Origin of the sequence: Ralstonia mannitolilytica, assembly GCF_000954135.1 — a bacterium.
Lineage (GTDB): Bacteria > Pseudomonadota > Gammaproteobacteria > Burkholderiales > Burkholderiaceae > Ralstonia > Ralstonia mannitolilytica.
This window is the reverse complement of sequence record NZ_CP010801.1, coordinates 110,934-166,538: the sequence shown is the minus strand read 5'-3', so window position 1 is coordinate 166,538 and position 55,605 is coordinate 110,934. Positions and strand designations below refer to the sequence as shown.

Annotated in this window: 63 protein-coding genes (2 of these 63 running past the window's edge); 10 read left to right on the top strand and 53 right to left on the bottom strand. The window is 61.1% G+C overall.

What is annotated here, in order from left to right; genetic code table 11:
• From TK49_RS23555 to TK49_RS23540, 5 genes are all read right to left on the bottom strand, one after another.
• Positions 1–740, bottom strand: partial view of a replication protein RepA gene (locus TK49_RS23555; RefSeq protein ID WP_027693155.1) — the 5' portion only. 214 nt of this gene lie to the left of the window's left edge; only the first 740 of its 954 coding nucleotides appear in the window; its start codon is at positions 738–740; its stop codon lies beyond the left edge, outside the window.
• 437 nt (positions 741–1,177) lie between these two features.
• Positions 1,178–1,330 carry a hypothetical protein gene (locus TK49_RS24730; protein WP_157774050.1) on the bottom strand — a complete coding sequence of 51 codons (153 nt, stop codon included), beginning with the start codon at positions 1,328–1,330 and terminating at the stop codon, positions 1,178–1,180.
• Positions 1,331–1,693: 363 nt separating this feature from the next.
• Complete coding sequence (locus TK49_RS23550; RefSeq protein WP_024542438.1) at positions 1,694–2,581, bottom strand: ParB/RepB/Spo0J family partition protein; 888 nt, start codon at positions 2,579–2,581, stop codon at positions 1,694–1,696.
• On the bottom strand, positions 2,578–3,408 hold the full coding sequence (locus TK49_RS23545) for a ParA family protein (protein WP_024542439.1): 831 nt from the start codon (positions 3,406–3,408) through the stop codon (positions 2,578–2,580). The genes TK49_RS23550 and TK49_RS23545 overlap by 4 nt, the downstream gene beginning before the upstream one ends.
• A gap of 507 nt (positions 3,409–3,915) precedes the next feature.
• Entirely contained in the window at positions 3,916–5,106 is a 1,191-nt protein-coding gene (locus tag TK49_RS23540; protein ID WP_024542440.1) for a tyrosine-type recombinase/integrase, read from the bottom strand.
• A gap of 185 nt (positions 5,107–5,291) precedes the next feature.
• Here TK49_RS23540 and TK49_RS23855 point away from each other — a divergent pair, with 185 nt between their 5' ends.
• From TK49_RS23855 to TK49_RS24380, 4 genes are all read left to right on the top strand, one after another.
• Complete coding sequence (locus tag TK49_RS23855) at positions 5,292–6,107, top strand: hypothetical protein (RefSeq protein WP_024542441.1); 816 nt, start codon at positions 5,292–5,294, stop codon at positions 6,105–6,107.
• A gap of 146 nt (positions 6,108–6,253) precedes the next feature.
• Positions 6,254–6,493, top strand: coding sequence for a type II toxin-antitoxin system Phd/YefM family antitoxin (locus TK49_RS23530; RefSeq protein ID WP_024542442.1), 240 nt, complete (start codon positions 6,254–6,256; stop codon positions 6,491–6,493).
• The gene (locus TK49_RS23525) at positions 6,490–6,876 is read left to right on the top strand and encodes a type II toxin-antitoxin system VapC family toxin (protein WP_024542443.1); all 387 of its coding nucleotides are present in this window, start codon (positions 6,490–6,492) and stop codon (positions 6,874–6,876) included. Before TK49_RS23530 ends, TK49_RS23525 begins: the two co-directional genes overlap by 4 nt.
• Before the next feature lie 19 nt (positions 6,877–6,895).
• Positions 6,896–7,114 (top strand): hypothetical protein, encoded by a 219-nt coding sequence (locus TK49_RS24380; protein ID WP_029738228.1) that lies wholly within the window; start codon positions 6,896–6,898, stop codon positions 7,112–7,114.
• Between the two features lie 11 nt (positions 7,115–7,125).
• Here TK49_RS24380 and TK49_RS23520 read toward each other — a convergent pair whose 3' ends face one another.
• The 3 genes from TK49_RS23520 to TK49_RS23505 all read right to left on the bottom strand — a co-directional run bounded on the left by TK49_RS23520 (position 7,126) and on the right by TK49_RS23505 (position 9,300).
• Positions 7,126–7,404 carry a hypothetical protein gene (locus tag TK49_RS23520; protein WP_157774049.1) on the bottom strand — a complete coding sequence of 93 codons (279 nt, stop codon included), beginning with the start codon at positions 7,402–7,404 and terminating at the stop codon, positions 7,126–7,128.
• A gap of 556 nt (positions 7,405–7,960) precedes the next feature.
• The gene (locus TK49_RS23510; RefSeq protein WP_024542445.1) at positions 7,961–8,722 is read right to left on the bottom strand and encodes a hypothetical protein; all 762 of its coding nucleotides are present in this window, start codon (positions 8,720–8,722) and stop codon (positions 7,961–7,963) included.
• 2 nt (positions 8,723–8,724) lie between these two features.
• Positions 8,725–9,300: a DUF7673 family protein gene (locus tag TK49_RS23505; RefSeq protein ID WP_024542446.1), complete on the bottom strand. Its 576-nt coding sequence runs from the start codon at positions 9,298–9,300 to the stop codon at positions 8,725–8,727.
• Between the two features lie 548 nt (positions 9,301–9,848).
• Here TK49_RS23505 and TK49_RS23500 point away from each other — a divergent pair.
• Complete coding sequence (locus tag TK49_RS23500) at positions 9,849–10,835, top strand: IS1595-like element ISRama1 family transposase (RefSeq protein ID WP_024542051.1); 987 nt, start codon at positions 9,849–9,851, stop codon at positions 10,833–10,835.
• A gap of 151 nt (positions 10,836–10,986) precedes the next feature.
• Here TK49_RS23500 and TK49_RS23495 read toward each other — a convergent pair whose 3' ends face one another.
• From TK49_RS23495 to TK49_RS23410, 20 genes are all read right to left on the bottom strand, one after another.
• Positions 10,987–11,274: a hypothetical protein gene (locus TK49_RS23495; RefSeq protein ID WP_024542465.1), complete on the bottom strand. Its 288-nt coding sequence runs from the start codon at positions 11,272–11,274 to the stop codon at positions 10,987–10,989.
• Positions 11,271–12,446 (bottom strand): phosphoadenosine phosphosulfate reductase domain-containing protein, encoded by a 1,176-nt coding sequence (locus TK49_RS23490; protein WP_024542466.1) that lies wholly within the window; start codon positions 12,444–12,446, stop codon positions 11,271–11,273. Before TK49_RS23490 ends, TK49_RS23495 begins: the two co-directional genes overlap by 4 nt.
• A 40-nt stretch (positions 12,447–12,486) precedes the next feature.
• Positions 12,487–12,786 carry a hypothetical protein gene (locus tag TK49_RS23485; protein WP_024542467.1) on the bottom strand — a complete coding sequence of 100 codons (300 nt, stop codon included), beginning with the start codon at positions 12,784–12,786 and terminating at the stop codon, positions 12,487–12,489.
• A gap of 9 nt (positions 12,787–12,795) precedes the next feature.
• Entirely contained in the window at positions 12,796–13,842 is a 1,047-nt protein-coding gene (locus TK49_RS23480; RefSeq protein WP_024542468.1) for a phage Gp37/Gp68 family protein, read from the bottom strand.
• A gap of 48 nt (positions 13,843–13,890) precedes the next feature.
• A complete protein-coding gene (locus tag TK49_RS24725) occupies positions 13,891–14,073 on the bottom strand; it encodes a hypothetical protein (protein WP_024542469.1) in 183 nt (60 codons plus the stop codon).
• 106 nt (positions 14,074–14,179) lie between these two features.
• Positions 14,180–14,698, bottom strand: coding sequence for a nucleoside 2-deoxyribosyltransferase (locus TK49_RS23475; RefSeq protein WP_024542470.1), 519 nt, complete (start codon positions 14,696–14,698; stop codon positions 14,180–14,182).
• Between the two features lie 43 nt (positions 14,699–14,741).
• The gene (locus TK49_RS23470) at positions 14,742–15,656 is read right to left on the bottom strand and encodes a DNA cytosine methyltransferase (protein WP_024542471.1); all 915 of its coding nucleotides are present in this window, start codon (positions 15,654–15,656) and stop codon (positions 14,742–14,744) included.
• Complete coding sequence (locus TK49_RS23465; protein WP_024542472.1) at positions 15,656–16,360, bottom strand: DNA-directed RNA polymerase subunit alpha C-terminal domain-containing protein; 705 nt, start codon at positions 16,358–16,360, stop codon at positions 15,656–15,658. The genes TK49_RS23470 and TK49_RS23465 overlap by 1 nt, the downstream gene beginning before the upstream one ends.
• A gap of 1,045 nt (positions 16,361–17,405) precedes the next feature.
• Positions 17,406–17,681 carry an H-NS histone family protein gene (locus TK49_RS23460; RefSeq protein ID WP_240480107.1) on the bottom strand — a complete coding sequence of 92 codons (276 nt, stop codon included), beginning with the start codon at positions 17,679–17,681 and terminating at the stop codon, positions 17,406–17,408.
• Positions 17,682–17,917: 236 nt separating this feature from the next.
• Positions 17,918–18,307 (bottom strand): surface-adhesin E family protein, encoded by a 390-nt coding sequence (locus TK49_RS24720; RefSeq protein ID WP_338051161.1) that lies wholly within the window; start codon positions 18,305–18,307, stop codon positions 17,918–17,920.
• A gap of 120 nt (positions 18,308–18,427) precedes the next feature.
• Positions 18,428–19,093 carry a hypothetical protein gene (locus TK49_RS23850; protein ID WP_157774047.1) on the bottom strand — a complete coding sequence of 222 codons (666 nt, stop codon included), beginning with the start codon at positions 19,091–19,093 and terminating at the stop codon, positions 18,428–18,430.
• Between the two features lie 167 nt (positions 19,094–19,260).
• The gene (locus TK49_RS24715) at positions 19,261–19,839 is read right to left on the bottom strand and encodes a hypothetical protein (protein ID WP_157774046.1); all 579 of its coding nucleotides are present in this window, start codon (positions 19,837–19,839) and stop codon (positions 19,261–19,263) included.
• Positions 19,836–20,537, bottom strand: coding sequence for a hypothetical protein (locus TK49_RS23445; protein WP_037022334.1), 702 nt, complete (start codon positions 20,535–20,537; stop codon positions 19,836–19,838). Before TK49_RS23445 ends, TK49_RS24715 begins: the two co-directional genes overlap by 4 nt.
• Before the next feature lie 70 nt (positions 20,538–20,607).
• Complete coding sequence (locus TK49_RS23440) at positions 20,608–20,856, bottom strand: hypothetical protein (RefSeq protein ID WP_024542477.1); 249 nt, start codon at positions 20,854–20,856, stop codon at positions 20,608–20,610.
• A 10-nt stretch (positions 20,857–20,866) separates the two neighbouring features.
• Positions 20,867–21,730 carry a DNA/RNA non-specific endonuclease gene (locus TK49_RS23435; protein ID WP_024542478.1) on the bottom strand — a complete coding sequence of 288 codons (864 nt, stop codon included), beginning with the start codon at positions 21,728–21,730 and terminating at the stop codon, positions 20,867–20,869.
• Positions 21,731–21,797: 67 nt separating this feature from the next.
• Complete coding sequence (locus tag TK49_RS23430) at positions 21,798–22,532, bottom strand: ATP-grasp domain-containing protein (protein WP_024542479.1); 735 nt, start codon at positions 22,530–22,532, stop codon at positions 21,798–21,800.
• On the bottom strand, positions 22,525–23,427 hold the full coding sequence (locus tag TK49_RS23425) for an NAD(P)/FAD-dependent oxidoreductase (RefSeq protein WP_082076392.1): 903 nt from the start codon (positions 23,425–23,427) through the stop codon (positions 22,525–22,527). The genes TK49_RS23430 and TK49_RS23425 overlap by 8 nt, the downstream gene beginning before the upstream one ends.
• Complete coding sequence (locus tag TK49_RS23845; protein WP_024542481.1) at positions 23,420–24,061, bottom strand: hypothetical protein; 642 nt, start codon at positions 24,059–24,061, stop codon at positions 23,420–23,422. The genes TK49_RS23425 and TK49_RS23845 overlap by 8 nt, the downstream gene beginning before the upstream one ends.
• Before the next feature lie 3 nt (positions 24,062–24,064).
• Entirely contained in the window at positions 24,065–24,664 is a 600-nt protein-coding gene (locus TK49_RS23415) for a bactofilin family protein (protein WP_024542482.1), read from the bottom strand.
• A complete protein-coding gene (locus tag TK49_RS23410; protein ID WP_157774045.1) occupies positions 24,664–25,533 on the bottom strand; it encodes a hypothetical protein in 870 nt (289 codons plus the stop codon). Before TK49_RS23410 ends, TK49_RS23415 begins: the two co-directional genes overlap by 1 nt.
• 160 nt (positions 25,534–25,693) lie before the next feature.
• Between TK49_RS23410 and TK49_RS24710 the strand changes: the two genes are divergently transcribed.
• Positions 25,694–25,960: a plasmid mobilization protein gene (locus tag TK49_RS24710; RefSeq protein ID WP_024542484.1), complete on the top strand. Its 267-nt coding sequence runs from the start codon at positions 25,694–25,696 to the stop codon at positions 25,958–25,960.
• 44 nt (positions 25,961–26,004) lie between these two features.
• On the top strand, positions 26,005–27,060 hold the full coding sequence (locus TK49_RS23405; protein ID WP_024542485.1) for a CAP domain-containing protein: 1,056 nt from the start codon (positions 26,005–26,007) through the stop codon (positions 27,058–27,060).
• Between the two features lie 700 nt (positions 27,061–27,760).
• Here TK49_RS23405 and pilV read toward each other — a convergent pair.
• The 14 genes from pilV to TK49_RS23330 all read right to left on the bottom strand — a co-directional run bounded on the left by pilV (position 27,761) and on the right by TK49_RS23330 (position 43,083).
• Positions 27,761–29,299, bottom strand: a complete 1,539-nt coding sequence (gene pilV, locus TK49_RS23400; RefSeq protein WP_024542486.1) for a shufflon system plasmid conjugative transfer pilus tip adhesin PilV — start codon at positions 29,297–29,299, stop codon at positions 27,761–27,763.
• Positions 29,300–29,309: 10 nt separating this feature from the next.
• A complete protein-coding gene (locus TK49_RS23395) occupies positions 29,310–29,789 on the bottom strand; it encodes a hypothetical protein (protein ID WP_024542487.1) in 480 nt (159 codons plus the stop codon).
• Positions 29,786–30,820: an ATPase, T2SS/T4P/T4SS family gene (locus tag TK49_RS23390; protein WP_024542488.1), complete on the bottom strand. Its 1,035-nt coding sequence runs from the start codon at positions 30,818–30,820 to the stop codon at positions 29,786–29,788. The genes TK49_RS23395 and TK49_RS23390 overlap by 4 nt, the downstream gene beginning before the upstream one ends.
• 103 nt (positions 30,821–30,923) lie before the next feature.
• Complete coding sequence (locus tag TK49_RS23385; RefSeq protein ID WP_024542489.1) at positions 30,924–31,448, bottom strand: hypothetical protein; 525 nt, start codon at positions 31,446–31,448, stop codon at positions 30,924–30,926.
• A gap of 192 nt (positions 31,449–31,640) precedes the next feature.
• On the bottom strand, positions 31,641–32,690 hold the full coding sequence (locus TK49_RS23380) for a type II secretion system F family protein (RefSeq protein ID WP_024542490.1): 1,050 nt from the start codon (positions 32,688–32,690) through the stop codon (positions 31,641–31,643).
• Positions 32,687–34,501 (bottom strand): GspE/PulE family protein, encoded by a 1,815-nt coding sequence (locus TK49_RS23375; RefSeq protein ID WP_024542491.1) that lies wholly within the window; start codon positions 34,499–34,501, stop codon positions 32,687–32,689. Before TK49_RS23375 ends, TK49_RS23380 begins: the two co-directional genes overlap by 4 nt.
• A gap of 8 nt (positions 34,502–34,509) precedes the next feature.
• The gene (gene pilP / locus TK49_RS23370) at positions 34,510–35,118 is read right to left on the bottom strand and encodes a type IV pilus biogenesis protein PilP (protein ID WP_082076390.1); all 609 of its coding nucleotides are present in this window, start codon (positions 35,116–35,118) and stop codon (positions 34,510–34,512) included.
• Positions 35,118–36,365 (bottom strand): type 4b pilus protein PilO2, encoded by a 1,248-nt coding sequence (gene pilO2, locus TK49_RS23365; RefSeq protein ID WP_027693101.1) that lies wholly within the window; start codon positions 36,363–36,365, stop codon positions 35,118–35,120. The genes pilP and pilO2 overlap by 1 nt, the downstream gene beginning before the upstream one ends.
• The gene (locus tag TK49_RS23360) at positions 36,362–38,077 is read right to left on the bottom strand and encodes a secretin N-terminal domain-containing protein (RefSeq protein WP_024542494.1); all 1,716 of its coding nucleotides are present in this window, start codon (positions 38,075–38,077) and stop codon (positions 36,362–36,364) included. Before TK49_RS23360 ends, pilO2 begins: the two co-directional genes overlap by 4 nt.
• Positions 38,074–39,147 carry a toxin co-regulated pilus biosynthesis Q family protein gene (locus tag TK49_RS24705; protein WP_024542495.1) on the bottom strand — a complete coding sequence of 358 codons (1,074 nt, stop codon included), beginning with the start codon at positions 39,145–39,147 and terminating at the stop codon, positions 38,074–38,076. Before TK49_RS24705 ends, TK49_RS23360 begins: the two co-directional genes overlap by 4 nt.
• Positions 39,144–39,956: a TrbG/VirB9 family P-type conjugative transfer protein gene (locus tag TK49_RS23345; protein WP_024542496.1), complete on the bottom strand. Its 813-nt coding sequence runs from the start codon at positions 39,954–39,956 to the stop codon at positions 39,144–39,146. Before TK49_RS23345 ends, TK49_RS24705 begins: the two co-directional genes overlap by 4 nt.
• 3 nt (positions 39,957–39,959) lie before the next feature.
• Positions 39,960–41,312 (bottom strand): TraB/TrbI/VirB10 family type IV secretion system protein, encoded by a 1,353-nt coding sequence (locus TK49_RS23340; RefSeq protein ID WP_024542497.1) that lies wholly within the window; start codon positions 41,310–41,312, stop codon positions 39,960–39,962.
• Positions 41,312–42,265, bottom strand: coding sequence for a TrbG/VirB9 family P-type conjugative transfer protein (locus TK49_RS23335; protein WP_024542498.1), 954 nt, complete (start codon positions 42,263–42,265; stop codon positions 41,312–41,314). Before TK49_RS23335 ends, TK49_RS23340 begins: the two co-directional genes overlap by 1 nt.
• Before the next feature lie 23 nt (positions 42,266–42,288).
• Positions 42,289–43,083, bottom strand: a complete 795-nt coding sequence (locus tag TK49_RS23330) for a VirB8/TrbF family protein (RefSeq protein WP_024542499.1) — start codon at positions 43,081–43,083, stop codon at positions 42,289–42,291.
• Between the two features lie 161 nt (positions 43,084–43,244).
• Here TK49_RS23330 and TK49_RS23325 point away from each other — a divergent pair, with 161 nt between their 5' ends.
• On the top strand, positions 43,245–43,736 hold the full coding sequence (locus TK49_RS23325; protein WP_024542500.1) for a hypothetical protein: 492 nt from the start codon (positions 43,245–43,247) through the stop codon (positions 43,734–43,736).
• A 32-nt stretch (positions 43,737–43,768) separates the two neighbouring features.
• Here TK49_RS23325 and TK49_RS24870 read toward each other — a convergent pair whose 3' ends face one another.
• From TK49_RS24870 to TK49_RS24700, 8 genes are read right to left on the bottom strand one after another with little or no spacing between them, the layout of a single operon-like run.
• Positions 43,769–45,382, bottom strand: a complete 1,614-nt coding sequence (locus tag TK49_RS24870) for a type IV secretion system protein (protein WP_045220671.1) — start codon at positions 45,380–45,382, stop codon at positions 43,769–43,771.
• A 9-nt stretch (positions 45,383–45,391) separates the two neighbouring features.
• Positions 45,392–45,691 carry a hypothetical protein gene (locus TK49_RS23315; protein ID WP_157774044.1) on the bottom strand — a complete coding sequence of 100 codons (300 nt, stop codon included), beginning with the start codon at positions 45,689–45,691 and terminating at the stop codon, positions 45,392–45,394.
• A complete protein-coding gene (locus TK49_RS23310; RefSeq protein WP_024542503.1) occupies positions 45,688–46,488 on the bottom strand; it encodes a TrbJ/VirB5 family protein in 801 nt (266 codons plus the stop codon). The genes TK49_RS23315 and TK49_RS23310 overlap by 4 nt, the downstream gene beginning before the upstream one ends.
• Positions 46,489–46,498: 10 nt before the next feature.
• Entirely contained in the window at positions 46,499–48,985 is a 2,487-nt protein-coding gene (locus TK49_RS23305; RefSeq protein WP_024542504.1) for a VirB4 family type IV secretion system protein, read from the bottom strand.
• Between the two features lie 3 nt (positions 48,986–48,988).
• Complete coding sequence (locus TK49_RS23300) at positions 48,989–49,297, bottom strand: hypothetical protein (RefSeq protein ID WP_024542505.1); 309 nt, start codon at positions 49,295–49,297, stop codon at positions 48,989–48,991.
• A gap of 6 nt (positions 49,298–49,303) precedes the next feature.
• The gene (locus tag TK49_RS23295; RefSeq protein ID WP_024542506.1) at positions 49,304–49,633 is read right to left on the bottom strand and encodes a hypothetical protein; all 330 of its coding nucleotides are present in this window, start codon (positions 49,631–49,633) and stop codon (positions 49,304–49,306) included.
• Between the two features lie 9 nt (positions 49,634–49,642).
• Complete coding sequence (locus TK49_RS23290; RefSeq protein ID WP_024542507.1) at positions 49,643–50,707, bottom strand: TadA family conjugal transfer-associated ATPase; 1,065 nt, start codon at positions 50,705–50,707, stop codon at positions 49,643–49,645.
• Positions 50,704–51,021, bottom strand: coding sequence for a hypothetical protein (locus TK49_RS24700; protein WP_024542508.1), 318 nt, complete (start codon positions 51,019–51,021; stop codon positions 50,704–50,706). Before TK49_RS24700 ends, TK49_RS23290 begins: the two co-directional genes overlap by 4 nt.
• 150 nt (positions 51,022–51,171) lie before the next feature.
• Between TK49_RS24700 and TK49_RS23280 the strand changes: the two genes are divergently transcribed.
• Positions 51,172–51,438, top strand: a complete 267-nt coding sequence (locus TK49_RS23280; RefSeq protein WP_024542509.1) for a hypothetical protein — start codon at positions 51,172–51,174, stop codon at positions 51,436–51,438.
• A gap of 55 nt (positions 51,439–51,493) precedes the next feature.
• Here the strand turns inward: TK49_RS23280 and TK49_RS23275 are convergent, their stop codons facing one another.
• From TK49_RS23275 to TK49_RS23265, 3 genes are all read right to left on the bottom strand, one after another.
• Positions 51,494–52,276: a hypothetical protein gene (locus tag TK49_RS23275; RefSeq protein WP_024542510.1), complete on the bottom strand. Its 783-nt coding sequence runs from the start codon at positions 52,274–52,276 to the stop codon at positions 51,494–51,496.
• A 106-nt stretch (positions 52,277–52,382) separates the two neighbouring features.
• Positions 52,383–52,799: a hypothetical protein gene (locus TK49_RS23270; protein ID WP_024542511.1), complete on the bottom strand. Its 417-nt coding sequence runs from the start codon at positions 52,797–52,799 to the stop codon at positions 52,383–52,385.
• Between the two features lie 8 nt (positions 52,800–52,807).
• On the bottom strand, positions 52,808–53,032 hold the full coding sequence (locus TK49_RS23265) for a TraR/DksA family transcriptional regulator (protein WP_024542512.1): 225 nt from the start codon (positions 53,030–53,032) through the stop codon (positions 52,808–52,810).
• A gap of 214 nt (positions 53,033–53,246) precedes the next feature.
• Here TK49_RS23265 and TK49_RS23260 point away from each other — a divergent pair, with 214 nt between their 5' ends.
• Positions 53,247–55,605: the 5' portion of a Tn3 family transposase gene (locus TK49_RS23260; RefSeq protein ID WP_024542513.1), read on the top strand. The gene runs 569 nt beyond the window's last position; the window shows 2,359 of its 2,928 coding nt (coding positions 1–2,359); the start codon lies at positions 53,247–53,249; its stop codon lies off the right edge, out of view.

The following is a 55,605-nucleotide window of genomic DNA, read 5'->3' as shown; positions in this document are numbered from 1 at the left end:
ATGCGGTAGGTCAGCCAGCAGTACAAATCGAGCGCCATCGGCGATTGTCGCAACGCTCGCAGAGCACGCAGATCGATAGGCACCGGCGTGCTGACAACCTCGTCGTAGAAGCGCTCCGAGAGTGTCACTGTCGACTGCCACAGGCCCGCTTGGTCTGGGCGCTGGGGGTCCCACCAGAGCTCGGTGTCATCGGCGATCAAAAACGGCTTATGTGCGAAATCGCTCCCCTGCCCTCCCCCATAGACTATTGCGATGTGGGCTGCAAACAGCCGCTTCATCTGCTCGCGGATACGCGTGATGTTCCCGCGTGGCCCACCGTTCTGCGAGGTGTAGCCGAGGGACTCCAGAAAGTCGGTAAGGCGGTTCCCTAAAACGAGTTGACGGGATTTGGTTCGAAAAGCTTCGGTGGCAATCCAGGCGAGCAGCAAGCGCGGATAAGAACCATATGGAAAGCCAATGCTTTGGGCTTCGTTGTTCTCGTCAAAATACATGCCTGGTTGGATCACCAGACTGACGTTGCCCGCGCGGCGGCCCCAAGCGCGCAGATCTGCTGAAGGTTCCCTGTACGGTAACGTTGCCTGAACCAGCGCGCGGCCCATGAAGCCAATGGTTCCAGCCGCTTTCGCGTCGGCTAGTTCCATTGCTTGTGCCTCCTCGTATAGCCTTGCAGCGATCGTAGGACGAATCACTTGGCCACCGGGGGCAGTCAGGTCTGGTTGTTTGCTCTGTGGCTTTGCCATGCCTATCTCCACGTTTGCGACGGTATAGCACGCACGCAAACCGCAGTCACGCTGATCTGGGGGCGATTGTTTTGACTTTGGCTGTATCTCTTCCATCGTGGTGGACGGCGTGCGTATGGTGGGCAACCGGAGGTTGTCCACAGAAGCGCGTCGTCTTACCAGTAAATCTATGAAGTTAATACCTAATATCAGTAAACTAGATACGGAATTTTCTCTTTAAATTCAATGGTTTGTGAAAATTTTAGCCCTTAGATCAGCGTTAAAGCGCCCCTAGATCAGCGTACGTTCGCCCCTGGATCAGCGCTGCAGTGCCCCCACTTCAGCGTGGCGACGCCCCTGGATCAGCGTGAATAACTGTGGTTTTCCACAGGCCTTATCCACAATCCCGGTAAGAAACAGCGCCCCCACATCAGCGTAGCCCTCGCGGCCGGCCCGCATCACGAGATCGTCGGTGCGTTTTGCCCCCAGATCAGCGTCGGGAGATCGCGCAAGCGCCCCCAGATCAGCGTGACATCCAAAGCAAAGCGCCCCCAGATCAGCGTGGCATCGTCGCTCTCGCCGACGCGGCGGCAATACCGCTCGAGCCGCATTGAATAACCGCGTTGATCGCATCGGCCGGGGCCGAGCGCCCCTAGTTCAGCGTTGATCCAAATACGCCATTTAGTAACTGCGCCCCTAAATCAGCGTGACCGGTCGACAGCAACGCCCCCAGATCAGCGTGAAAATGGTTGTGTGGCGAAGATCGCGCCCCCAGATCAGCGTGAAAACGCCCCTAAATCAGCGCGGCTCAGGAGCCTGCTTTAAAAAGCGCCCCTAAATCAGCGTTGAAAGTGTCCCATTTGGGACACCTTGCAGCGGAAATATTCGAGTGGTGCCCTCAAATCAGCACTGACTCAAGGAGGCGCGCATGTACGCGCCCCGAGATCAGCGTGACAGTGTCCCAGCTGGGACACTTATTCGTCGGCGGCCAGCAATTCAGTCAGAAAGGCGTGCAGACGCTTTGCCTTGCTCTCGGGCAGCGCTACCTGCGAGACCTTGATGACGAATTCTTTGGGCGTCGCGACGATCGAACCGACGCGCGCTCCTTCGTGTATCAAGTAGGTTGTCGGCTCGGCTTCCGTTCTGCTCCGCCGCTCCGCGATACTCTGCTGGAGGAATGCGACCACCTTGCCCTGCTCGAGTTTGCCGGCCTCAACGAGATCCAATGCTTCTAAAAGTCTCGGGGCAAGTTTGGGCACTGCCTTGATGGCCTGCGAAATCTCGGAGGCTGCGCTTCTGCCGATCAACCCGGGATTGACTCGTAGCCGGTCGATCACGGGTTCAGGCAAGTCGCGGAACGCAAGGTATCGGTAGAGCTCCGAGCGCGAGATATTGATGGCCTTGGCGAGATGGGCCCGTTTCGGGAATTCCACCTCCAAGCGACGCAGACCTTCTGCTACCTCGAAATCAGTCAGCGCCTCGCGATCAATGTTTTCTGACAACGACATGGCCGCGGCTGTAGCATCGTCTACATCGACGATGATCGCCTCAATGGTCGGCTTGTTGAGCAGACGATGCGCGCGCAGACGCCGCTCGCCAGCGATGAGCTCATACGCTTCACCCAACGGGCGCACGATAATCGGTTGCGTCAGACCTATGGCCGCGATCGATTCCGCCAATTCACGAATGCTGGCTTCCGTGAACTTCATGCGCGGCTGGTAGCGGCCTGGCTGGATGCGTTGAAGCGGGATTTTGGTGTGCTGGCGGCCTGCGTCAAAATCCACGGCGTAGTCCGCATCGCGATGCTGCTTGATGTTTGCGGCAGCCTGCCGCGCCAGCATTTCCTTGATGCTCTTGCTCACGCTTCAGCCCCTTCGATCGGTGTCTCATCTCCGACCTTGAGCTTGAGAGATTGGGCCAGCGCTTGCGCGAGCGCGCGGAACTGGCGCGCTGGTTTGGACCCCCGATCGATGCCGTGCGCGCTGGTCTTCATCACGACAGCCTGTCGAACCGCCGTGCCCTGAGAAATCTTTTCTGGCAACAGCGCACCAAAGGTTTGTTCGGCTTGGCCTGCGAGCAGCTTGCAGATGGTCTGGCGGTCGTCGTATTTAATGAGCAAAGCGCCTAGCATTTCGAGATTCGGGTTGATCCTGCGGATCTGTGCAACCTTTTTGAGCAGATCCTCTGCGCCGTACAGGCCATACTGATCGCCGGCCTCGATGGGCACGATAACGTGCGTAGCCGCGGCGAGCGCGTTGCTCGCCAGCAGCTTCAGGCTCGGCGGGCAGTCGATGAGGATGACATCGAAGACCGAGTCCGCTGGCAACAGCTTGCTGCGCAATTCTTCGTTTGGCCGCGGCGACAAGTCTTTAAGTTCGTCTTCGGCCTTGCCGAGTGCCAGACTGCCCGAAATCAGGCAGACACCATCGATGGTGGTGTCGTCTTGGACCGAGGGCGCAAGCAGGCTGTGGTCGCCGGTCAGCAAATCAGCTGCGGAGACTTCGACGTTGGAGGGGTGGACCTTGCCGATATGGAGTGTGGCGTTTGCCTGAGGGTCCAGATCGACAACCAGGACGCGATTGCCTTGCCTGGCGAACTCCGCGGCCAGGTTGACTGTCGTGGTCGTCTTCCCGCAACCGCCTTTGTGGTTGACGATCGCAATCACTTTGGCATTCTTGAATTCACTCATGGATCGTGTACGTTGTTGATGATTTCCGTGCACGATAGACGTAACTATCAGGCAAGGCAAGGATTGACTGTGAAAGTGTCCCATTTGGGACACTTTTCGATGGTATGGGCTGCTGTAAAGGGAAGGTGCGGCAAGTTAGGAGGGCTGTTCGGCGCTTTGCAGCCAAGGCGAACTATTTGCGGTGTTCGTTATTGCAGTATCTTGTGCGCGGACATTCCGGAGTCGCCGCTGAAGTGTCCCAGTTGGGACAGTTTTGAGGTGCGGGGTAGGGGAGTGGCATCACCCTACAGTAGGCGCGCGAAACAGAGGTAGGTTGTCCCAGCCCTGTCTTCGGTTGACTGTCCCAACTGGGACACTTTGCAAGCGAAGGACGACATTCGCGAGCATTCGAGCCCGATCCGATAACAATTCTCGTCGGGAAAAGGGCGGATTAAAAACTGTCCCAGTTGGGACACGGTGCTAATGCCCGGCAACAGCCACGTCAGACCGAGCCAGCAGGGTAGGGGGCTACTTTCGTAAGATGTTGTCGAGCATCAGCCCATCGCTGACATCGTGCGCCAGATCATCCATCTCCTCGTGCGTGTATCTGCGCGTCGTATTGATGTCCTGATGCCGCAGCACGCGCTGGACATTCGTTACTGATTTTCCAGAGCGCAGCAGGTGTGTGGCTGCACTGTGGCGCAGCCAGTGGGTTGAAGCGTGCTCCAATCCGTCGGCGCTGAGCTCGTCGCCTAGGTCCCTGAGGAGGTCGGCCGCCTGCTTGAAAGCGTCCTTGACGATCGCGTAGATGCCGTGGCGCGTTGTCACCCCTCGCTGCAGCAGAAGTTGCAGATCGAGGCTGCCATGCGGCTTCACACGCTTGCGCTTGCCGCCGGCGATGCAGGGGATGACCGCTATCGTGTCGTTGGCCTTCGGCTCCGGGCCCAGGCCGATCGTGCGGCGAAACGCCGAGATTTCCTCCATGGCCGCGTCGCACGGCACTACCTGGTTGTCGCCGCTCTTGGCGTGCCGAACAACGATGACCCAGTAGGGGCCATGTTTGCCATCCCGGCGCTGGAAGTCGGACCACCTGAGTTCGGCCATCTCCGACGCGCGCAAGCCAGTTTGGAAGGCGAGGGCGATCACCATGCGATCACGGTCCTGCTTGAGTCGATCCCAGAACATCTCGGCAGGCCTGGCCGCAATGGCGTCGAAAACGGCCTTCAGCTGCGTGATGTTCAAGTAACGCTGCTGCGTGCCCGGGCCGCGGTTTTCGCGTGAACGGGGAGGGCGGGGGAGAGGGTTGACCCGGATCGCTTGCTGATCGACCAGCCAGTTGAAGAAGCTCCTGGCGATGATCGCGCTTTGCTTGACTGACGCGGCTGAGGGCGGCTTACGGAACGGCCGCCAGGCACCGGAATTCTTCGTGCGCGAGTCGCCGATGGCGTGCTCCGGCGGTGACGCGAGAAATGTGAGATAGGCGTTGGCAGTTGGCTTATCCCACGCCTGAAATCGACGCTCGACCGCGTTCGCGAACCAAAGCAGACGCCGACCTTCCAGGCTGTATTGGCTCAGCGTGTTCTGGCTGATTCCCATCCCAGCGTTGAACAGATCCTTGAGCCATTCGCCAAGCAACTGCTCGTCAGTGCTGACGTCCTGCAGCACCGGGCTGATCAGCGCATTGCTTGGCGTGCGTGGAACTGGCGTCAGATTGTTCATGTGTGCTCCATAAGGCATTTTTTGCCCCATGACGATCTATGGAACGGGATACTAAGCTTATTTTACCATTAGTGGAATAATGGTAAAGCGTAGTCCTAATGCGTAGTGTAAAAAGTATTCTAATAAGTAGCCGATGAGTGCTACGATAGGTGAAATTTCCAGCAACAGCTGTCAGCTGAGCCACGATGCCCCGCACACCGACTTCGTTTCCCGACGCCCAGTTGCAGGCCATCCTGCTGTCCTTACAACAACTGGACGTGCGGTATCCCTATCCGGATAACCGCAATTTCTTGCGGCATGCGCTCGATCAGATCGAACGCATTGCTGGCCGGAGCTACGGCGAGAAGGTATTTCGAAGGCTGATGGCCACGGCCGGCATCACGAATCGCCGTCCGAGCGCGCAGACATTCCTGGCGGTGCAAGCCGAGCGCCGGGCCGCGAAAGACGGGACGCAGGCGATCACGCCCGAAGTTCGCGACGACTGGCTGCGCGGCTACGTGCACAAGGAGATCCAGGTCGCCGTGCGTGAGATCGTGCCGCCCGCCCAGGCAGCAGCTGTCCCCGAGACGAAAGCGCCGTCGAGTGGTGACGCGAACAGCGCCTGGTTGTCTCAGCACTGCGAGCGGCTGGAAGACGAAAACCATGCGTTGCGCGGCCAGCTGCAGCAGGCGCTTGAGCGAGCATCGGCAGCTGAAGCTGAAGCGAACTCGTTGCGGAATCAGTTGGCCGAGGCCAAAGCAGAGGCGAGTGCTCGTGAAAGCGAGCTTACTGGCAGCGTCGGTGGCCTGCCGAGCGCGTTAAGTGCGCTTGCAGACAGACTCGAGGGCGCAGAGCGTAGGCGCATGGTCGAGACCGACAGTATCCGTCAGGCCTTTATTGAAGAACGCAACATGCTCAGGATCCGTATCGAGTCGCTTGAGCGCGACTTGGCAACAGCCAGGACCGCCGTGGATGCCTATCGGCGCGGCGCCGGTGGCGTGCCGACACCACCGAAGCGGTAGCTCTTGCCCATCAGTTCTGCCCGTCATTGAAGCCCCATGCGCGCACAGAGAGTGTCCCAATTGGGACACTTTGTTCTGCTGATTGCCATACCATGATTTCCTAGAACGGACTAAACTAACTGAACTTAGTTTAATCGGAGTCGGTCATGGAAATCGTCAACATCCACGACGCGAAGACGCACCTGTCGCGTCTGGTCGACAAGGCAGCCCGAGGCCAATCCTTCGTGATCGCCAAGGCTGGCAAGCCGCTGGCCAAGGTGACCGCTCTCGATGCGCCCGCTCAGCCGCGCCGTGTTGGCTTCCTGGTCGGCGAGATCGCAGTGCCGGCGGACTTCGATCGCATGGGTGCCGATGCCATTGAACAGATGTTCGGGGGCGACGCGTGAAGTTGTTGCTCGATACTCATCTGCTGCTGTGGGCCGCTGGCCAGCCTGACAAGCTGTCGCGCGACACGCTCGCTCTCATCCAGGACCCGACGCACGAGCTGGTGTTCAGCGCTGCCAGCCTGTGGGAGGTGGCTATCAAGCGAGGACTGGGCCGGCAGGACTTTCGCGTTGATCCCAGGCTGCTACGCCGAGGGCTCTTAGACAATGGCTATCTGGAATTACCCATCACCAGTGAGCACACGGTCATGGTCGATAGCCTGCCGCCTTTGCACAAGGATCCATTCGACCGCATCCTGGTGGCGCAGTCGCTGGTGGAAGGCATCCTTCTAGTTACGGCCGACCCGATCGTAGCGCAGTACAGCGGCTCGATCCGCAAGGTTTGACAAGGTGATGGGATCGCGCATGAAACCACTTACCAAATGGCTTGCTTGCGACACCTGCGGGGTGCTGCGCCATCACACGCCGGACGCCCCGGCGATGACGCCGTTTGGCGCCGACCAACCGACCGAGAACTGGATCTGCTCCACCTGTCGTGCTGTCCATCCGCTCACGAAGCCAGGCACCGATCAGGCTGTGCGAGAACACCTGGAGCAGCGCGGCCAGTTACGCCTGTTTGTCTGAATTGCGCGTGGTCACTTCACCATCCCGGCTGGGTGCGGGCAATCGGTGCGGCCGGTGTTGCGCCCAAAGATACCTTGCGATGATTTTTCGCACTGGATCGAGATCGCCGCATCCTGCCCACGCATTTCCATCAACCGCTCTCTGCGTGCAGCGACCTGCCGCTCCGCGCATTGAGAAAACTCTGGTGTGCCACGGGTGTACCCCATTGCTTCGCAGTCACTAGCTGCCCGCTGGGCCGCACAACCAGCGAGAGCAACCATGGACGCGGAAATGATCAGCAGATATTTCATCTCTCCCCCTTTCGATTGGTGAGGCATTTTTGTCTTTACGACCGGCACGCCGGCCGGTAAGCGGCTCATCTTCTGCCGGCACCGCCCGCGTATTTCCTCAGTGCATTGTCTTCTACTGCTTAATCCACGCCTGGGTGTGACAGAGATCCGTCGTAACAACCCCATAGTACGAGGGAGCGTGGTGCGATTCGTACACAGACTTGATGACTTCCTTCGCCCGGACGGGGTCGAACCCGTTGAAGCTGGTCTCGTTCTTCTCTCCGTCAAGCGCTCCGCTGAGAGAGTGTTGCCACATCATCCCCTCTGCAGCCTCTTTGGCTAGCCCGCCGTTTCGCATTTGGGCTACCTGCACTGCATACAATCCCCAATCAGTGCAAGACGCGTGCGATGACAGCGGTATCGCTGCGATGAGCAAGGCAAAAGCTATTGTTCGTTTCATTGCGGTCTCTGTCTGGTAGCTGGTTTTCACCGGCCATTGATGGCCAGCACAGCGCGGTGCGATGAGCGAGCAGCAACAAGACGGCGGCCAGTTCGCATCGGCTCATATGACTCCCGATCACGCGCCAATGAAGCGCTCCCGAAACGCTCGTCGGCCCTGGTCGTAAGGCACGGGGTTGGTGGCGTGCGGGACTGGCGCGTTTCTGTCACCGATAAGATAGTTGATTCGGTATGTGCAGTTACCGGACGGGTGCAGCATCCCGCCGATGACCCGTTCTGGACTCAGGACGCGCTCGTGGATCAGGCGATCGAGCACCTTCTGGACCTGTGGCCCGAGACCGACAAATACGGCTTCCTTGAGCTCCTCGACCTCCGCCGCAAAGTATTCGAGCAGGTATTTCCGCAGCAGCGGATGCTTGGTCATATCTGGAGTGCCACGGTAATCACCGTCCTTGACGAACACCGGATAGCGTAGGAGAGAGGTAGTCTGCACCAAGTGCTGTGACCTGGAGAATAGGTCGGCCGAATCGCTCAGGCCGAGCCACTTTTGGAAGCCCCAATGGTTGAGTTGATTGATCAGGTTACTCCGCAGCGGCTCGCCACTGAAAGCGCCGACGCTCTTTCCGGCCTGCATCGCCTCGATGCTGGACTTGCCCGCCTGAAGAGCGCGCCGCGCCTCGTTGTTGGCATTGACCATCTGGGTGGGGCCCGGTGTGATCCCGACCAGCACGAGCCGTGCACTCGGGTTGATGTATTCGAAGGGCGCATAGTAGATCTTCACGTCGCCGCTTGCATCCATCAATAGGCGTGGGTCACGCACCACTGGAGGTGTCGACGCACAGAGCACCGGTGCGTACTTTTCGATCAGATCCGTTTTCATTGTCAGTCTTCGTAAGGCGTCTCGCCGCCGCGCTCGAACCAGGCATCAATCTCGTACTTCGCACTCTCGGCCGACCATGCCGCGCCGCTGGCAACCTTTTTACTGTCGCCGCCCCACCGCGATACAGACCACTTCCACACCAGCGTCTCGCCGCGCACGCCTGCCTCGATGTCGAGGCGGTACGCGCTGCGTCTGCGCGTGAACCCGCTGCCCGCCGGCTCCCACTCGGTCTTGTACAGATTCCAGTCCTGCGCCAGTTGCTCGAAACGCTCGCCGCCGCGCGGGAAATACGTGTGGACTTCTGCCCGTGGCCGGCTGTCCATCCGCAGCACTCGCATCATGTCCTCAAAGATCGAGGCATCAACGCATCGGAAGTCAGTCAGATCGAACGGGAATCGAGTGCCGTTGTACAGACCAAGCAGGAAGCGCGCGACGTGACGGCACTGTCCACTGCTCCCGTTCGCCAGATCGAATAGGCGCTTCAGTGAATCCAGGCCGTCGTTCTCGTCCTGAGCGCGGATCTCTGCCGCCCGCTGGGCATCCGTGTCGCCCTCATGGAAGGCGCTCAGGTGTTCCATGAATGCCTGCAATTCGGGCTTTGCTACTTTGCTTTTGACTTCTACGAACCCGCTATCAGATGTATTCATTGTTGGTCAAATGCGTAGGCTGCCGGCAGCCGGGTCTTCGATCGGCGTCTGTTTTGGTGCCTCGACGGTGTCTGGGACGATCGCGACCGACGTTCCCGGCGCCGGCACGCTGACGAGCCAACTCTGGGCGTAATCCGTAGTGTCGCCGTTCCACTGGACGTGGCGCTCGTAGCCGGACAGCAGGAACTGCCCCCCTTGGCCCAGACAAGTTGGACATCGAACAGGATCCACTTCTCGCCCTCGGCGCGGACGGGGCGGTGGTTGAAGAGCTCTGCAACGCGCGTGCTGCGAAGATTAACGGTATCGCGCTTGTCTCGGATTCTCAGCGTTCCAACTGCGTTGCCCATTGCCCGTAACCACTTTTGTTTGGTCTGTCCCTTGCTTTTAAGTGGCGTTACATGCACTTCCATGACACCCTCGAAACAACTGTATATATGTAAGGGCTATCCACTTAGCTCCAGCCATGCCAGAATCACTGGATGGATATACAGGTAAAGCAGATATTACCCCCAGAACCGGGGAAGGACTACCCCCGTAACTGGAACGAGTTTCTGGACCGGTTCGGGACGGAAGAGGCTTGCCTGTCCTACCTGGAGGGATTGCGGTGGCCGCAGGGGTTCGTTTGCCCTGATTGCGGCGTAGCGGCCGAGCCTTATCGGTCGAGCCGCACGCGCCTGATGTGTCGCAGTTGCGCTCACCAAACGACGGTGACCGCTGGCACGATATTCGACAAGACCCGTACCCCGCTACGTGTGTGGCTGGCTGGTGCGTGGTATCTGACCAATCAAAAGCAAGGCGTCAGCGCCCTTGGTTTGCAACGGGTGCTAGGCCTGGGAAGCTACCAGACCGCTTGGACGATGCTGCACCGGTTTCGCCGCGCTATGGTGCGACCGGACCGCGAACGCCTGAAGGGGTGTGTAGAGGTTGACGAGACCTACCTGGCCATCACGGACCGAGAGGCCCCTATCTCGGCCATCAACCGCAAGAACCGCACGAGCAAAGTGCTGGTCATCCTTGCGGTCGAAATGCTTCAGCCCAAGGGCTTCGGCCGGATACGCTTGCAGCGCATCCAGAACGATGGCGCCGAATGCGTCATCCCGTTCATACAGGCGTCGATTGAGCCTGGCGCCCAAGTCAGAACTGACGGGTCAGCAGCCTACCGGACATTGAGCAAGCTGGGTTACGAACACCAGCGCAATGTGATGCTGGGTGCCGAGGTGCCAGCTCACGTTTCGATGGCTGGCGTTCATCGGGTTGCTTCACTGGTCAAACGCTGGATTCTCGGCACGCATCACGGCTCGGTTCAGCCCGAACATCTGGACGCCTACCTGGATGAGTTCGTGTTCCGCTTCAATCGCCGCACCTCGGGCTCGCGCGGTCTCTTGTTCTATCGGCTGCTTCAGCAAGCGGTCGTTACCGGCCCTGTGACGTATGCGGATGTAGTGAACCGGGTCGAGACGGTGTAGCATACGAATACTGTATATCCATCCAGTTATCCTGTGCTGGTGGAGCTAAGTGGATACCCCACATATATGTACAGTATATCTCGGCTTCATTCAGGCAAGACAGGTGCGCAGGCCGATCCAAAGCGCCTAACGTTCTACTCCTCGCCCTTAATTAGCGCTCGGCCATCGTCATATTACGCATCAAAGCCTGCTCGCACACATCAGCAGGCGGGGCATCGCACGGCGAAAAGGTCCGCACGCCGCAGAACTGGCACACCTCGTCGGCAAGCGCTGCCGCGAGAGCGGCGCGCGCCTGCGGCACGACGTGCTCAATGACGTGGCCGACCGGTATGAATGGATCACGGTCAGCTTCCTCCACGATGCGACGCAGGACGTCCAGGGCATTGCCGTACCCAGGGGCATCGAGATTAGATGGACTCATAGCGATGTTCAGGATCAAACGATGACGAGAGAGTTCGGCGCATGCTCCTCGCGCCGATCAAGAAGCTCCGCGTATCGGTCGCGGATTTCGGCGGCATGGAGATACCTGACCTCGATGCCGACAAGCTCGGCAACCCGCCGGCGGATCTGCCCGACCAAGGTAGCCTCATCGAACGTCGGCACAGCCGTTGGCAGGCCGCCGGTGTACAGCAGGTGTGCCGGCAGCCTGGCCTCCAAGGCTTCACGCTCGGCAGCGGCCAGCTTGGCACGCTCCACCTTGGCTTGCAGGTCCGTGGATAGCAGATGGGGTGCGACATCGGCCAGCCAACGCCCAGACTGGAATCCGAACGTGCTGGCAGCCTCGAGCTCGACCATCTGCAGGTAGACCGGCTGGTTGTCGATACACGACACAGAGGCCTCCAGGTCGGCAGCCGACGACATGATGCAGAACGCGCAGCTGACGCGGCTCATGCCATAGCGCGTATAGGCCTCGTGCAGCTGCAGGCCCGCGTCCGCGATGGCTCCGAACACCTCCTGCACCTTCCACTCGATGATCGGGTGCCATGAAAGCCCTTCGGCTCCTTTCCGGCAAAGCTTTGGCATGCGCACTGACACAGGCATCTTGCTTCGTGCGGCGCTTTCCTGGCGGCGGATGCCCGACACGTTGACGATCTCCTGCGTCGGCCATCGCTTGCGCAGCGCCGACGAGATGATGGCGACCTTGAGCTCGCTCGTACAGAAGCGCATAGACGGCGTGCTCCACGGCAGTATCAGCTTGACGCAAGCCAGGTCAGCATAGCGCTTGACGTTGTTTTGCCATCGGCCCTCCCATCGCGCCAGCATGTCGCCGGCTTGGCGCGTGACGACCAGCAGTTCCCAGCCCAGCGCGTGCGCCAGGCGCTCGCATGATGGCAGGCTGTCGCGCCACTCGACGCGCCCCAGATCCGAGTGGATCAGCACGCGCGGACCAGTGTGCCCGATCTCATCCAAATAGCGCGCGGTGGCGAGCGCGCACGCGACTGAATCCTTGCCGCCGCTCACGCCCACGGCGACCACGCAGTCGCGAGAGAGCGCGGCGGCAACCTCCGGCGTGGTGGTCACGGGCGGCAAGTCCGTCTTTGCGCTGACCGGCTGCCAGAAAGAAGCGGGTGGCGTGCGCGGAACGAAGTTGAGCGGTAAGAGCGTTTGCATGCGTGCGTTGGATGATGGTGTTGGCAGACGGATTACTTGCTCATTCCGGCTTCGGCGTCCGCCCAAGCGGAACCACGTTGGAAAGCTCGCGCTCAACCGCGCCAGATTCTCGGTATGCGTTCCACAGAATGAGATGGCCGGGGCAGTAGTGCACGTTCGGCGCAACCTCGTAGCCGTGGCTGTTGCACAGTGGCAAGTCGCAGGTCTTGCCCTCGCCTACGGGGAAATCGCACAAATTGACGCCCAGCGCGCAGCATTTATCGGCTGCGCAATGCGGCCCAAGGTCGCCGCACAGGAACATCACGCCGCCGTCCTTCGTTCGTTCGATGTAGCAAGGCATGGCTATTCCTCACGAGCGCACATGCGGAAATTGGTCGTGCTGGGCGCCGTCGAGCAGGCGGTCGGCCGCCTTCTTCCCAACCCGATGGACCATTGCCCAGCCGTCTGCGGAAGTTGCGCCGCGCGGATAGGCGGCCGCGTCAAATCCACCTGGGACAATGCGACCGTCGCGTGCAACAGCCGCTGTGACGTATTGCCCAGCACCGAAGTCGCCAGAGCCCGGCACAAACTCCCCCCATTGCTTGAAGAGAAAGGGCACGCCGGCCGACACGCACTGGTCACGCAGATCTCGAGCCCAGTCCGGGTGCATTGGCCGCGCGCCAGGACCGCTCTCTCCGCCGACGATCACCCAGTCGATGCGCCCCGGCATATCGCTGTGGTTCGTGAATCCGCCGCGAGGTTCGCCAAGACCCGCGGCCGGCCCACAGGCCAGCACGCCCGCCTTGTTCCAGTAGCCTCCTCGTAGCGCATCGACGCGATGCTCGGCTATCGACGGCCACGCCACGCTCTCCAGGTTGATCGGCCCAAGCATCGGCTCGATCGACAGGAAGTGCACGCGCGCGGGCGTCTCGAGTAACTTCTGGATGTCGCGATCGGCCTCGGCCTGGTTGACGATCGTGGCGCCGAGCCAGACGTTTTCTGGCAGCCAGCCCGGAATAAGCGAAACCATGCTGGGTACATTGCCGATGCGTTTTGTGAGCAGCAGCCAGTCAAGATTTGGGGTTGCGCGGATCAGAGCGAATAGATCCTCGCGCCACGTCGGATCGACTGCGTTGTCGAACACGTCGGCGAGGCTCGCGCAGAAGACGCGCTGCCTTCGCCCGTGTTGGGCGTAAAACTCGCCAGCATTCCTGTTCCAGGCTATCGGCTTTCTCCAGTTGGCAGCCGAAGTGCGCCGACGCGGCGCGCCAGGCCCCCAATTGACGGACGTACCGCCACTGAATCGAGCATTTCGCGTCTCCGCGTAGCAGTGGTCGCAGCCGGGGCCAACCTTCTGACAACCTTCCCACGGATTGAAGGTGTGATCGCACCATGCAATGTTTGTGTTTTCCGCCATGAAGCGTCCCCTGTCATCTCAAGCGAAGTTGGACTCCCATTTCAGATCTCACGCGAAGTAGCGCAGTGGCAGCACGGTCACGAAGACTTCGGCCGACACCAGCAAGCTGGCCAGCGGATTGGTGTGCCACCAGCCGCCGGAGTCCTTCAAGAGGTAGACGGTTTGGGGTAAGCAGCTTTCGTCCGCAAATCTGGCGGCAGCGGCTTGTGCTTCTTCGAGAGTTGTATCCATCGGCTATCTACGAGCATTGAAGGGTGGGCGCCTGGCTCCCCCTGCTTCACAGCTTGCCGCCTGCAAAACGGCTGCTGCGCCAGGCGCCCATTGAGCGGTAATGGCTTCAGGCAGCGGCTTGCGCAGCGCCAAATAGGATCTCGGCGAGAGCGCGAACTGCCTCATCCGCCGAAGAAAACGTTGGATGTTCTGCGCACAGCATCAGATTGGCGTGTAGCCCGAAGTTCTCGACGAGCAGGCCCTCATCATCACGACCATGCACATTGAGCAGCCGCCCCGCGCGCAGCGTTCGGGTTCGAGTGTCCAGGCCATCGAGGCAGTACGCGACGACAGGCATCCCGAGCGCGGCAGCAAAGCCAATTTCGTAGGCCGTGCCCGAGTCCGGCTCCAGACCGTTAAACGGCGTAATGTTGGCGAGCACGGCGTCCGCGCTGCGCAGCTGCGAAAGGTCGTGCTCGCGAATGCGGCGCGCACAGGCCGCAGTTGGCTCGATGGGGAAGGTCTGGCCATCCGTCGGCGCGACGCCTTCGAGTCCATAGCGTGCGCACAGATCCTTCAGCGCGTCGTAGCGCGCTTCGGCATCCGGGAAGAACAGATCAGGACCAGCGAGGTAGATGCGCGGCATGGTGTGTGTGCTCTCGGTAGTGTTCGTCATGGGACGCCCTTGTCTACGCGGCGTTGCGCAGCGCGTTCAGCAGATCGGCGGCAACTTGCGGGCACACGGCATTGCCCAGCATGTGCATGGCTTCCTTCTTGGTTGCCGGCAGCGTGTAGTCGGGCGAAAAGCCCATTGCCGCCTTGATCTCGGGGACCTGCAACATCCGCATGCGATCACCGTCGATCACCGCCCAGCGGTCGCGTGTGGTGATGGTCCCGATGGGTCGGTGGATGCTGCGGCCTTTCAAACCACTGCCGCTGCTGTAGTAGGGTGCGACGAAGCGCGAGCCGAATTCAGCGCGGCCGGCCTCGGTGCGCTGCAAGGTTTTCGGACTGCGGCCGGGCTTGTCGATGGGCGTCCATGTGTGAGCGTCCCAATCGATCACGCTGCCAATGGAGACGTGCTCGCGGCGCGGCAGGCGCAGCTGCAGCGGAGCCTTGCTCTGGGTGCAGACCAGGAACAGCCGCTCGCGGTGCTGCGGCACGCCATGATCGGCGGCATCCACCAGATGCGGGGACACGCTGTAGCCCAGACTGCGCATCGCGTGTTCCCAAGCCGGGTATAGAGTCCAGTCCCTGAAGCCCGGGACGTTCTCTACCAGGACGATCGGGCTGCGATGGTATTCAGCGCAGCTGACCACGGCCCATGCCGTGCTGCGTAGCGCATCGTGGTGCGGCCGTTCCTTGCCGCGTGCCGGACTGTGACCTTGGCACGCCGGAGACGCCAGCTGTATGTCGTGGCGCGGAACATCCCGCCAGTCGGCCTGCTGCAGGTCCTGGCATTTGTGCGACGTGCCGGGATGGTTGGCTGCGTGAAATTGCACGGCGAGTGGCCAATGGTTGGCTGCCCAAGCGACGTGCACCCCGGCCAGCTTGGCCCCCTCCGAGAATCCGCCAGCGCCGGCGAACAGGTCGATTGCGATCATCAACGAGCTCCGGCTTGATTGCGGCTCGTGGCCAGCTGGAAGCCGCGTGCCGCCAGTTCGTGCTCGATTTCCGCCAGCCCCTTACGCCCGAGGTTCGGAATGCGCAGCAATTCATCGGCGCGGCAGCCCATCAGGTCAGCCAGCGTCTTGATGCCTTCCAGCCGCAAGCAGTTATGCGTGCGTGTGGACAGATCCAGGTCTTTCACGGCCATGGCTGCGGGAGCGATGGCCGGATCGATGGGTTCCGGCAGCTGGGCCTTGGCGAAGGCATGCAGCCGCTCCAGCGCTCCGAACGCGATCGCGACACGCTCGATGTACCGGTCCACGGCGGCGCGCTGCAGCGTCGTGTTGGTCGCGAAGTACCCTGCTTCTTCCACGGCGGATTCCGTCGCGTCGAGCATCGCGTTAGCCAGGATGGCCGCGCGCATGTCGCCGTCAGCCTCGCCAATGCGCTTGGCGATCGCCGCCCGCATCAGATTCAGGCCCGCGGCCAACTCGGAATGCAACTCGCTCTTGATTTCCCTGCGCGCCGCTTTTGTGCGCGCCGCGTCCTCGGGCGACGGCACGCCGCGCTCGAGCGCTCCAGCGATTTCAAGCACCTGGCTTGCAGGCAGCGCCACGCGCAGGCCCGGCGAATACTGTCCGCCAGCTTCGCGCACGACCTCTTCGACACGGGCGCGCAGGGATTTGGGGGTGGTGGTCATCGTCGAAACAATAAAAAGTGCCGGATGCGTGTATTAATGCTGTTTGGGGCCAAAAAAATGGCGCGTCTATACATGCTGAGCGCCACCATCGGTATTGGTGCCGGTTACGTCTCCGGCGCAGGCTTTCACTGCCGTCTTGCTGCGCTGGTGACGGGTTCCAGCGTCCGCCCTATCGTGCGGCCGGTTTGGGGTGAGGGGCCGGAGGTGTGTATCCCGGCTTGCGCGGCTCACGCGAGGCCCGCTTGCGGCTTTCAGACGCGCGTCGCCCGTCTACCGGTACAGCGCATCACCACTGCGCGTTCCCTCACGGCTGGCGACTCGATCCCAAGCTCATCCGGCTTGCGCGGGCCGGCATGTAGTCGGCGGGACTGGGGTAGCCGACTTTCAGCGAATCGCCATGCGTGAAGGTTGAGGGGCCAGTGCTGAGCTCTGTCTGGCTTCCGCTAGTCGCGGCTCTCGCGCGGAAAGGTTTCGTGCCGCCCGACCCTTGCGCGTCAGCCCGCGCGTTCCCTCACGGCTGGCGACTGTTTTCCCGCTCTGCAGGCCAGTCCCTACGGCATCAAGCCCAAGTCGGCAATCGCCATGCATGAGGATGCTGGGTTTTGCTATGCCCAATCCCCGGTTCTTCAGCCCAGCGAAGCGCCCCGGTTAAGTCGGTCCCTGGGATCCCCGCCAGGCTGTCCGACAGGCCCGGCGGATCGACTCCTCGCGTAAGGGATGGCCGGTTACTCGCTCCGGCGCCAGATGTGCACCTGGTTGTGCCGCCCTTGATCCGCGTCCGCGGAGGGCCTTTCCCCAGGCTCGGCAGCGTCGGATCCGAGACCCGACCTGGACTGTTTCGCTGTCCCGCCAGGCGTCCATGTCCGGGGGTTAGATGCGGTCTTGCGCGACGTTTACCCGCATCAGCTTTGGGCCATTTCCTCGACGCTCACGCGCTCGGCCCAGTCAAACTCGATGTGGCTTATTATAGAGCGTTGCGTGACTTTGTAAAGTATGGCGTAGCGTTTTTACGCGATGCCATTGGATAGCGTGAAGATGTAAGGGCTCAGGAAACTAGAAAGTCCTCGCGCTTCTTCCCCCCCGCCAGCGCCTTGACCAGCCAGAACGGTTGCCTTCCGCGGCCGGACCAGACGTTCCCGTTGGTGTCCCGGTATTTGACCGCGACCGTCCCGACTACCTTGACGCCCTTGGGTTTTCCGAACAAGTCTGCGGGGGTGATCTCGTACGCGTGGATTCTCTCGCGCACTTCAGCAATGAACTGGTCGCGCTCGCGAATTCGAAGTTGCTCGGCTTGCACCTTGAGATCGTTGATCTGCTGCATTAACTCTGCGTACGTGGACATGGGTTGCCTTAAAGCGTGAGTGGATCTGTAAGTAGTTTGGGGTCAGGCGAAACCGATCCCAATAAATCAGCATGTTGCGTGACATGACAATACATGCATTAAAATATTCTCGCAACGTCCGCAGATCAAAACGGCTCGCTCTTAATCACGTCAGAGGCAAAAAAACCCGCCGTGTCCTACGACAGGCGGGTTTTACTCAGGCTAAGGCTACGCGCTTACCGTGGAGACGCCGCGCAGACTGCGCGCATTAATGTTTCTCCATTTGAGTCGGGAGGTACGTCTACCAGTTTTATGAAATCGAATGATGTGCCTTGAACAAGAGTACCTTTGCCGTCGTAGAAATAGGTAGAAAGCAAAGCCAATTTCCTTTGTCCGCAATCGACGAGCACTCTCGTGGAAAGCTTGGCGTAGCGCTTGTGATTAGGTGCTTCTTGAGGCTTATTGAAGATATGCGCCACCCACGCCAAGCGAGTGCCGTCGGGCTTAACGACAAGACTGGAAATGTCGATCAAGTGCCTTGCATCACTGTCACTCGAATAAGCATACCAATCACTCGCTGACGATATACCAGGGATCAGAAGTGACGCCGTAGCGAGTGCAGCCACCCATTTTTCTTCATTTCACCCCCCTGAGTTGCTTTGGTGTTTGTTGTACCACACTCTGTTTCTTCAGCCTCTAAGTGTGAAAAAAAGCCCGCCTGGTCCATTGGACAGGCGGGCTTTGACTCAGACAGCTGTACTCGGTGCGCGTGGTGGTACGGGCATCGGCGCGAAGTTGTGGATTGGGCATCCGAATCGATTGGCGAGCTCTCGGGCGTACTTCAGTGCCAGATGTAGTGTGCCGTGATCACCTACACATTCAACCCCGCCCGCGCGGAAGTGCACGTAGACCGAGAAAAGTTCGGGATTCACATCGTCGACTTCGCGGATCCCCACGTTCTCGCCGGCTGGGGTGCGTACGTTACGCACGCCATGCACTTCCAGCGCGTCGAACTCTTCCTGTGTTGTGCCGAAAAGCACGTCATCGAAGCGCTTGTCCAGCGGGGCATCGGTGGCCGGACCGATTCCGGTGTCTGCTTCTTCCCAGCACCACCATCCAGAGCCAACGGCAAACACTTCGATGCGCCTGCCATTGACTTCGATTTGCTGGCCATTGACGAGGAATGGCTCGCCATCGTCGGCGATGACGATGACGGCCGTGCCCGACGCGTCGAATTCCACCTGGCCTGGCATCAGCAGGGCCAGCTGCAAGACAGATGGCCTGGAAAACAGCGGCTGCTGAAATCCATTCCAGAGCCGGCCATTTGTGAATGCCGGAATGCTGGGGCTGCCGTCCAACCAATCGCCTGTAACCCGGCATGCCCGATAGGGGGGCAATGGAACGCTTGCCATGCTCAACTCCTGAAGATCCGGCACAGCGCCGGGGTTCAGGAGTAGTTGTTCAGCGCGGACGAATAAAATGCCCGCCCTTGCAGCCGCGGCAACCGCCCGCGCATTCCAGATAGGTCAAGGGCCGGCAAGGTCGCGGAAATCGGCTGGTGCCAGCAACGGCAAGCGCTTCAACGCCCAAGCAGTTCACGCTGGGCCGCCATCACAAGACCTCTCCAGCCGGCCTGGTCTGGGTCCACACCGTAACGCTCACGCACCAGGCGCTTGGCCTCGGCCTCGACGGATTTGAGCTCTTCTGGAGTTGGCCCCGGTGCTGCGACTCTGGCAGGTGCTGATCGATGTTGGAAGGCTGCCCTGGACCGAGCAAGCCGCTCTCTCTCGGCCTGCTCTCTTCGCAAGCGCTCCTGCTCCCGCAGGCGCTCTTGTTCTTGCTCTTGCTGGCGCGCTCGCTCAATCGCCTGCTGACGCTCAAGCTCGAACTGGGTGATCAGACGCTCGGTGTTTTCGATCAGCAGCTGGCGCTCTTCTGCGCTCAGCAAGCGCCCGGGTCCACCCCCATAGCGCGGCTCGGCCTCACGAGAAAGGCCGACGAAGAGACGATCGAAACAATCCTCGCCGTAGACGCCAAGCGTGCCGTTGTGGCGCACAACGTGGATCCGCTTGTAGACACCCCGGCCGCAGCCTGGCGCTTGGCACACCACTCGATCGTCTTTATCGACTTCGACAACGGCCAACAGTTCTGCGCTCATGATTGATGCCCCAGCTTGTTCTGCGCGGCCTGTGCGTTTTCCTCGCGGGTCTTTCGGCGGCGATCAGCCGGCCCCAGCGCGATATAGCAATTCGACCTCGACCACGGCAGGCTTTGATCCTTGCGGCAGACCGTTTCGCTGAAACCGATCTCGCCGAAGTCCGCCAGAAACTCGTCAAACGCATCCCATCGCGGATCGTATTCGCCATTGACCTTGCCCGCGCCGCGCCGCTGAACATCCCGGCACAAGGCGCGGACCTTGAGCCAGGCGCGATAGATCGAGGTGTGCCCCGATGCCAGTTCGCCATCAACAGCATGGCCGTGGTCCCGCGTTTGCGCACCCTGCTGAACAAGGCGCTCTTCGTGATAACAGCCACAGCTGGTCGTGTCGCCATGACGCAGGCGGGATGGCGTCGTCACAATTTGCCCGCCACAGTCGCAGCGGCAGACGATCTGCGTGTTCTTGGCGGAGCCCCTCTGAATGTCGGTGGCCACCAACCGTCCAAACCGCTTGTGCATCACATCTGCGAACACGCTTTGGCGAGAGGGCTTTTCGTCCTTGCGACGCTCCGCATTCAAACAGCCGCACGACATGACAGTTCCCGCCTTCAGGCCATCCAGGCGTACGTCCTTTTCCGTACCGCAGTCGCAGCGGCACAGAACCCTCGCCTTTCGCCCAATGGACGACACGGCAAGCACGGTATAGCGGCCATAGCGCGTACCGGGTGCCGCTCCAGGTGGGGTCGGGTTAGGCTTGGCTGCCACTATTTCAGTTGAAGGGATTGGCCTCGCTCGTATCAGCCTTGATCGCGATCTTCTTGGGCAGTTGGCCTTTGTCGCGATCGACGGTCAGCGCCGCTTCGATCTGGCGCAGCTGCTCAGCCAGAGCGCGCAGCGTTTTCAGGCCGTCTTCGTCGCGCGTGATGTCCCCCCCGCCGATCGTAATGCGATCAGTGCGGTTGGCAAATTCAAAGTCACCCACCCGCAGCACTTGGCTTTCGTTGGCAAAGTAGTCCATCTGGATCCCCTCAGAAGTTGTTGCTGGAATGGCGCTGCCGCGGCTTCGGCAGGCGCGCCACCATCACACGAGATGCAGCAGAAGCGGCCGGAAAGGGGGCGATACTGGTGCGCCGGGCAAGCTCATCGAGCGAAATCAAATCATACCCGGACTCGTTGGTATTCTCCGTCCACCACACCGCAGCTTCACCCGTGTCGGCCACGTAGACAGCCTTCCAGACGTGCGAGGGAATGGCCACGTGTCCGGTGCGACGCAACTGGCTCCCGAGGAATGCCGGGCCGGTCACCACGTAGACGTCATGTCCATTGAGCGCCAGCTGGCGCGTTGCTCGTTCAATGGATTCCCACAGGTGCTGGTTGTGTTTGGGTGCCTGCGGGATCATGTTCGACAGCAGGAACGTCGCGGACTGGCTGGTTCTGTCCGGTGCGTCCTTGTTGGGACTCATGTGCCCACGATCCCATCCAGATCGTGCGTAATCGTCAAGCTCGGCACGCTCAGCCATCGGCAGACGATCATCGGAGCGGAAGCTGTCTTCGCGGCTCAGATTGATCGAAGCGCGGATACGAGGCTGCGTCAGGTGTTCGGCGCTCCAAAGCGGCGTGCGGGTGATGCCTGAATGAAGCACGGCATACCCGGGGTTGCAAAGCTCGCGCGTTTGGGCGGCCAGCTTTGGATTCGTGACCTGTGGGGCCTGGCCTTGCAAGAAGTTACTCTCGCAGTCTTGTGACAGTGCCGGTGCGCCAAAGATGTCTGTCAGCGAGAGTTGGTGATGGTGTTGGCGCGCCAGCCCTGGCGTAAGCGTGCCACCGAGCGCAACGGCCGCCAGCAGGGCGAGAGCGAAGCGAAGAGAACGGCGGATGTTGTTGAAATTCAAGATTGTGCTCCCCTATGGTTGGTGGCATTTTACCACAATTACCAATAGACGCAACACAATGCAACATTCAGAGGACTTGCTTGGCTATTTCTCCCCAGCGTGCGGCCAGCATCCTGGTGTAGCCCTCCGCCCGGCAGGTTCCCTTGTACAGGCCGATTGCCCAGGCGTCGGTCGCTTCTACAAGCACCGTTTGCCTTGGCCAACGCGCCACATCGAGTGCGTAGCCGCGTGGTGCCCGGCCGGTGGCCTCCCAGCGCTGGATCCACGACTCCACGAGCTTGGCGTCGAGCTCGATGTTCTCCACCGGTCGATCGTCGTACCTGCCGCAGCCAATGATCGCTCCATCGCGCACGTAGACGCGCCACTCAGCTAGCCAGTCAGATTCCGGGATGACGGCTGATTCCCAAACAAGCTCGTCAGGATGGTGGTCACGATCCGATTGCTTGACTTGCGGGAGCCAGGCCTTCGTACGCGCTGGCTTGATCCACGCCCCGATCGTCGCGTCGGCAAATGGCACGCACTGTACGACGCGGCCCAGCACATCGCGTAACGACGCGGGATAATCGATCGGCACCGGCTCGGCCACGCCAGTCAAGCGCATCCACTCGCGGCAGAACTCGACGGTCCCGACGGGACAAAGGTGCCGCTCATCGCGCCTGTAGCCATCTGGCTCGCCGCGCAAAACCGCTATGGCTGCTCCGGCCTCGGCCACAATGTCGTCGCACATCCAGTGCGCTTGGCGTACGGCAGCGCGCTCCACTTTGCACACGCCATCATCGCGCTGCATCATAAACTCAAGCATCGACGGCACCCAGTGACAATGCCTTTTCGGTCCAGCATTGATCGCTGTGCAGGAAGGCTTCTACAGCCTTCGCCACACGTGATCCATCACCCATTGCAGCGAGGATCGATCGCTCCTCGTCAGGAAGGGCGTCACCGATTACCCACAGGCGCGGCAGTGGGTGGCGGCCCTTGAGGGGGGCTCCTGCAGTCAGGCCTGGCGCCTCGATCTTCGGGAGGCGCGGTGCGAATCCCCAGAGCACTGCCACGATGTCAAATTGGTCGTCGTTCCGTGGATCCTGCGCGCGCACGATTCGTCGCCCCTCGATGCGATACGGGCCCACCGCAATCCGTGCGCCAAGATCAAGCGCCTCACGGATGAGTTGCGGTCTTGCGCGGAGATCCCCACGAGAGAACACATCTACACAGGCTGCGCCCTCGCGCCGCATGCGGGCGGCGTTTTCGAACGCGTTGTCACCGCCGCCGCACACCGCCACACGCAGACCACGGACATCGACCGATTCCAACGCCCTGCCCGGCGCGACGATCACTCCCTCGCCGGCGTGCTCCAAACCGCGCGGTGGAGCGCCCGTGGCGAGCACGACGGCAGCATACGGCTGATCATCGGCAAGGATGCAATCCTCGCGCACCTGGATTGATGTCACGCGTCGGCCCAGCAGAAGCGTCAGGCGGGCTTGGCGGGCCTCCTGGCGGAAGCCGGCAACGAGCGAATTAGCGGTCAGGCCAGGAATCGGCACCCAGATTTCGGCGTGCTCATATTGGCGAACCGCGCCACCGACGGCCTGGCCTTGCTCGGCCAGGTCAACCGCCACGTCCATCTTGGCAAGATGGCTTGCGCAAGTCAGCCCAGCCGGTCCTGCACCGACGACCAGCACGCGAGGATTTGCGTCAGGCATGGGCAGCCTCTGGCACGCACTCGCCCGTCATGCGCAAGGCTGCATAGGTCTTCAGAAACCGCTGTTGGCTGGCCAGGAATACGGCGGCCATGGGCAGATGCGCGGTCGGCTGCAAGACGCCAAGCTCGCGGAGCATCGCTTGATCGAACGGGACCACGCTGCGCAGCCCGAACGACGTATGCGGCAGGCCAAGCGCGCAGACTTCGATGTGAAGCGCCTCTACGTCCGCCTGCTTGACGAAAACCCCTGCTTGCGTGCCCGGTTCGCAGCCGAGAGAGCGCAGAACCTTGCGTTCCAGATCATGTTCCTTGCGCTTTGCATGGGTCGTGCCGTAGCCGCCTCCGGTAAGCCATGTTTTCGTGGGGGTGATGACATCGCCGATCAGTGCCTCATGTGCGTCGTGCAAAAGGCCGGCCAAGCATGTCTGGGCCGGCATCCCACGACGGCGCAACAGTTCCGCCGTGAGTACGCAATGGTCAGCGACGCTGTGCCACGAGATCTGGTGATCGTCACGCAGATTGCCGGCAAAACGGCAGATGCGAGAGAGCGTTGCAGCGATGGCGCCAACATCCAGCGCGCCCGGATCGTCCAGATCGATCAGCCGGCCCGCGAAATGCACCGAGCAGCGCTGCATCTCCTAGCCCCTTACCTTGCGCCCCATCCCCTCGATGGTCGCGTCGTCGTAGCAGGCGATACGCCCGTAGTGGTAATTGCCGTAAACCTTGCCGTTACCCAACACCGCCAGTAGGCCCGGCGTGCGGATGATCAGGCGCGTGGCGCCGGTGTTTTCAATGTTGTTTTGGTGCCCCACCTGTCCGTCAACGATAACGCGGCCTTCGGCCTCGATGCCGCCGTCAACGACGCCGGTAGATTCAACGATGACTGAGCCCTTCTCGCAGTAGATACGGCCCTTGACGTGTCCAGCCAAGCGAAGCCCTGAGGTCTTCAGACGAAGATCACCCTCAATGACGTCGCCTTCGGCGATATACGTGCGGATGCCTTCAGCTGCGTCATTGACTTCGACCACGCCGATCGCCATCGGCTTGGCCTGCTTGATCGGTTTGGGTGGTTGCGTAGGGGCGAATTGGCTTGCGTCCTGCCGGTAGCGTTCGATGTTCTGATCGGTGATCAACTGGGCGCGCGGATCTGTGTTTGCGTCGTCTTGCTCATCTTGCAAGTGGGATTGCGGGTTGATCTGGCTATTGTCGCTGTACGAATGTCGGAGCAGGTTGCCCATTATTTTCCTTTGAGAGTAAAGGTCGTGCGGTTGGTGCGCGCCACACCCGACGTCGGATCGGCGGATTCAAGGACGGAGCCATCAGGGAGCTTGCCGCCGGCATGTACCGGCGTGACGTTCTCTCCCTGCGCGACCATCGCGAGCCCAGGCATCGGGATGGAGACGATGCGAAAACCTGGTGTGGCGGGCGCATGCCCGACCGGTTGCGAAGTTGCTGGTGGTACAGGAGCGGAGGGCGCGGGCGCTGCCGGTGTGATTTCCCCCGCGGGCTTTGCGACGTAGAGCACGACGTTTGAAGCATCGGCGTGTGCGGGGCTGCCCGCCACCCTTTCCGGCTTGGCCTTTTCCTGCAGGGGAAGCGCCGGTGCGGTCGCCGCAGCAGGCAACGGAGGCAACGGCATGATGCGACGAAGCTCCTGCATCTGTTGTGCGCCGGGGGCGGCTGCGAGGGGCGCGGAAGCCGCAGGCCGCGTGGTAGGTGAGGCTTTTTGGATTGAGCCCTGCTGAGCTTGCGCGGAGGCGACAACCGCCGATGCGAACACTGGCGCCACGACTTGCGGTGCGCTGGCATCAGACGTTGCAGCAATGACTGCGCTGGCTACCGGAGCAATCGCACTGACCGCGCTTGCTGGAATCGCCATCTGCTTGATCGACGATTGCTTGGCCGACGAGCTATTGATCGTGGGGGCGGTCAACTTTGCGGAATACCACCAAGCGAGTGTTGCTCCGCCGGCTCCCAACATAAGACCCACGACAAGACCCCCTGCTCCACACTGCCAGCGACGGATTCGCTCGTGCTTTTCAAGCAGCATAGCGTCGCGCTCGATGTCGTCGAGAGAGAGTGGCGGCGGAGGCGCGGACACCGCCATGCGGGGCGGCATATGTAACTTGTTCGCGGAGAGGGTAAGGGGGTGGATTTGCATTGTTCGATTGTAGCAAAAAGACCAACACGCGCAACAAATGCTGTAGTACAGTGGTGTTGTAGCAACGCATGTTGCGTTGTGTTGCGCGAGTTGGTATTATTCAGACATGGAACGATATACAGAAAGAATCCTGTTGTTGTTGACGCCTTCGCAGCGCGAACGGGTTGTCGAACAAGCGAAAGCCGCACGGCTTTCACTCGCTGAATATCTGCGTCGCAAAGTCATGGATGAGCAGATCGATACGCCGGCCGCGCACGACAAGCGGCTGAGCGCGGTCGAGGAGCGCATTGACGCGATGGAGAGGGGACTGGCCCAAGTTGTGGCTGGGATGGCGGCGCAGGCCGCAAAGAAAGTACAAGAGCCTTCGGCATAATGCCGCTGGCATGACTGGCAATCCACCAAGAAGAAAGGAGCATCATGAGCACGATTACCTTTAAGCGCACATCTCTCGCGTGCGCACTCCTGCTGTGCACCGCGCTGGCAGCCTGTGGCGGCGGCGATGGCGGCACCACGAGCGGCAGCACTTCCACCGGCGGCACGACCGGTGGCACCACCACGGGCGGCACGGGCGGCAGCACCGGCGGCACATCCACGACCGTAACGGGCACGCTGACGACGCCCCAATACACGGCCTCCAGCGCGCAGCTGGCGGCACTGACCCAGCTGAACCAGTACCGCACGCAATGTGGTTTTCCTGCCTTGCAGGAGAACACGGTACTGGATCAGGCGGCGCAGGCGCACGCCAAGTACATGGGCCTCAACAACGCTGTCTCGGATAGCGAAGTGTCGAGCAACCAGGGTTATACGGGGGCAACGTATGTCGATCGCGCCGTTGCGGCTGGATTCCCGAGTAACGTCCTGGGTGTGGGCGTGAGCGGTGGCTATGCGACAACGAGCGCTTCGTTCACGGCCCAGGTAGCTGGCCAGAATTTCGTGTATTCGCTGCTCGCGGGCGTCTACCACTCGGTTGTTGCGGCATATCCGGTCAACACTGTCGGCATCGGCGAATACGAGACGCAAACGACGTCTGGCAGCTACACCTACACGCAATCCTGGGACAGCATGAGCCTGTTCAACACGCAGGCCCAAGCGATTAGCAACGGCCCGTTGACCTTCCCGTGCCAGGGCGTGACCGGCGTAGCGTACAAGTCGATTTCGGGCGAAATCCCGACGCCACCGAACGTCTCGGCTTCGGGTTGGGGTACGCCGGTGGTTGTCATGGGGAATCCGGGTGCCGATAAGGTATTGCTGACGTCGGCGACGATGGCCGACACCACCGGAACGGTCATCAGCTTGCAGATCCTGAATTCGACGAACGATCCGAACAAGCTCGTTCAACCGGAACAGGCCGTCGCATACCCTGCGTCGCCGCTGCAGCCGAATACGCAGTATTCAGTGAATCTGAGCGGCACGATCAACGGCACGCCTTTCACTCGCAGCTTCACGTTCACAACGGGTAACATCGTCGGCTGACACGCTGCCATCCAAGGAAAAAGGCCCCAAGATTGGGGCCTTTTTTGCGTCTTGCTGGCACTCGCTAGTGGCAAACCTGCCACGACTCGGATGCTGACGCGTTCCCGTTGCCGCCGCCGCCCGCCATAAAAGCTCCGCGGCTGTAACCGGTTCCGGCAAGCGCTTGGTTGATGTCTGTGTCAGTCACAGTGTAGTCGTTCGGCCAAAATTGAAATACGACGGTCTGAAAGCCGTTCCCACCCCACATGACCTGCAATGCCATACCGTCACAGCCCCCATCAGCTGTGCAATTCCCATATGGTGCTAACCGAACATTGTGGTTATAGTCGTAGAGACAGGTCAGCGTCGGCTGAGGGTTGGCGGCGACCGGCGGTGAACATCCTGGCGCACTCCAACTCGATCCGTTCCACGAAGGTGGGCTCGTTTGGGTGTAACCGGCCGGGCAAGCAGGCGGAGCCTGATAATTGCACTGCGGCTGGCTCCATTGCGCCCCCAACCAGACTGCGTTGGAAATCGTAGTCCATCCTGCATCGGTCGAGCACTGGGGGGCTGGAATCGCCCCGTGACTGATCGGCGTGACGCACGTCGAGTCCTGATAGCCAGGCGAACAGAGCGTGGGGTTGGCCAGCGCGGCGCGCGCACCGAACAACAACAGACCCAACAGAAGAATCCGCAAAATCCGCTTCATTTTTCCCTCCCGTTAATAACCGCAATACGTTCCGACTGCGGCCGTTGCACCCCAAAGTGGAGACGACGCGCCATCGACGATGTACACCGTCCAAGGTCCGGATCCCCAAGCGCCATAATTGACAGTCGTGGTTGTATCGACTGAGAAATTGGCCGGCGTGACCACAATCATGGCCGTACCGCCTGCAGGACACGAGGGCGCTGGAATGTACGTCCCGTGGGTCGCTGTGTATTTGCCATAGCGCAGCAGATTGCCGCCAATCGGCTTCCACGTGCCAAAGACGCAATTCAGCCATTGGCCGGATCCGTCAGCATTCACCGCGGCAATACCATTCGGAGAACACGACGTGTTCGGACTGGCTCCCCCATTGACCTGAAGATATTCATTCGCGACGACGCGATGCTGAAACCAGTTTTGAGCGAATTGGCTGTTCAGCTGCCCGGTTCCATTCCACGCCGTAGTGCTCAAATTCAGGTTGTGGCCGTTGGCGGGTTCGACATAGATGTCACCCGTGCTTGCAAGGCCCCACTGATTCAAGGTGGTCTGCCCGTAGCCCGGCGCGTTTGTCGACGAAACTCCGCCGTTGGCCACGGTGTTGCCCGACTGGTCAACAGTCAGCAGCTGCGCGTTCCAGGGACTGTTGACCAGGCGCAAAGTCCCGTTGAGGTTCTCGACGTACATGTTGACGCCATTGGCGCCTTGCATCGTGATGACCCCACCCTCTGCCGCATTATTCCAGGCGGTAACGCGGCCGGCCGCAGCGCTGAGGGTGCCATTGATCGTGGCATTGCCAGCTGCGTTCACGTCACCGTTTGAAACAAGCTTGCCACCGGTCACCGTGCCGCCGGCCGTGACGTTGTTTGCGCCGGCGATGTTGTGTGCTGTTCCGCCGACGTCCTGCATCGAGAGGTCGGTCTGCATTGCGTTCAACTCAGGATGGCCTGGCACCGAGACGCGATACAGGTAGTTGGCGTTGGACTGCTGACTGGTGAAGGCCAGCAGGTTGGCGACGTGGCCAGAGCCGGCGTTGGTGAAACCGGACGCACCCAGGTTCACCTGCCACGCGCCAAACGCGCCGTTGGCGTTGGATGGGCTCATTGCTGAGTTACCACCTTGATTGGCGTATGGCACGAAACCACCCTCTGCCCCAATCTGCGCAGCAATGCCTGCAAGCTGTGCGGTGTTGGTGATCGGATTGCCGCCTGTCGTCATGACGATGGTTTGCAACCTCCCAGCAGTGGGCTGCGAGACTTGCACCTGCCACGTCTGGCCAAACGCAGTGTTTGCCGAAAATCCGCCCGGCAAGTAACCCGCAGTCTGGAGTGTGTTCACGGAGATCGTTGTGGCTGCGCCACCTACGGGCACGCTCGCGGCCAGAGCAGCTGCGTTGTCCTGCACATATTGCGCAGCAGCCTGGTCAATGACGCGGCCCTGGCTGGCGATCGCTGAAGTCTGAATGTTGCGCACACCCATGTCGGCGTACTTTGCGAACCCCGCCATGCTCAGCAAAGAGAGCGTGAGTGCGGCGATGAATCCTATGATTGCGTCCACAATGAATTCCTTACGGGTTGACTTGGGTAAAGCGCACGATGGCAGGCGCCGTGATACTCGCCGGGAAGGCCAGCGTCTGTGCATCCGTCATATTTGTGCCGATGCCCGTGGCAGTTACGCGCCACCAAGCCCGGTCGCTTTGGGTGATGGCATAGACCTGTGCGGAAGTGCCTCCATTGGCCGGCATCCATGCATAGACGTAGCGCCCTCCGCCGGGCGCAGACGTGGTCATGCATGTAGCGCCTGGCGCAATGGCAACCCCGTTGGGCAGTGCGACTGCGATATTGGGAGATACCAGACCTGGACTCGCCGTTGCGGCTTGCGAGCAGGCAGAGCTGAATACGGCGATTTGCTGCGCGCGCACGCGAGCGACAGCCTGCATTTGGCCGGCGGCGCCCGCCCCGGGCACCGCCTGGGCGGTGTCGAATGCTTGTGCAATCAGGCCGGCGAAGAAGATCATGAGGGCCATCGGCACCCACGCGAAGCTCATAGCATTCCTCCTGCTTGCCCGGGAATCAGTAGCACCCGTTTCTGGCGTTCGATTTCCGAGGACAGCTGATGAAATTCGCCGCCGCGCATATGCGCGCGGATGGCCGTAGCGTTACGGCTGCCGGCTACGATGAGAGGAGACACGGTCACGACGCGACGGTTGCGATCTGGTGCGCGCGCATAAGACATCGATTGATGCAGCACTGCCCCCATAGCGTCGCCAAGAAACGCACCATCCAGTCCTTCGTGGACGAGCATGCTTTTGAGACGATGCAGCGCAGACTGGATGTCGTTGGCGTGCAGCGTGGACAACACGAGATGTCCGCTCGTGCCCGCCAGTACGGCCTGAGCCGCAGCTTTAGCGCTGCGGATCTCGCCAATGACGATGATGTTCGGCGCGCCCCTCAACATGCGCTGGATGGCCATCCCAAAATCCTCATCGCGAGGTACTTCAGTTTGGTAGCAGACGCCAGAACCATGCGTGCCATGGAGCAGCGTCTCGACCGGATTTTCAGCAGTCCACGCCACCCCGCCAAACAACTTCAGGCGCGCGGCCAATATGGAGGCGAGCGATGTGCTTTTTCCGCTGCCGGTGGCACCTGTGAACAGAATGAGGCCACCGCCAGTGAATGCGTCAGACAGGAGCGACTTGATCAATTCTGCCGGGTAGCCCAGCCGTTCTACCGGCATCGGTGTCTTCGCGGCTCGGCGGCACACATACACGTCGCCGTCGACTGTGGAGATGCACTGCACGCGCAGTCGTACCCCCTGGATGTCCATCAGAAAATCCACGCTTCCGACGTGCTTGAGCAACTGCTCGCGCAGATACTGCACATCCTCAAGATATGGGCCTTCCAGGGTGTTGCGAACGTTGTCGTCCGGTGCGGTCTTGTACCAAGCGGCACCGTTAGGCTCCAGGTACAGGTCGGAGAATTCAAGGAACGCGAGGCGCGACGCCGCCCCATCCGCCTCGGCAGGATCGATGGCACTGATGACCGCGTCGTCGGTCGGCGTAGGCGGGGTCAGATGCATGTCACGACGGTCTTCTGCGCGCTGTGGTTGTCGGGGTAAAGCGGGAATACGGTAGAAAGGCAACGGCCGGCTGCGCCGGCCGTATTGACGATAGCGAAACGGTTTATTGCATAGTGACCGTAATGGTTTCGCCGTCGTTCATGCACGCAGCGCCGGCGGTTGTGGCATCGGGGGGATTCCCGGTCGTGAAACTCTGACCGGTGCTTGTGGCAACCCGGGTCCAGCCCGTCAGGCTGGTGAGGATCTGCGAGCACTGGCTTGCGGTCAGACCCGTGCCGCCAACCGTCACAGCGAATTGCTGGTTGTTCGACGTAGGAGCGATCGTCACGTCATTACCCCATGCGTCCACGACCCGGCCTGCACGCAGCATGTCGGTCGGAATGACCGCCGAATTACCGGTCGAATCCACAATGCCAGCGGTCGGCGTGCCAGCTGCGACGTTGAAGTTCGCGTAGCCGTTAGCACCCTGGCTGTACTGCGCGCGCGCGTTGGTTTGCAGCAAGCTCAGATCAGTGGTGGTCTGACCGACCTTGTTGCCTGAGAACGCCTTGTAGATGCCCAGACCAACTGCGGCAAGAACCAACAGGCCGAGAACGGTCGCAGCGATACGACCAAGAATTGAATCCATCGAATGACCTCACAGAAGAAAGAATATTGGGGGACAGGAACTACCAAGCACAGTAGCCGTACGACGCGATAACGCTGACAATCAAACGACAGATTGTAAGTTGGGCTGTTGCGCATCCTTAGAAGATTGTAAAGCAAAAAAAAGCCCAATAGGACACCATGTCAACACTCAATTGTTACGAACGCCCCGGCACTACGCTCCAACGCTTTTTGTGATGAGATCCGAAATCGTATTGGCACCGATGGTGATGACACCAAAGGCCATAAACATGGCCATCGAGAACACGCCGCCGATTGCTCCGCCGATGATCATCATCTTGCGTTCCAGGAATTCGGAGTAGTCCCGCGCAACGTTGTCAATCTTTTCCGGAAAATCCGGGAAGTTCATGTAGGCGGCAACTTCATCGATCAGGTCGATCGAGGGGAAGCCCAGCCCGGTTCGGCGCAGTGCGGCCGACAAGTTAAGGCCGTCGCGCAAACCGATCATCACAGGTCGCAAGCGCGACGCGAGCCACGGTGAGGCTGATGTCAGCTGATCTTGCAGTGCGGTGGTGTCTGGCACGCCCGCGCGCAAAAGCGCGGTGAACGACAGCAGCCATGCAAAGCCCTGCACTTCGCGATAGACGTTGTAGGGAAAGACATATTGGTCGCAAAAGGCTCGTCCCCTGCCCGTCCAGCGTGGAAGTGACCAGATGACCGTGGCGCCTAGCACGACCAGGAGGGAAACCGTAATTACCATCCCCCATCCCGTTGCGACGGCTCCCATCAGATACATCCCATAGGCCCATCCCGTCCACTTGCTTACAGGCACTACCTGCGCCAGTGGCGGTACAACGCTTGAGCCGATGACGTACAACGAGGCCAGCAGAGTGATCAGGTACACAATCGGTGCGGTGAAGTAGCTCATCACCTTGCGCTGTATGCGCGTTACACGATCGCGAACGTCGAGCACCAGGCGCATCGAATTGGTCAACTGGCCTGCCTTCTCGCCAGATGCCAGCACACTGCGCTCCATTGGCGAGAGCGTTGGCCCCATCGACTGCACAAAGGTCTTTCCGTCTTTCAGGCAACTGGTGGCTTCACGCATCGCCTGTGCCAGCCCTTTACGCCCGCGTCTCGCCAATCGATCGCGGAAGTCCTCCATTGCCTCGACGAGCGGACGGCCGTTGTCGAGCTGCGACGCCAACTGCTGATATAGCATCTTGCGCGTCGACCAAGACAGCCCGGGCTTAAAGAATTTCAATCTTGTGCTCCTTTCGTGGTGATGATGTCTACGGCGCGCTCGACGTCGCGCGGATCGAATCGGCCGCTGAGAACCCCGACCATTGCGTTACTGAGCATGGACAGGTCGGCCCCTTCTCGCTGGCGTTGTTGCCGACGGGCTTCGTCGGTGCCAAGCTTGATGAAGTCGCGCATCAGTGCTGCGCTGGTTTCCACTACCTCGGCCACAGCGGTTACGCCCTGGATCTTCTCGTCATGGCAATGGTCGCAACCTGCGCCGCGCACCCGCATGGAATCGATCGGCCCCCAGGTCTCCAGCGCGTCGAGCATATCCGCGGGAAGATCCTCAGCGATCTCGGTCAAGGGACGCTTGCAGTGATCGCACAGCACCGGCACCAGGCGCTGCGCCACGAATCCGCGCAGCAGTTTGTGATCGCAGATGATCTCGCGCGACAACTGCCCGCGATCGAGCATTTCCATGCGGTCGATTGTCATGAATGGGTCGTTCACGTGAAGCGTCGTCCAGACAAGGTGGCCGGTCATTGCCTCTTGCAGGGCGGCCACGGCTTCATCAGCGCTGCGCAGTTCGCCTACGAGCACGACGTCCGGGTCCATCCGCAGCGTCATACGCACCATATCGCCGAAAGACAGGTTCGAGGACTTTGTTACGGGCAGCTGCACCGACCAATCCATCGGGTACTCGACAGGGTTCTCGATGGTGATCTGGCGGCTGTCAGGGAACTGCCTGGCTTGATGCTTGAGGAGCTCGTACAGGGTTGTCGTCTTTCCGCTACCCGTCGGCCCCGTAACGACGATGACGCCCGATGGCATACGCGTCATACGCTCCAGGAGTCGGACCTGCAAATCGGAGTACCCCATCTGCTTGAGCGGCAGGGAGCCGAGCGGAGAGCGCGGTGTCCTGAGCGTGAACGGAATCCGTGTCACGTCCGCTTGACCTGTGCTCTTCTTCAGTGGTTGCAAGCGTGCGACGAGGAAGCCGCCGCCCGTCTCCACAGGGTAGGCTGGTCCCCGGATGATCCGCACTGACGCCAAGCCGCTTCCGGGCAGGTCCGAACCGTTGATCTGGGCGTCTTGAAATTCAAACGGGTTGTAGATCGCTTCCTTGACCGAGGAAAGTCCCGTGTACATCGAACGGATGTAGGCCTCGCCCTCGTCGCGGCTCATTTGCAGCGCCGAGCGAAGCGCGCCTTTGACTCGGTATTGCACCTCGGCGATGTCCTCGCGCAGCAGGATATGCAGATCGCTCGCCCCGAGGGCAGCGCCGTGCAAGATGAGGTCGCGCGCAGCATTTAGCGTCGAAAGGTTTGCCGAGTCGCGCTGTACGTTACTTGCGGCGCTCAGGCGAACCTTGTCCTCTCTCAGTTCCTTCAACTCCCTGGGTTGGGTGATGCAGAAGAAACCAAGGTCTGAGGCGTCTTTGCGCCACATGAGGAGCGCTGGGTGCGCGGTGTACCGCTCGTCCACGTAGAGGACGACATGACGCAACGTCTTGGCGATGCGGATCTGATCGGCATCGAGCAACTTGGAAATGAACGTCAGGCGCTCGAAGTCTTCCGTGTCGGCGTTGTGTGGTGGCGCACTTTGAACGTCTCGCTGGTCGATCCACCGCATGGCCAGAGCGATCGCTTCCAAGCCCGCCCGCGTATCTTCCTGCGGCGATGGATCGATTACGACTACATCGCGAAGCACCTCTGGCAAAGCAGGCAATTCAGCGCGCATTGGAGGCTCGATTACCCCAGCAACGGACGCACGGGCGCCGTTCGTGGGGTCTTCGGGCTGAAAGCCGGCTTTCGCCGTCAGCAGACGCATCATGCTTCCCCTCACGGGCGGATCGTTACCGATTTTCCGGACCGCGAAAACACAACTGCCGATGGCATCACATCAGCGACGAGCCAGCCGTCCACGGTAGCGCCGCGGTTAACGATGTGTTGCTCGGCGCCCATACGGACGATTGCCTGGAGCTTGCCGTTGTAGCCCGTGATCGCCAGCACCTGCGGCTGGGACGTGCGTGCGCCCGCCTTGCCTGCGCTGGCTTGGATAGACTGAGCAGGGACACCGATACCTTGCGCAGCCACGCCAAGGGGAGATGGAGCACTGCCAATGCCAAAGCCAGGTGCAGCCGATTGGGGGCCCTGGGAGCCGCCGGAAGGGTGCGCGATTTGCTCCTTCAGCTTCGCGATCTTTGCCTGTGCCTCAAGCAGTGGGATTTCCGCATTCAGCTGCGACAGCTGATCGGCACGCGAACCCGGCTGCGACATCGGCGTGTTGACTTTGTTGACCACCTGCATGGCCGGCGGCGCTGCCGATGTTGCGGACGCCGGTACTGCCATGGGGGCACTAGCGCCCAATGCCACCGGTTGCTGGGCTTGCGTTGCGCCGCAGGTCAGGCAAAGCGATGCCGTGGCGAGAAGAGTACGGGATTTGAGCATCAAGTAGCTCCAGTCGGAAGTGGAATGGCACCGTTTTGGCGGGCCGAATACAGTTGTGCCTGAACGCTCCAGACCGCGCCATCGAACGTCACGCTGGATACGCGAAGTCCCGGCACAGCGTCAAACTGCAGGCCTAAATCCCATGGCGACGAGGACAGGGTTAAGCCCACGCTTTGTGCCACCCAGGGATCAAGCGGCGGGGGTTCTTTGCCTGGGAGCACTTGCGGCCGTGGAACAATGCCCAAGTTCAGCGCGAGGTCATATTGCTGCGCAAACGACCAGATGCGGCGCTGCGCGCCTTCCTGGACCATCACCGAGTGATCTTCTGCCAAGACACCGAGCGCCGCGGATGAATACGCCACAGATTTATTCCCGCTCGGGTCGAGAGCGCCGGGTGCGTTTTCGGCTAAGCCGCCGTTGCGTGAATAATTCGCCTCGGCGGAAACCTGTGCGCCAGCGAGGCTGCATTTCCATGACGACAGGTCCCAGCCATCGGTACTCAACGACTGCTGGCGCCACAGTTCTGCACAGCTGTCCAACACGTAATCCGGCTGCGGCACACGGAACCACGGGGGGATGACCGGCTTGGGCTTGTTTTGCTCCGCCGCGGCACGCAACCGGGCCAGTTCGAGCGCGCGTTGCTTTGCAACTTGCTGGTTGTGGTACGCCCACCAACCCCCGGCAAGCACGGCCAGCAATATGACCGAAGAGCAGGAAGCGAGGATGATCCTCTTGCTTGTCCCTCCAGCGGTCAGACGCCGCACCGGCTTGCGCTTGATAGCCAGATTGCGAACGGCGTCGGCGAGCCCCTGCAGCGAGGCGTCTTCGTCGTAGTCATTCCAAACACCGTAGGCATCGTGCTGAGAACGCAGCTGCGACACTGCGTCTATGGACCCGACGAAATCGCCCTCCGGGATGATCTCCTGCTGATCTCGAACAGCCAGATACCAGTACAGACCATTGCCGATGTCGAAGACGGCGCGCCATGGCGCCGGACGTAAGGCAGCGATAAGCGGCGCAAGCGCGTACATCCGCGCCATCTTCGTGTCGCTCGGCATATCGCTTGGCGGCTGGGAAAAGCCAGCTTGCCAAGCCGCATCGATCGTGTGATAGACCGCGTAGATCTCGCCGCGCTCTTCCGCCATCGAGCGCAGGAGAGCCGGTTTGGGCTGGCTGTCCAGATGTCGCCAGGACAGCCCCAGTAAGAAACTGTCCCGATCGAAACCAGGGAGTTGGATGATCGTCACAGCAACCTCGCCGTAACAACGATGGCCAGAACGTCACGCGCGCGCTGAGCTTCGACCCCGCCGCCGAACAGGGCAAAGTTGGGAGACCCTACGCCGTTGTTCGTATTGGAGGCGGTCTGTTGCTCGTAGCCAGTGAGCACGAGGGTCTGACCAGGCTTGAGTGCCACAGATTGTTGCAGCGTTGCCGACGAGAGCGACGGCAACTGAATCGAACTGCCATTGCTGGTGAAGGTTGAGATACCAAGCAGGTTCGACAGGGTCATGTTGAGTTCCAGCATGATCCGGTCGTTCACGTACTTGGGGAGAAAGACGCCGGTGAAGCCATACGTGACCGAACCCGGCTGCAGCGCAGTGCTCGAGCCAGAGGTCGACGTGAGCGTTGTCTGGCTTGAGGCCAGGTAGCTCTGTGTTTGCGCGGCCTGCAGGTTGAGCATTTGGCCGTTCATCGTTACGCCAGAACGACTGAACACCTGCGACACGTTACCCATGGTCGAAAGCGCTTGGACTGCGGCGTTTGTGCCGCTGAGCGTGCCGCTCAAGATTGATGCGCCGAACTGCACCGGGGTCACGCCGGAAGTCACAGACGGGGCCGCGGCGGACGTCACGGTGAACTTGGCGCCGTTTTGGTTGCCCTGATAGAGGGTGTTGACGGCCAGCGAGAGGTTCAACCCGTAGTTGTCCTCGCGGTTGACGTGCACCTTGAACACGCGCACGTCGATGGCTACTTGCTTTTGCAAGTGGGACGTCAGGGTCTTGACCCACTCGTTGACGCGCTCAATTTGGGGCGGCTGGCCTGTGACGGTGAGCGTACCGAACGATTTGTCGACGATCGACTCAGCGCCGGGGCCCGCAATCGCCTTTGCGGTGGTTTGCAGGTCCGCCCAGTAGTTGACGCTCAGAGCAATGTCGGCATTTGTGCTTCCGCCGCCGCCAGCGCCACTCGTTCCAGAGGACGTGGTCCCGCCCGCCGTTCCGGTGTTACCGTTGTTGCCCGACAGAGAACCGCTGGTAGAGATCGAGCCCGAGCTTTTGGCCTGCACCGGCAGGGTGGGAATGCTCCACGTATGCGTGGTTGTCTTGAAGATCTCGATCTGGCCATTGCGATACGCCCAGTACACGCCAAAGCGCCCAGTGATCAGGTCCAGAAAGCCCTTCAGGTCGCCCGTAAAGCGCAATGGGCGCGAATCCGTGGCCATGCTGGCGACAGCCGACGGCAGCGCAGGCATCGCCATTGTGGAAGCAGCAGCAGGCGACGCCGCCGGCATCTGCATCCCAGGGAATGGAGGAATCGCGGTCGAGCCGGCGCCGGCGTTGGTGGGTGCCGCATAGCCGCCCGTGGCGGCCCCTTCCCTGATCGGCGTGCTGGATAGAGCCGAATCACTCAGATGCGTGACGGCACCGACATTTTGCGAGATCCAGTCCGAGTAGTCGCGCAACGACCAAGAGCCGGAGCTTGCGACGTTGAAAACTACCTGCTTGTCGAGGATGGCCGGCTGGGGCCGGCTCACGGCGATCGCATCACCGGCAAGCCAGGCTGCCTGATGTTCGACCACCACTGGCCGGGACTGCGGAGCGGCATTGGCGGCGGCTTGCGAAGCTTGGTCGGCTACATCCCTTGCTTGTGTGCGGGTCTGCTCAATCGAGCCGCAGCCCACCATGGAGGCGCATGCGGCCAGCGCGATGGCACGATGGAACAACGGTTTGCGATTCAATGCGACTCTCCTGCGGCGTGGACAACAATGGTCTGATTCCCGATATACACATCGGCGCGCACGTCCGCGCCGTTGGCTGCGAGGTTGCTGATGATCTGACGCGCGGCCGAGTCGAAGCTACCTTCGAAAGCGGCTGGGGCTGGCACCATCCAGTCTTGGTCGGCGTTCCAAACCACCGTCCAACCGTGTGCTCTGCCGATGGACATGAGTTGCTGGCCTAGGGGTTGGCCCGCGCTGAGGGTGATGCCCGGCGATGCTATGGCAGCAGTCTTTTCAGGGGCGACGGCTGCCTGCGCAACCGGCACGGACGTTGCAGGCGCTTCCCGCCCAGGAGGCATGGCGCGCGTCGCCACGACTTCGCTGCCTGGCGTGACGGAGATACGTGCGCCGACTTGCGATGCAACACTGGTCAGTGCTTGCAGACGCGGCCCTGCCTTCCAGGTCACGGGCGTCTTGGCGTCCAGACCGATGATTTGCACTTCATCCTTGCTTTCCGAAGCAGGGAGCAAGCGGGGAATCGCCTCAACCAGCATGACACGCTCACCGGCAGGGACAGACTCGCGCCATGTGCCATTCAGTTCGGCTCCCGTGCGCCCCACCTGCACCAAGGCATCCGGCTTCTGGGTCGAATCGCTGGCCGCTGCCGCGGGGGCGTTCTCGGGTGGCAAGGCGGCGGTGATAGCGTCCTCCGCAAGGGGCTTCGCCGGCGCGGGGTTGGTGACGCGTACTGGCGCAACCATCACGGTCTGGCGCACGGGGTCGATCGATGCGCGCAGGCCCATGTCATCGCAGGCCGAGCGCAGTGCTGCACGCCAGTCGCTCGAGGACGGCCAGGTCATCATCAAAGAGCCGGGAACGTTGGCCGCCAGAGTGATTTTCCAAGGCTCTGGAATGATGATCGAGAGAGCTTGGTCGATCGGCGCGGAACCGCCGAGAACGCTGGGGGCCGCCGCTGAGGTTGTCCCCTCCGGGTTGGCCCAGGCTTGTGGGTTCGCAGCGCTCATGCCCCACGCCTCAGCAGTCGTGGCGACCAGCGCCACAACGGAAAGAATTTGCATCGGCTTCTTCATGCCGCATCACTCCCCTGTTGGTATCCATTGACCACAATCGAGCCGTCCGATTCGACGCTCATTGCGAAGGTCCATCCCTTGGCGCTTGCGGCCCGGAGCGCCTTGGCGACCGCTACATACACATTGCTTGCCCTGAATTCGCCCGATGCCCGAACCGGCACGTCCGCACGCGAGTTCCAGCGCACGGCCACGTGGGAACGCTTGCCCCACGCAGCGATGACACGAGACAGCTTTGCTTTGGATGCCTCGACCGGCCAACTCTTGTCTCGTTCCATTGGCGCGAGATCGCTGTCGGCGGTGCTCTGCGCAGGCGCTTCGAACAAAGGCGTGACGGAGTGTGCTATCGGCGTCTCGTCTTTCCCTGCATCCTCAACACTCACGCGCTGCACACGCGACGCCTTCGGATCGGGCATGACCGGGCCCTGCCGGATGGTCTGGCGCTGCTTTGCGTGGACGACAACGGCGCGATAGCCGTTGGCTACGATGTCCATGTGTTCGGGAGTCTGCTGCACCACGATATAAGGCGCGTTGATGGTGAATGGCAGCGGTTGGCCTTCAGCTAAGATCGCCGGCAGCATCTGCCCCGGGCGCATCTGCAAATAGGTCTTTCCCTGCAGACTGAAGACTTGCAGCGGGCGCACGGCGGCATCGCCAGCGATGCTCCATGCCCAGTCCACCCCCACATCGACGGAGGTTGCCGCCGGGCGATCCTGAACTTCAGGATTGCCAGACGCAGGATTGGTCGCACATCCCGCGAGCGTGAGCAGCGTGCAGGTGGCGGCAATGGCAAGACGCGAAAAACGTTGCATGGCTTACCTTGTATTGGCGATAGGGGGAACCTCAATGGCACCCGTCGTGATGATGGTCATCTTGGCGCCCTCGGGCATCGTGATGTTGGGGGCGACGTTATAGCGATGCTGCAATTCCTGATTGGCAGTGTTCGTGATGATCTGCGCGCCATTCACTGCGGGCGAAGTGGTGGTGCCGCCGAAGCTCGTCGAGCTCTGATTTGGCGAGATCTTGTCCATGCCCACGGCTTCGAGTGCGAGTAGCGTCGCGATGCCCATACGCTCAAAAAAGTGCGTGTGCAGGTCGCCTTCGAGGCCGGCACGCCCAAGGGCATCCGCGGCACTCATATTTCCCAGCGGCACCATTCCACCGGCGGGCGTAACGAGCGTGTCGAACACCATGAGTACCCGGTCCTGCCCCTCTTGGACTGAGGAGTTGTACTTGCCCTGCAGCGTCGACCCAGCGGGAATCACCAGATACCGGCCGTAGCGCGAGTCGTATATGTTTTGCGTAACGCGCGCCACGAGTTGACCTGGCAGCTTCGTGTCGACCGCATTGAGCAGCACCGCGCTGATTGCCGTGCCCGGCGCCAGCCAGTAAAGCCCCTTGGCCTGCTGAGCGATGATGGCGGCAGCTGGCTTGACCTCGGCGCTTTGCGTTGCGAACAACCACTTGCTGTTCGCATCGAGGCCCGCAGCCGCAGACTTGCTTGCGTCACCGGAGCCTTGCGCCTGCGCGTATTGCGCAAGCCGCTGCTTTTCAGCGATCAGTCGTGGATCGTAGTTGGGGTCCTGTTGTGCGAATGCTTGGTTGAAACGCTCCCCCTTGTTGCCCGAGTCTCCTGCGTTGAGCGGGTTCGCGCCGCTTTGCACCTGCTGTTCCTTGCCCGACCCGGCCTGGTACATAACGAAACTCGGCTTGGCGGATTGATGATCGCCGGCGGCGTTGCTGCCTGTATCGACCCCGCCGTCGGAGTCGTGTTTGTTGCGGCCTGCTTCAATGGCCTTCTGCGCACGCTCGAGGCGCTCCAAATCGTATTGCGACACAGGCGGTACGCTCGGCATGCCAGCCGGAACGTTGGGAGACGATGCTGCATTGCCAGGGTCGACAGCTGCGGGCGTTGAGGCTGCGTTCGCGATGGCAGCTTTTGCGCGCGTGTATTCCGCCAGCGTTGCTTCGTTCGGATTCTCGATCTTCGTCTGGAGCTTTTTCGCCTCGTCCTGTTGCTGCTGGGCGGCCCGCTTCGCATCGACGGCACTCTGGCCAAAATCGGATCCCTTGGCCACTAGGAGGATGACCGCGAAGAGAGCGATCATGGACAGCCCGACAATCATGGCCAGATTGCGTGACAGCTTCGGACGCGCCAATTCGGCCATCAGCGCGCTCCCTGGGCCGTTACCGTAGTCTCGACCTTGCCAAGCTTGAGGACGAACTTGTCCATCAGTCGGTTGACCAGGATTTGCGAGCCATGGTTGTGCACGGTGTAGTTCACGATTTCAAGCCCGTTGGGGCCATCCGCAAACAGAGCCGGCAACTCTTGAATGTTGTTGGCGAACTGCACCCAGGTAAAGCGGCCGTTGTCCCATACTGCTGTGGGCTTGAATGCCGCGTCGCCAGCGATGCGGTAGTTGAAATTGGGAGCGCCGTTGTAGAGGCCACCCAAATCTGATGCGCCGGTGTCGGTGCTCGCTGCTGGGGTGTTGGCCGCCGCCGACGGCGCTACATACAACCCCCCGCCCATAGAGCTCGCACCGAACTGCTCGTTGTCGAACGCCCAGCTGACGCCCTGATACCACTCGCCTTGTGCTGGCTCGATGCGCAGGTAGTAGATGTGCTTGCTGGTCACTGCTGTTGCGGTCACGACCATCGGTTGCACCAACTTCAGCATCGCGATGTTTGCGGTGGCGTTCACTTGCAGCTGTACGGCTGCAGGAGTGCTGACGGCAATCTGCTGGACCGGCTCGTCCTTCGGGAAAGAGATCGTCGTGAACATCCCAGGGCGGATCGGGATCGCGAACGTCTCCTGAGCGTGGAACGGCAATGTGACCACCTTCGCGCCGCCGGCCTGTTGCGCCGTAACGCTGGCAACCATCTGTTGGGCCTTGCGTACAGCTTCGGGCACTTGATTCACGGTGGCTATCGAGCCATCAGTCGGCACAGTGACCGTATTGACGTCCGGTGAGCCAAACAAGTGCTCTGGCGGCACGGCCATAGCGGGCAGGCATGCCGAGATCATCAGCGTACCTACCGCACAGCGGGCAAATCGAAGAAGGGAATCTGATGCCATGGCGAGCGGCTCGCTTTGGGTGTTTTCTGTTGTGTTGCGCATCCTATGATTTCTCGTAGAAAAAATCAACCGCCACTGGTATTACCGGAAACCTTGAAATCCGTGATGTACAAGCCGATCGGATTGCGATCGATGTCCTCCGGCCCTTGCGGCGGAAGGATGACCCAGTAGACGGTCAAGAGGATGTTGCTGGATTTAGTCATGCCGCCAGCGATCGTCGTCAGCGTCACATTGGCTACCGCGCCATTCTTCGTACCGGCAATGGGCGTAAAGTTTTCGATCTTGATGGTACGCACCATATTGGTGTCCGCAGCCATCCGCTCGAACGTGTGGTCGCTGGCGCGGAAGTTTTGGTACTCGGCAATTGCAGTAGATCCGCGTAGGAATTCCTGAGCGCGCGGTGCATTGATGTTGACCGTCGTGTGCTGGTTGATGGTCAGCATGTCTTCGATCCAGCGCCGCACGAAGAACGACTCATTGGCCCAGGCGGGCTCGAAATGCTCCGACATCTGCTGCCGCGGTGCCGTTACCTCGCCCGTCGTAGTGTTTACGTTGACGACGTATGGAACCACCTTCTTCAGAGGCATGGCCAACATGAGTGCGGCAGACGCGGTAAGCGCAGCGCCGCAGGACAGGATGACTGCGCGCTGCAGTCGGCGATTAACGCCCAGGAGCGTTTCCCTCATGTCGAACTCTGCTCTTGCCACAGAGGACATCGGCGAGAGATCGCCGAGAGCGGGCTTCGCTTCGGCTTCTTTCCGCGACAATACGGGCTCAATGTCGACGACGTTGCCTGCATTACGGCCGGCATTGTTGCCAGGCGACGCCTTCGTCTTCTTGTTGCCAAAAAAAACACGCATAGATAACTCCTCAAGTCTCAAAGAATCGGTGCGGCGCGCTCGCAACGGCGTCGGGTCGCTCGCCGAGCGATGACAACCATCTTAGGACGGTGTGCTAGTATTAACTCGCGCAACACATCGTAGATCAACATGGTTGCTACATAACGAAAGGAAACTGAGCCATGAACCATCCGAGCCAACATCGCATGCGAGCCTTGTTGCACCGGGAATTTCTGGAAACCATCGGCACCGCGCTCTCCGATGCGGGCGGCTTTGCACTTGCGTGCGCCTTGCCGCTGGCCCTGACCGTCGGCCCGCTCGCCGACCTCTTTCTGGCCAATGAAAAGCACTCGCCGTGGTTGGTCGTGGGCGCCCTTTTCACGGGTGCGACCATGTTCCTGGTCATGGCGTCTTTCGCGACCCCTATGCAGACGCGCGCGGGCAGTCTGGTGCGACGCCTCATCATGCTTGCGGGGTTGGCCATCGTGTGCGGCTACATCGGCCTTGCGCGCCATGCACCCAAGCCGAACACACTGAGCGAGATGGTCCAGTCGATTTTTGTCATGGGCGTGTTCGGCATGTTCCTGCTTGCCGTTGTCAGCTACTACATCCTGCGTGCCGCCGAGAAAGTGTCGAGCGCTGGCGCGCACCTGATGGCCGACCGCCGCACTTAATCGCTTGACAGCGACGCCCTGCGCGCGCGCCATCACGAATTGGCCTCGCCGTCGTTCGCAGCCGGTTGGTTGACCTTTGCACCCTGGCCGGTCTTGGGGAGGCTGACAGGCGCAGCGGCCGAACCGGACTGAGTGGCTGACGGTGCTGCCCCTCCCTGCTGTAGGCGCGTATGCACGTTCTTCAGGTACTTTCGCCCGGCCTTCATTGAAACCGCGCCACCAACGACTGCGGCGGCGGTTGCCGGCCCGCCAGCGATGGCTGCCGCGGCGAGTGCGGTTTTAACGGCCGCTTTGCCGAGTGCCTTGCTGCCATCCTTGGCGGCCGCCCCCCCGACAGCCTTTGCCGTGCTACCAAAACTGCCAGCCCCCGCTGCGCCTGCGGCAGTGTTGCCAGCCATTGCCCCGCCAGCTGCGACGGCTGCGCCGGCGGCTCCTGAAACATTCGTGGCCGAGACCGCGCCTGCCTGATTCGACAGGTTCGCCGAACTGCTCGAGGCTGCGCCACCTGCGCCGGCCGCTCCCCCGCCGCCAGATCCACCGCTGCCGCCACCGGGAGCTCCACCTGCGGACTGATTGCTTCCGCCTTCCTTGTCACCATTGTTTTTCTTTCCACCGCCGCGCATTGCACGCAGGGCTCCGCCCATTGCCGCGCCGGCGAGGAAGCCGCCACCACCGATATGCGGCCCGCCAATCAGCGCCGCGCCGAGATGTTCAGCCTTGAACACCATGAAAGCGAGGAAGAGAAGGCCGAGGCCGGTGACAAACATCTGCTGGATGGCGCCTGCCAACGTGGCGCCCTGCATGCTGTGCAGGCTCTGCATGTTGCTGGCGAGTCCAGCAATCATGTTGTTGCTCAGCTTCAGGAACACAATCGCCACGGCGAAGCCCATCCCGGCGGAGAGCATGTATTTGAGCCAGTTGGTTGCCAGTGAGGACAGTGGCTCCCACGGCAGCCAGGCAATCAGAATCGGCCCGAAGATGATGCCAATGGACATCATCAGCAGCGTCCCATAGATCGTGAGCATGGCGGCCAGTGACAGGATGAGAGCCGGCAAGTCAATCAGGAAGATGCTCAGCGCTCGCAAGAACAGGTTGGTCAACAACCCGCCCAGGTCAAAGATGGATGACGCCGCGCTCGGCGCCGTCTTAGGCGGCGTTTGGGCGTTGCCATCGTTGGCGGGCAACGTAATCAGCGGGTCGCCGGCGAAGATCGGATCGGCGTTTGTAGTCGCAGTGGTCGCGTCGGACGTGCCTGTTCCGCTGTCGGTAGACGATCCGACGCTGTTCGCGGCATTTAACAAGCTCGCGACCGCCGTTTTCACGACGTCGGTTCCACCGCCGTAGCCGAGCGCACTCGGGATTTCCTGCTGGAAGAAATTCGATAGGGTCGAGGCTGTAGATTGCCAACTAGCCAATGCCGCCAGGGGAATCGACGCAACCAGCAGGAGGCGAATCGTGGATGCCAGAAAGTCTTGCGCGCCACCTTTGACCCAGAAGGCCAGAAGCGCCGATAGCAGCGGCAGCAGGAAGGCGATCGCCAGCATGGTTTTGCCCAGGCCAACGAGCGTCGTTGACATGCTGCTGGCCTGATCGAACACTCCGGACAGTAGCGTCGCCAAACTACTCCAGTTTGCAATCGCAGACATTCGAATCCCTCAAAACAGGTGACGCAGACCGAAAGCGATCGCGACGCCGTACAGCGTGATCGCTCCCAAAATCACAACCAGCCAAAAAGCCGGTCGAAGGTAAAGCTCGCGCAGTGCCAAATAGGCGAGCGCGAGGCGCAATGACTCCTTGCGCCGCTTTCCGCGCTTCTCATAGAAGCGGATCGTGCGGTCCTCGCTGCCGCCTGCCTCGATCTGTATGGCGGCTTGGCGGGCCGCCCGCAGGACCACTTTTGCCTCATGCGTCGTACGGCATAGCCAGCCGACCGCGACCTTTTCCGGTCCTCTCACAGCTTGTTTGCCCCGGTGAGGTTGATCTGGGTCGGATCGGGCAATTGCAGATCCTGCGCAGATTGCTGTGCTGCGGCTTGTCGCGATTGAACGAAGTTTTGGTATTTGGTCTGTGCGGCGGTAGCCCTCGCCTGCATGTCGTTGGCGTCGTTCTGGGCTTTCATCGAGGCCATGGTGTTGGCCAGCTGCATCTCACGCAGGACTTGCAGATTCGTTGCTTGTTGCTGCGCGCCAAGAGAGAGCACCTGCTGCAGTCCTTGGACCTGACCGGTTACGCCAGGTATTGCGGCAACCGACTGCTGGAGCGCCGTTTGCTGCTGGTTTGCGTTCTGCAACGCGCTCATTTCGCCCTGGTAAATGGTCTGGTACGCCCCGCCCAAGCGCTGGGCAGCGTAGGCCTGCGTCTTCAGGTACTGCATCGGGCTCATGCCGGTGTATTGCACACCGTCTTTAAAGCTCTGCATCTGCGACTGCAGATACTGGTAGGCCTGCAAGGTATTGTTGACCTGGCTGTACAGCCCCATCATCTGGTTCAGCTGATCCATCGGCAGCCCAGAGAGGTTCGCCAGGGTCGACGGGTCCAACTGCTGGAGGCTTTGCTGCAGAGACATCGCCGACTGCAGCGTATTGCGCACCGTGTTGAGCGTGTTGGATGACTGCGTTATGAGCTCAACATGGTTCAGCAACTGCGTGATTTCTGTAGAGCCGCCGGTGCCGGCGACACTACCTGCGCGCGCGTTTAGCGAGACCGCGGCGAACAGCGAGATAAGGGCGATAGCGGCTTTACGCATGCGCATGATGTACTCCTCAGGTGTTTGCCAGCGCCGAGAGATAGCGCTCTTTCCAGGCGGGGTCAGCGGGGTCATAAGTGCGTTCAAGCACCGATTGCGACTGCACGTCACTGCGCAGGCAGTTGACGATTTCGGGTGGAAACTGTGCCTGCATCACTCGGAAGAAACCGGTCTGCGGCTGGAAGACGCAGTATTCGCGGCGCGGCGCGGCGCCGGCGATGAGTTCGATCTGGGTGTTGTTCAGACCGAATGCCTCCCGGTACTTGCTGCTGAGCTCCGGGCGGATGGCCAGGCGGTTCGGCAGGAAGATAATCGTGGCGACGTTGTCGCGGATCGAGGCAGCCAGCTGAGGCTGATGCAGGAAGGTTTCGGGCGACTGGGCCGTCATGACAAGAAATGCGCGCTTCTTGGCCAACGTCATCAGGTAGTCGCGCGCCTTGGCCGCAAAACGAGGATCGTCCAGGAGGAAGCCAGCCTCTTCGAAATAGATCATCGTCGGGCCGAGCTCGTCTTCCTCACGGTCCATCAGGAAGCGCTCGATCCTGTAGAAGGCGTATTCCGAGTACGCCGAGACCACATCGTTCAAACCGGCTGCCAGGAGCGATCCGACCTCGGTAGTGGTAATGCGCGAGATCGAGAACTCATCCTCAGCATGGTCGAAATACTGGCCGTAGGCGCCGCCTTCCACCCACGGGTGCAGCCGCGCGCGTAGGTGTGAGGGCAGCTGCGACATGAGTGTCGAGAGCCGCGCGCCACTCACGCCACCGACACGCTCCAGGGCGGAGTGCAGGTCATTGACATCCTGGGTGCTCAACTGGTCGCCACGCAGGCCGAGCAGTCGGTCCAGCCAGCCAACGAGCCATGAACGGCCGTGTTCGGTCGTGGCCATGCTCACGGGGTTCATGCGCAAGCCGTTGCCGCGCGCCGGGTCCAGATCGATGTGCACACCGTCGAGCAGCAGGGTCTGCGGCTTGCAAGACAGATCCTTGTCGATGTTGAAGATCCGGCTGTTGCGGTACTTGAGGAACTGCGCCTCCAGGAACATCTGGAACATCGTCTTGCCATTGCGAGACGGGCCGACAAGCAGCGTGTGGCCAAGTTGCCCCACGTGGTAGTTGAAGTATTGCACCGTCGCGTAGCGCGAGCGCAGCGTAGCGTTAGGCGGTGTTGGCTGTCCGTCCTCGTCGATCGATGGGTGATGTTGGCTGCCGGAAAAAAGGGAAATGATGGGCGACACGTCGGTCATGTTCGAAGCCTCGCCGAAGTGCCAACGCACCGGATCGCGTACGTTGCCCGGCACGCCCACGCAAAGGCCCGCAAGCGCGCCTTCCCTCTCGCGGATGAAGACGATGCCCGACGCCTCGAGCGTACGCGAGACAATATCCATGCGGAGCTCCAACTCGTCGGGCGTGTCCGCGTAGACCGCGATGGACGCTGCCAGCGCCCCGAACCGCCCGACACGCCGCTTGGCATCGTCCTTGAGCGCCTTGGCTTGGGCGCCGATGCTAGTCTTGGGCGTATCGTCGCCGTCGATCGCATCCTGCGGGGCTGCTGCCATGCGGACGAGCTTGCGTAGCTCCATTGCACGCATCTCGTCGAAGGTGCGTGCCGAATCGAGGAACGACACTGCTTCGGCGACGGAATAGGATCGCCACGCCGCGGCAATGCGCAGCCGCATGGGCAGCGCCAGAAGCGGGTTGAGTACCTGCATCGAATTCGCTGGCGGCACGGTCTTCAGTGTGAACACACCGACGTACTGGCGCTTGACGCCGTCCATCACCAGATAGTCGGCAAACCGGTTGTCGATGAAGGAATCCGACAGCTGGGAGTCCAGGTATTCGTCGGGATGGGCTGCCACCGGAGCGCGCGGATTGACCGACAACGACGCCTTGAGGAAGCCCAGCAGATCCGCGCCTGCCAAGCGGCGCATGCCAAGATCGGGCAGCGCATGGTCGATGGCCGGCACGATGGTCGACTCGAAACGGCGCAGGGCGAGTTCCAGGTCGGCGCGGTTCGAGAAACCTAGTTCCTGCCCGCGCTTGAATTTGGTCTTGAGCGCATCGATGAGCGCCAGCGGCAAGCTTCGGCCGGCATCGAGGGATGCTCGAGCGGCCTCTCCCAGTGTCACCGCATTGCCACGGGTAGGCATCGAGACAGCCAGGGTATGGCGGTTGATGTACAGGTTTGTCGAGGTCAGGTGCTCCTGCCAGCGCTGGTCGATGTACGCCGCCACGTCAACATCAAAGCTCGCCGATGGGTACGTTGTGGCCTGCTCGCGCTCAACGATCGCCCAGACCGTAGCGCCGTCCTCGGCCACGCGGCGCAGCGCGCCGTCCAGCTGCAGGCCGGCGTTCTCCAGCGCATCGACCTCGTTGGACTCGATGTCAATGCCGGTCATGTCCCACGCGGACAGCAGGGAGGAATCCTTGCACGTGACAACGCGCGCGGCGTTATCGGCGAGGAACAGCCACGGCAGCAGTTCAGATGTCGTGTTTTGGGGCATCGCTCAGAACCAGTTGCGCCGCCCGAAGCCGGGCGGGCGTGGGAAACGCAGGTTGGGAAGCGCGCAGTACGCCGGCGAGTACCGGTCGCGGTGCGCCCGGTGGCGCAGATAGACGCGCAGGAAGAACGGATCGCGCAGGCCTGGACCGCGCAGGAACATGATGACCAGTGCCGGCAGGATCAGGACTTGCGGCACGCGGTACATCAGCGCGCCGAAGCCGAAGAACAGGCCGACACCGACGACGATCTTCCATTCGACGCCAGCAATCGTCTTGGGCGTGTTGACGCCCTCGCAGTCGTAGGATTGGCGCATGCCTGATCAGCAGGCGACGGCCGGCAGGCCGATCAGCTGCGGCAGCGTGAAGATGTTGATCAGCAGAGCCAGCGCAACGCCGGTGCGCAGCAGCCAGACCATCACGCCTTCCTTGTTTTCATTGAGCATCCACAGCAGCACCATCACGCCCAGTGTGAGCAGGAAGACCACCGACAGCACCTGCGAGTTCGAGCCGACGAACGGCTTGATGAAGCCGCAGATGCCGGCGACGATGCCGCTGGCCACGCCGCTGGAACCATTGCCGTTGAATTGCGCCCACGAGGCGCCAGGCAGGGTGGCGAGCAACAGGGCCGGAAAGAGAACGCGCTTTTTCATGGAAAGACCTCAGGTGGAAGATGCCGCGTAAACGCGGCGGATGCGGTACTCACCGCGCTCGTCGATCCCGTCGAGGCCGATGACCTCGCGGGGGCCACGCACGCCATCCACCCGCGCCTGGAAGACGACGTAGTGGATTGCTGACGCGATCTGGGCGCGCATGTCGCGCAGCGGCAAGTTGGCCGCGTTCGGGGACATACGCATGAGAGATTCAAGACGCTGAAGTGCCAGGGAGGCGGAGTCGGCATGCAGCGTGCATAGCGAGCCGCCGTGGCCAGTGTTCATTGCGTCCAGGAAGTCGTAGGCCTCCGGGCCGCGAATTTCGCCAACGATGATCCGATCGGGGCGCGAACGCAGGCAGGTGCGGATCAAGTCGCGGATCCCGATGCCATGCGCGGCGTTTGCTTCCAGCTGAACGACGTTCGGCTGGTCCAGCACGATCTCGTTGGTGTCCTCGCAAGTGATCACGCGATCGTCGGGGGAGACCTCAAGCATGCACGACGACAGCAGCGTGGTCTTACCCGACCCGGTGCCGCCGCAAACAATGATGTTGCGCTGGGCCTGCACCGCCCACCGTATAAATTCCAGCAGCCCCCGCCCACCCTGGGAAGCCTGATGCTCGAAATCTTGCTGCGCGGTCATACCGTGCTCGGTTTGCTGGCCAGCCGCCCCGCCGCCCGGTAGAAACGCACCGCTCTGCACATATTCATCCAGGCGAAAGCGCCTGGATGCGTGCTTTCGGATGACGAGCATCGGGCCGTGAATCGACACTGGTGGGAGTGCCGCCGCGACCCGTACGCCGGCCAGGCGAGCATCCATCAGCGAACCGACGTCCTTGTCGTTGAGCATCATGATTGCGCGGATAGAGGCATCCACCGCCATCTGATCGACGCGTGCGTCCACCATCGCCATGCGACCAGCCCGTTCGATGAAGACGCGGATCTCGCCGTCTGCCGTCGGGTTGAGCATGATTTCGGTGACAGTCGAGTCATCGAGATATTCGCGCAGCGCAGACAGCCGATCCCACAATAGCCGCTGCGCCTCTTCAACCTGGCTTGCCCATGGGCGCTTCATTGGTTGGCCCCGCCTCGATTGTCCTCGGCAGTGCGAGTCCGCAGACGCGCGTAGTCGGCGGCATAGAACGAATTCCAGACCCACTGCCGGCATGTTTGGAAGCCGGTATCGAACTTGGATTCCACTGCCTGTGCGGAGCCGGGGGAAAAGATTCGCACTCCGCCAATAACGACCTTCGCTGGCCACTGGAACAATGGCGCGCACGTCCTGTTGATCCTCTCCAGCGGATCACCGGTCAGGAAGAGGTAAATCAAGTACAGGAAGGCAAGCGTGGAGACGATGCCCAGAACCGGTTTGGAGGGATTGAGTTGCATGTACTCGGGACAAACAGGCGTGTCCTGCTGTCAGACGTGTGGTTGTCTCTTTTCGAGAGGCGGCATAACTAGAATTATGCTAGCACGGCAATGCTAAGTAACGCAACGAAGCCATATAATGTCTAATCACATTTCTTCGGAATACCAGTTATGCACGGCTCTTCAATCAACGTCGCGTCCCTGCTTTTCTACGGATTTTTCGTCCTGCTGGCGTTCCTGGTACTGCCTCCGCTGCGGGCCATCCTCGTGTGGATGTTCAAGGAGTTGTCGCCGCACTCGGCCCTTTGGGGGCACGTCAAGAGCCTTCTGCACTTGCTGTGGGAGGCGCACGCGACGGTTCTGCGCAATCTGCAGCCGCGCGCTAAGGTGCTCATGGAGCTCGATCGCAAGCGAACGAGCTATAGCGAGGACATATGAAAAAGCCGCGCGGTTTTCAGGCCGCGCGGCTTTGGGTTCGACTGCCAGGTGCTCGTCAAGCTGCCAGTTCTGGCATCTCCTGGACATCCTCCACTGAACTGACCGTGACTTCGTAGCCCTCCGAATTCATCGCCTTCTCGAGGAAATTGGCCGGCAGGTTTGAACGCAGCACTGTTACCCAGCGCCCATCTTCCTGACGAGCGCTGTCGACGATTACGACGTGGAATTTCTTGCAGATGTCGTGGGGCTGCAGTTGCACTGCGCTCCAGACAAGTACCGTGTCGCTCAACTCCATCATGCCGGCGTCAGCAAGCACCTGCATGCCGGTGCGCCAAATGGTGCTGACAATGTAGCTCAGGCGCTCGACCAGCATTTGCGCTGCCGCGTCATCCTCCAGAGCCTGTCGCATCCAGTGCGCGTCGAACGGGGCTTCGTTGAAGACACGATCGAACAACGTGCGCCGGCCTGGCAGCGTGCGAATGATGTCGGCCGGCAAACCGTCGTAGGCGTGACTGATCTCCATCTTGAGCGACTGAGCGTCGCCGAACACTGCCGACGGCGGCATGATCAACCCAACGCGGACCTCGCCTGGCGTCATTCCACATGTGATGGCGCCAACCTCCTCATGACCGGGGATTTGTCCCTCGGCGTAAAAGGAGGCGACTTCCGGGCGGCACTCGACAACATGCAGTGACGGGGTCGCACGATCCATTGCGTAGAAGGAGACGTTCAACGCCCCATCGACTGGGGAACGCAAACGCTCGAAGGCCATCGTGCAGAGATCGGTAAAGCTGCGCATGGTTGTCTCAGGAAGAAGTTGGTTGATCTTGGCGCCCATTGTAGGACGAATTTTGGTTAAGTTGCACGCATTGGTCATGTAGCAACATAGTTATCTAGTAATTGCTTATCCAATCACGCGTTGCGTACCTGTTTCTGCGGGCGACTCAGCGTCCCGTCGGCTTCACCTGTCTCACACGCCATTCGCTCCGTCGGGCCTGAAGCGCAGGTAGGTCCGCATCGACCCAGTTCCATCCAGCGCCAACTTGGTACACCTCGACACGTTTGCCCTCGATGGTGATCTGCTGTACGCCTATAGTCGTTGCCGCGCCAGAGTCCTCGAACACACTCACGGCGTACGCGGCCTCGTCGAAGATCACTTTGCCCCGCATCAGGCGCACAATCTCCACCACGGAATCCTTCGGAAATAGCGGCTCGGCCCAATTGAGCCCCTTCGCGTACGCAAGGATTCGAGGGCATCCCTCGAGCCAATCGCCGGACACGAAACACCCCCGATAGGGCGTAGATGCGTCTGAAGTTGCCTGAGCGTTGTACTGGCGGCCTGTGGTCGGGCTTTTGCTCATGATCGTTCTCAGACTGCGAACAGTCGGCTGCGGCGCTCGGCGCGCTCTTGTGCCTCGATCGTGCGCGTCGCCAGCGGATTTGCACGCAGGCGTTCGATGGGGATCTCTTCCCCTGTGAGTTCACAGATCCCATATTCCCCGCGGCGCAAGCGGACCAGTGCTGATTCGACCTGGCCAAGCCGCTTGGTCAGCGCGGCCTGAGCAGTGAATCTCGCTTCATGCTCTGCGCGCATTGTTGCGAGGTCTGCTTCGTCACCGTATGCCAGTTCGGTATCGCTCGTAGGGGTAATCGTACTTCTCGTGCAAAATCTGGCGGTTTCCCGGCAAAGCCTTTTTTCATAAGGCTTTCCAGGTGATTCCGACTATTGTCTGCTGCCTTCCGGCGTCTTCGGGAGTACGATGTCCGCCCCGCGATTTCGGATCGCGTCACCTGAACGGGGGCGGAAGATGTCGGACTTGCAATTTCGCTATGTGGGAAAGGACTGCTTACCGGCCCGCTTATCCGAGTTCGATATCGATCATTACTTTGCCTTGACCGGCAGCGATATCGCCGCGATTAACAACAAGTTCCGACGGGACGGGCGAGCCGGCGCCGCCATTCAGCTGGTTTTCCTGCGTGCTAGCGGCCGCACCCTCGACCAGCTCAATACCCTACCCCGGCAGTTGCTGCGCTACGTCGGCGACAAGCTCGGCTTGCCAACCCCGACCATTGCGTCACTACGCACAATCTACCAACGCTACAAGACGCTTTACGAGCATCAGGTCTGGGCTTGCGATTACCTCGGCCTGAGGCGGCTGGATGAAGACCAGTGGACGGGCCTCGAAGCCTGGATGCGGCAGGACGCCACCGAATCGCTGTCGCTGGACGAGCTGGTCCAGCACGCCAACTACTGGCTGTACGAACGGCGGATTCTGATCCCTTCCACGCGCGCGTTGCAGGACTTGGCGCGTTCCATTTGGGCGAGCATCGAGCGTGACCTGCTGGCCACGATTGAAGCGGTCGTGCCCATGGAGCAGGTTGCGCGGGCTGAGGCCGCTGTATTTGCCCAGCATGCGGCCTCCAGTTCGACCGTGCTGGAATGGCTCAAGACGCCGCCCGCACGCCACAGCCCGTCCACCATGAGCGAGACGCTGGACAAAATCCGCTTTCTCAAAGGACTGGGCGCGCATACCTGGGCGTTGGATGGCATCCCGATCGAGAAACAACGCGCCTATGGCCAGCGCGTCCAGGCCCGCCGTCCTGCCAAGATCCGCGAACTGAAAACGTCCACGCGCACCATCGAACTGTTGTTCTTCCTGCGTGTGACCCTGCTGGAGTTGACGGACGCGATGGCCTACCAGGCCGGACGCCGCGTCTCCGATCTCATCAGGCAGGCCTACAACAAGACCACTACGAAGCAAGCGCGCTCGGCGCTCCAATACCGGCAGCAACTGGTCGAGATCAAGGGGCTGGTTGACGACGACAGTCGCTCGGCCGAAGCGCGCCTGGCAGACATCGGCCAGCTGCTCGAAGGCCTGTCTGCCAAGCCCACCGCAAGCCATGCCGCGAGCGTGCGCGAAACACTCACAGAAGATCACCACCGCATCCGCAACCTGCTGGCGCCCCTGCGGGAATTGGAGCTGGCCGGAAACGGCAACGAGCCGGTCATGCGGCAGCTTGAGGTCATCGGCAAGCTGTACGAACATGGTGCGACGGAACTGCCGCCCGATTGCAATGTGCCGGTGAGCGCAAGCTGGCGTGATTTGGTCGATGGCGAAGATCGTAAGCGCGCGCTGCGCGCGATGGAAGCCTGCGCGATCACGGGCTTGCGCAAAGCTCTGCGCCGCGGCACGGTCTGGATCAGCCACAGCCTGTCGTTCCGGGAGCGCGATCAGTTGCTGATCCCGCCGACACAGTGGGAATCGGAGCGGGACCGGTATCTGTCCTCGATCGGTTTGCCGAACCAGGCTGACACCTACCTCAACCGCCTCACGGATCATCTGAAGGCAGGTCTTGCGGCGCTGGACGAGGCCCGCGAGGCGGGTCACTTCACGATGGATGCGAACGGTGTGTTGCATCTGTCGCCGCTGGACGCGGCCCCAACCGACGGTGTACCCACGCGTACACGTGATCTGCTCTTCAAGGACATTGGCAGCGCGCAGTTTGCCGACATGATCCTGGAGATGGATGCCCGTACGAATTTCAGCGAGGTGCTGCTCGCACGCAAGGCGCGCGATGCGCACGAGTTGATCTCGCTCTACGCTGCATTGATCGCCCACGGTACCGAACTGGATGCCAAGGGTGTGGCGGCCATGATCCCGCAATTGGACACGGCGCACGTCTCTACTGCGATGCGCGCGTTGGAGATGCCGGGGCGGCTGCGCCGCGCGAATGAGCGCGTGGTGGAGTTCCAACGCACGCACGCGATCACCGAGCTGTGGGGAACCGGTCAGCAGGCGTCGAGCGACTCGATGAGCCTGGATACCTCACCCCACTTGTTTTACGCACGCGCCGATCCGCGCCGGCGCACCCATGCGGTTGGCATCTACACCCACGTGCTGGACCAGCACGGTATCGCGTACAACCAGCCCATGGTGCTCAACGAGCGGCAGACCGGCGTAGCGATCGAAGGCGTGCTGCGCCACAACGAGACCCGTACCGGCGGCGGGCTCCTCCGGCTCGCGGTCGATACGCACGGCTATACGAACGTGGGGATGGCGGTGGCCAAATTGCTCGGCTTTGACCTGTGCCCATGGCTTCGCAACCTGTCCGAGCGCAAGCTGTACGTGCCGCGTGGGCTGCTAGTGAGCGACGGCTTGTCGGCCG

Coding starts and splice junctions, on each gene's coding strand:
- TK49_RS23270 (WP_024542511.1), bottom strand. CDS start 52,799: ATGAGCAAAAGCCCGACCACAGGCCGCCAGTACAACGCTCAGGCAACT.
- TK49_RS23505 (WP_024542446.1), bottom strand. CDS start 9,300: ATGGAACACCTGAGCGCCTTCCATGAGGGCGACACGGATGCCCAGCGG.
- TK49_RS23460 (WP_240480107.1), bottom strand. CDS start 17,681: ATGCAGCAGATCAACGATCTCAAGGTGCAAGCCGAGCAACTTCGAATT.
- TK49_RS23545 (WP_024542439.1), bottom strand. CDS start 3,408: ATGAGTGAATTCAAGAATGCCAAAGTGATTGCGATCGTCAACCACAAA.
- TK49_RS23475 (WP_024542470.1), bottom strand. CDS start 14,698: ATGCCGCGCATCTACCTCGCTGGTCCTGATCTGTTCTTCCCGGATGCC.
- TK49_RS23375 (WP_024542491.1), bottom strand. CDS start 34,501: ATGATGCGTCTGCTGACGGCGAAAGCCGGCTTTCAGCCCGAAGACCCC.
- TK49_RS23850 (WP_157774047.1), bottom strand. CDS start 19,093: ATGGCAAGCGTTCCATTGCCCCCCTATCGGGCATGCCGGGTTACAGGC.
- TK49_RS23485 (WP_024542467.1), bottom strand. CDS start 12,786: ATGCCTTGCTACATCGAACGAACGAAGGACGGCGGCGTGATGTTCCTG.
- TK49_RS23340 (WP_024542497.1), bottom strand. CDS start 41,312: ATGGCCGAATTGGCGCGTCCGAAGCTGTCACGCAATCTGGCCATGATT.
- TK49_RS24710 (WP_024542484.1), top strand. CDS start 25,694: ATGGAACGATATACAGAAAGAATCCTGTTGTTGTTGACGCCTTCGCAG.
- pilP (WP_082076390.1), bottom strand. CDS start 35,118: ATGCTCAAATCCCGTACTCTTCTCGCCACGGCATCGCTTTGCCTGACC.
- TK49_RS23330 (WP_024542499.1), bottom strand. CDS start 43,083: ATGCGTGTTTTTTTTGGCAACAAGAAGACGAAGGCGTCGCCTGGCAAC.
- TK49_RS23295 (WP_024542506.1), bottom strand. CDS start 49,633: ATGAAAAAGCGCGTTCTCTTTCCGGCCCTGTTGCTCGCCACCCTGCCT.
- TK49_RS23410 (WP_157774045.1), bottom strand. CDS start 25,533: ATGGCGGTGTCCGCGCCTCCGCCGCCACTCTCTCTCGACGACATCGAG.
- TK49_RS24700 (WP_024542508.1), bottom strand. CDS start 51,021: ATGCAACTCAATCCCTCCAAACCGGTTCTGGGCATCGTCTCCACGCTT.
- TK49_RS23470 (WP_024542471.1), bottom strand. CDS start 15,656: ATGATCGCAATCGACCTGTTCGCCGGCGCTGGCGGATTCTCGGAGGGG.
- TK49_RS24715 (WP_157774046.1), bottom strand. CDS start 19,839: ATGAGCGCAGAACTGTTGGCCGTTGTCGAAGTCGATAAAGACGATCGA.
- TK49_RS23490 (WP_024542466.1), bottom strand. CDS start 12,446: ATGCAAACGCTCTTACCGCTCAACTTCGTTCCGCGCACGCCACCCGCT.
- TK49_RS24730 (WP_157774050.1), bottom strand. CDS start 1,330: ATGCGGCTCGAGCGGTATTGCCGCCGCGTCGGCGAGAGCGACGATGCC.
- TK49_RS23305 (WP_024542504.1), bottom strand. CDS start 48,985: ATGCCCCAAAACACGACATCTGAACTGCTGCCGTGGCTGTTCCTCGCC.
- TK49_RS23500 (WP_024542051.1), top strand. CDS start 9,849: ATGGATATACAGGTAAAGCAGATATTACCCCCAGAACCGGGGAAGGAC.
- TK49_RS23510 (WP_024542445.1), bottom strand. CDS start 8,722: ATGAAAACGGATCTGATCGAAAAGTACGCACCGGTGCTCTGTGCGTCG.
- TK49_RS23335 (WP_024542498.1), bottom strand. CDS start 42,265: ATGCGCAACACAACAGAAAACACCCAAAGCGAGCCGCTCGCCATGGCA.
- TK49_RS23265 (WP_024542512.1), bottom strand. CDS start 53,032: ATGCGCGCAGAGCATGAAGCGAGATTCACTGCTCAGGCCGCGCTGACC.
- TK49_RS23415 (WP_024542482.1), bottom strand. CDS start 24,664: ATGGGCAACCTGCTCCGACATTCGTACAGCGACAATAGCCAGATCAAC.
- TK49_RS24705 (WP_024542495.1), bottom strand. CDS start 39,147: ATGAAGAAGCCGATGCAAATTCTTTCCGTTGTGGCGCTGGTCGCCACG.
- TK49_RS23300 (WP_024542505.1), bottom strand. CDS start 49,297: ATGCGCCAATCCTACGACTGCGAGGGCGTCAACACGCCCAAGACGATT.
- TK49_RS23440 (WP_024542477.1), bottom strand. CDS start 20,856: ATGGACTACTTTGCCAACGAAAGCCAAGTGCTGCGGGTGGGTGACTTT.
- TK49_RS24380 (WP_029738228.1), top strand. CDS start 6,896: ATGAAACCACTTACCAAATGGCTTGCTTGCGACACCTGCGGGGTGCTG.
- TK49_RS23390 (WP_024542488.1), bottom strand. CDS start 30,820: ATGCATCTGACCCCGCCTACGCCGACCGACGACGCGGTCATCAGTGCC.
- TK49_RS23275 (WP_024542510.1), bottom strand. CDS start 52,276: ATGGGCGCCAAGATCAACCAACTTCTTCCTGAGACAACCATGCGCAGC.
- TK49_RS23480 (WP_024542468.1), bottom strand. CDS start 13,842: ATGGCGGAAAACACAAACATTGCATGGTGCGATCACACCTTCAATCCG.
- TK49_RS23385 (WP_024542489.1), bottom strand. CDS start 31,448: ATGGATTCAATTCTTGGTCGTATCGCTGCGACCGTTCTCGGCCTGTTG.
- TK49_RS23425 (WP_082076392.1), bottom strand. CDS start 23,427: ATGCCTGACGCAAATCCTCGCGTGCTGGTCGTCGGTGCAGGACCGGCT.
- TK49_RS23345 (WP_024542496.1), bottom strand. CDS start 39,956: ATGCAACGTTTTTCGCGTCTTGCCATTGCCGCCACCTGCACGCTGCTC.
- TK49_RS23290 (WP_024542507.1), bottom strand. CDS start 50,707: ATGAAGCGCCCATGGGCAAGCCAGGTTGAAGAGGCGCAGCGGCTATTG.
- TK49_RS23465 (WP_024542472.1), bottom strand. CDS start 16,360: ATGACCACCACCCCCAAATCCCTGCGCGCCCGTGTCGAAGAGGTCGTG.
- TK49_RS23395 (WP_024542487.1), bottom strand. CDS start 29,789: ATGAGCTTCGCGTGGGTGCCGATGGCCCTCATGATCTTCTTCGCCGGC.
- TK49_RS24870 (WP_045220671.1), bottom strand. CDS start 45,382: ATGTCTGCGATTGCAAACTGGAGTAGTTTGGCGACGCTACTGTCCGGA.
- TK49_RS23845 (WP_024542481.1), bottom strand. CDS start 24,061: ATGCAGCGCTGCTCGGTGCATTTCGCGGGCCGGCTGATCGATCTGGAC.
- TK49_RS24725 (WP_024542469.1), bottom strand. CDS start 14,073: ATGGATACAACTCTCGAAGAAGCACAAGCCGCTGCCGCCAGATTTGCG.
- TK49_RS23280 (WP_024542509.1), top strand. CDS start 51,172: ATGCACGGCTCTTCAATCAACGTCGCGTCCCTGCTTTTCTACGGATTT.
- TK49_RS23540 (WP_024542440.1), bottom strand. CDS start 5,106: ATGAACAATCTGACGCCAGTTCCACGCACGCCAAGCAATGCGCTGATC.
- TK49_RS23520 (WP_157774049.1), bottom strand. CDS start 7,404: ATGAAATATCTGCTGATCATTTCCGCGTCCATGGTTGCTCTCGCTGGT.
- TK49_RS23530 (WP_024542442.1), top strand. CDS start 6,254: ATGGAAATCGTCAACATCCACGACGCGAAGACGCACCTGTCGCGTCTG.
- TK49_RS23405 (WP_024542485.1), top strand. CDS start 26,005: ATGAGCACGATTACCTTTAAGCGCACATCTCTCGCGTGCGCACTCCTG.
- TK49_RS23430 (WP_024542479.1), bottom strand. CDS start 22,532: ATGCTTGAGTTTATGATGCAGCGCGATGATGGCGTGTGCAAAGTGGAG.
- TK49_RS23855 (WP_024542441.1), top strand. CDS start 5,292: ATGCCCCGCACACCGACTTCGTTTCCCGACGCCCAGTTGCAGGCCATC.
- TK49_RS23325 (WP_024542500.1), top strand. CDS start 43,245: ATGAACCATCCGAGCCAACATCGCATGCGAGCCTTGTTGCACCGGGAA.
- TK49_RS23310 (WP_024542503.1), bottom strand. CDS start 46,488: ATGCGCATGCGTAAAGCCGCTATCGCCCTTATCTCGCTGTTCGCCGCG.